Source organism: Paraburkholderia phenoliruptrix (genome assembly GCF_902859825.1).
Taxonomy (GTDB): Bacteria; Pseudomonadota; Gammaproteobacteria; order Burkholderiales; family Burkholderiaceae; genus Paraburkholderia; species Paraburkholderia phenoliruptrix.
On the sequence record NZ_CADIKB010000044.1, the window covers coordinates 1 to 42,118 of the forward strand.

The following is a 42,118-nucleotide window of genomic DNA, read 5'->3' on the forward strand; positions in this document are numbered from 1 at the left end:
CAGAAACTGGCTCCATGTTCGAGGGAAATCTTCACCGGCAGTCGGGGTATGCTTGAGTTCGCTCACTACCCGATCATGGCGCAAGTGGAGCTAAATGGATAGCCCATACATATATACAGTACAGCTGCGTGACATCGTCATCTCAACTTAACTGCTGCCATTGCCTTCTTAGGACCCCAAGTGGGGTGTGTCGATAAGCGGCAACAAGAAATGCGGGCAACCTTCCAGTGCGGGGTCGTAGGAAAGCAGCAGGTACGCTTGCGTGATATATGAGCACGCGATTCCGGCAGCACCTTCCATGAACGCCGCGACCTGAGCAGCGGACAGTTCGGTTTCGTCGCAATGAACAACGACCACGTATCCGCCCGGGTACGGAGCACCCTTTAACTTCGGAAAACGCTTGTCCTTGTTTTGGATGAGGTCAGTCAAAGCCGTAAGAAATTCTTTTCCGGTCCAGGAAGCCTAGTTGTAGCGGTCCCCCTTTTTGAACGCTGCGATGGCCTTCCCATTGACTAGCTCTGTCACTTCAATCGCTATGCGTTTGCCGGACGCATTTCGTGCTTCGCAGTCAGGCGGGTCTTCGCCGCGCCCTCTGGAGGCGATGTCGGTGAATGGAGCGGTACCCGCGTGCGCAAGGGCTTCCTGCAGGGATTGCACCACGCCCAATTCCTCGAGGTCTCTGTCGGGGGGCCAGCTAAAGAAGTTCGCGTACCCTCTATCCTTCTTACGCGCTTCCCGCATCAGGGCAAGAATCTCGCGCTCATCTTCCGGCGTCATTTGGTCCTCGGCTTGTTCAATTCAGGCAAGTTCGTCTGCGCTTTGTTGGCCTAGTGGTGGCAAAGGGATTGTCATTCGCGCGTCCACAGCCAATGAAACTTCCGTAGCGAAGCTGACGCAGAAACGCGCGTTCTCTGCGGTATGAAACTCTGCCGGAACCATCAATTGCTTTTGGTAGCTTGCATCGCCTCGAAAGACCCAAACCGGCGGGGCCAAGACTTCGAACCTCGAAGCATGCTTTACGTCTACTGGCAGCGCCAACATCAGTGCGGCCCTGTTCGACTCTTTCACCAGTCCCGTAATGTATCGAGACAAATCGTCCACTACCTCAGCGCCAAGGGTGGCCTTGAGTCGGGTGGACATCAAAGATGGGTGCAAGGCTCCCGAGGGATTAAGGCTTGTCATGACAGAGGCGGAAGCGAGCTCTACCACTTCTGCGCTCAGACCCATCGCTTCCGTGAAATTTTCATCCGTCAGCGCTTCGTTTGCCGCCTTCAGTCTGTCGCGAATTGCCGCGTCAGCAAGGAGGTCTGCCAAGGAAATGCTTTCGAATGACGTGCCGAAAAACCGCGGAGTCGCTTCGTCAAAAAAATGACTCACGTAGCTCACCAGGCGCCCGGCATCCAAGCGTTCAGGGCTTAGACCGTAATGCTTGAAGTTAACCCTCGCCTTGTTCAATTCAAGCAGTTTTCCTCGGAGTGGAACCTTCAGTTGCTCGATACCGTCGGCCGCTGCGTCGATGTAGTCCATCGCCTTAATAAACTCGTCCGGCACCTTCTGACCAGCGGCATGACGTTCCTTCATCACGGCCCTCAGAAACAACTCAACTGCATCTTGCGCGATTGAGACCGCCAGCCCATGGCCCATCGGCGTTCCACGCGCAAGGTAGCGTTCCGCTTCAGAGAAAAGTTGTTTGCAAAGCACGACCTGTCGAATTTCCAACGTGGCTCCAAAGGCGCTTTGAGTGGACGGACGCAATCTGGGCCGGTTTCACCTGCCGTTGGCGGTCAGCGCTACCGAGGTGGAGGCGCTGCTGATGCGTTGTTTGAATGCCCCTTATACCCGATGTCGCCCTGCTCGTGAAATGGGATGTAAGGACACGCAAACGCTTCAGCTGACTGTGCAGGCCGCCCCCCCCTTACCGTGCCGTCTATCGTTGCCTACACGCAGCACAATGTATCTACATGTACACATAAATCGCACCTTGATGTACACTTTCAGTGTGCATTTTGTATCTTAGTAGTGAATATGACGAAACAGCTTCCACCTGTCACAGACCCGAGCTTCCGCGCAGCATTGAGAGCTGCGCGGGAAAACATGCGTTTTTCATATCGTGAACTTGCGCGACGCGCCGGCATTCACGCGGTGATGCCCTCACGATATGAAAATGCGAATAGCGCGGACGCGACTCTGCCAAGTTTCGCTACGTGGGAGAGACTCAACGCGGCACTGTTCCCAGCTGACGCTGAGGCGGCGGAGCCAACCACGTCGCCGGACGGGGTGCGCCTGAAGGACGCCTCCGTGGAGGAAATCGTCGCCGAACTGAAGCGTCGCGGCGCCGAGTCGGTCGCAATCAACTGGTAACCGCGAGGAGATAGCGAGATGAATAGCTTTGAGAACCTTAGTTCCGAGGACCGAAAACGCATGTCATATCTTAAATCTCGCGATGACTGCATAGAGTTTGCGAAGAATGTCCGCAACAAATACCCGCATCTCGTGCCTGCGGCACGTCAACGGTCGGTTGAAGTGAGGGTGAACGCCATGAATCTCGACTCAGCATTGCGTCGCGACATCTGGAGCGTCGTCTACGCTCAGGAAGAGGCAATTTTCGTGAAGCACGGCAAACGTCTGCGCGCCGGCAATACGCTCAAGGCCATCACCAATCGAGGCGAGCTGGGTGCTGTTGCGTACGTGGTGATGCAACCTGGAAGTGAGAGCTTTGAGCTTTTGCATTCTCTGGGATTGGGCGACTACACCTTCGAGGCAGTGGTGTTGCGACATCAAGAGCATTTCTCTTCTGACGTTGTGGAGGCAGCTCGACGCAAGCTTGATGGTCGACAAGGCTCGGATGCGGCAGGCATCACGTGACCAGTCTCGACGGCGGCGTCGTGATTCTCAACACCGTCTCGTGGACAGCCATCCTCTTCAGGACCCCATGAACTCATCGTGCACTTGGTGCAGTGGACCTTTCGGGCTCTTCGTTTTGCTCTGGAAGCCGCGAACTGCTGATTCTGGCTTCGAAGGGCTCGAAGTTCATGCACCGGTCCATATATATTGTCCGGCGTAGCGCGGTGACGCATTACGGATTGCATTGGGACATCCGTCAGCGCGCCGTGACGACAATCGCCTACTCGGGAAAATGCCTATAACCGTGCATTTTTGAGGGCGCGAACATTCTGCATTCGCAGACAGCGGCATTTTGCTGATTTCTTGTTATACAGGTTGAGGTCGACACGCTCGAAATTGAGACCCCGCGGTTGCGTCTCAAATAGTTGAACATTGATGATTCTCCTCAATGTGACGTACGTCTTGTCGACAAACTGAAGCGTTGTAGCAGGAAGTGCTAAGCTGGCAATATGATACTTGCGTATCCGCTCTGTTTTCGATAGCATAGCCAACCGGGCAACCGAACCCATTGATTTACTTGATAAATCAACCTATAAAGCCATGTTCCGACCAGACGACCTGATGACAGTGCTCGAGCTCGAGTGCGCCCTTGGTGGGCGGCGCTACGGGCATTTCGACCACGACGCAGCAAATATTACTGGCCCCAACGAGCCTAGCGCTCGCGGTGGTGCGGTTTTGCGCGTCGGGCTCGTCGGCATCGGTGAGAATCTCGATAAGAAAAGCGGCGAATATCTGTCGACCTACTAAGCCGAGGTAGTGTTGGCAAAGCTTGCTGGGGAGCAGGTTTTCCTGCTCCTGAACAGGTCGTCTGACCTTCGCGACCACGAAATCAACGTCGTACCAAGTGTCGATAGCGCTCTACAGGCGTGGAACTCGACAACGCGCATCAGCCCAATTTTTCCCATCGACAACGCGACCTTCCCATCAACGGAGGACGGCTCGCGATGGTACGTGTTCTTTATCGGCCCGGTCGACATAGGTACGCTCGACCTTGAGGGCGTTCGCGCGTTCGCGAGCTATGGGGTGCATAACCTTGTCATCGCAACCGACGTCGATGAAGATTTGGCTGTGGCCACGCTTATTCACAAGATGCCTGAAGTTCCGTGGGAGGCTTGGACTGTCTGCGGCACGCGCATCATCGATGTCGCCTTCAGCCCATTGCTGACTACAGCGAAGCCCTCCGCAAATCTTAATGTGACCTCTCGGCTGTCGCTGCCTCCCCAACTGAAAAGCGCCTCGGAAGAATATCGGACTTTAATTGCGGTAACACGTGCGAAGTGCGAGAAATATCTGCCCGAGTTCGTCCCTGACATCGACGACTTCGACGAGGTATTCCAGCGGACGCTAAGAAACTCGAATCAAAACGCTGTAGAGAAGCTTGCATGGCTCGCCAACATCAACGCTGCGCTCTCACGGTTTTCATCGCAGACCTTTGCTGGAACGTCGCCCATCCGAGAGACCGAGTGCCACTTCTGGACTCATTCGCTGCTTGGGATTGGTACGGCATCGCAAGCGCTAACGAATATCCGGCGCCATCACGATAATGCGCTTCGGGCTTCGCGACTTGCAGAAAAAGTGGCCGGCTTGGTCGACCTTCCTGCTGGGCCGAAGAATCTCACGCAGTTGGGGTTTACGGACGCCGCATGGCGCAAGCACATCTTGAGTGAGGTGACACTAGCTCCAGAAGATGCGCCGCAAAAGTTTCTGAAGCTGATTGCATATTTTAGTGGTCGCGATGGATACAAAAGCACGCCTTTCACGCTAAGTGCCCCGCTTGAACTCATTACGGGCTGCAACACGTTCGCGTGGACACCCCTAACACTCACGCATGAGCTGTCGCACACCATCACTTCCCAACTCATTGGCGTTCTGCTCAAAGGTGCGTTCGGTCCGAATAATCGGAGTCAGCTGGAGCACCTTGCGCGGCTAGTTAGTCCGGGGGAAGCCTACGCGCCTCGCAACGCGCTGGAACAGGCCCAGAAGACCCTCATCACCGCATATATTTTTCTTGACCGCGAAAACCTAAGCGGCGGGGAACGGAAGCCATCAATCGTTCAGCCAGAGGACGTGTCGCCGCTCATTCATAGGTACAGGGATGAGATGTCTGAGCTGGTGACGCACCTGCTCGATTTCCAGTATTTCTATGGGCGCGATGCACAGCTGTATATGACGTCGTTGTGGGAAAGCTGGGATGTTATCCCCAACATCCAAAGCCGTATTGACGAGTACCTGATTCGGACGCTGGTCGCCGTGCTGTCGGCAAATCAGCACGTTGCGAAACCCGTCCAAGCGACGTATGACATCGTTCTCGCGCAGCTCGAAGCACTCGCATCGCGTGCGACCGGAAGCCATTACATCGCTTCGGCACATGAGCGCCTGAAACAGGCGCCCACAGTTTTCTTGGACCGGATGCAGCGTCGCATTCATATCGTAAAGCTTGTACTCGCATTCTTCTACGACCCGTCTACAGCGGCGAATATCGCTAGGGAAGCTCCAACGGCTGGAGGCGAATACGCCACATTGCGCGGTGATGAACTCGGCAATCAGCAGATACGGAATCCGCTCAAGTTTCTTGCCAATTTCGCGAGTGACCAGCAACCTAACACTCGGAAATCGCTATGGATACTGCATAAGCTCGCATTTGCGGAGGCACAGTGAGCTCACCGGCGCCGAAGGCAAATTATTCCGGTCAACTTCTCCGGCTGCGAAATGAAGAGAAGTTTCCCGTTGTCGCGCGACGCCTGGAGAATGTGATTCCGGTCGGTGTGACATCAGCGCGTGGTTGGCATGTATTCGAATGGACAACTGACTTCGACGCTGGCGTCGAAACTAGGCGAGCGACCGAAGACGGAGAGTATTTCACCTACTGGTTACTGGTCCGCGAGGTCGAAGACCGTTTCCTGCTTGCGTCGACGCATGCAGACATCGTCCAGCAATTCATCATCCGCAATCGACTGGCCAAGGCTGTCGAAAAGCCTCTCGTTGACGTGGCAGCGTTGGTGAAGCAGACAATCTTTCCCGCGGACGGCGAGGTTGACAATTCAGCGACACCTTACCGACTGGGGGCACTGTATGCAGCTGTGGATGGCTTCGGCCGGTCGGTCAGGACCGTGTCGCTCTTTGGCGACGACCTTGGCGGCGCGACGATGGTGCGCACCATGCTGGAATACCTGAATCCTTTTCGGGTTACGCTGCGAGACATTCGAAATGACCAGGAAGTGCTCAGCATCAGCACCCAGGGCGAGATGAACTTCTATTACCGGGGCGCCGGGTCACTTGACTCCGTAGACAAAGCACTCGCTCACATTCGTCGCGGCAATTACATCCACTGGCGCCTGAAACATAATGGATGATTACAGCCTTAATGACACGTGGAAGGAAAGTAGCAAGGTTATTGATTACCTCGCCAGGAGAGCGGTCGACAACCAACTCATTCTCGTTCTAGGAGCAGGAGCCTCAATGGGTTGCGGTCTACCCTCTTGGGGAGCCTTAGTGGCCGCGGCTCATCAATTTGCCGATGAGAAAATGCCAGAAGGCGCGGACGCAGCGCAGGCCGCAGAAAATCTGGCGTCCAAGCTCCCGGGCGGTGCCGAAGAATTTGCGAAGCTTGTTGGGCGCGCACTTTACTCCGTGAAGAGTCTCACTACGGGCGCCTACGAGGCGTTCAACGAAAATCTGCTGCTTGAAAACGAGTTACTTTCCGCAATAAGCGCGCTCGTAATGCTGTCCTGCAGACGGGGGCACGGTACCGTAATCACGTATAACTTCGATGACCTTCTGGAAACCTACCTTGCTGAACGAGGCTTATTTGCGTATCCGCATATCGAGCAACCCAGCTGGTTTCTGAACGAAGATGTCTCCATCCTGCATCCTCACGGTTTTGCATCTCGACGGCCAGACGTGTTTCCGTCGAGTAAGACGATTACTTTCACTGCACTGGATTTCGACCGACAAACCGGGCAGCAATCCAATCCATGGCGAGCTAAATTGCTGGGACTGCTGCAAAGCTCAACGCCGCTGTTCATAGGCCTATCGGGGCAAGACCAGAACCTGCGCAGCGTCCTCGCGGATGTCCAACAGACTCACGTATCGCTGAGCGCCGGCCATCCATTCTGGGGCGTGCGTATATGCACCGACAATGATGCTCACATATCGATTTGGGAAAATCGTGCAGTCTGGTGCGAGCGAGTCGCGGACTTCAAAGAGATACCCAAGCTGCTCATGGCCATCTGCAAGAGGTCGGCGGAGCTGATGACAAAGTCGAAGCTCGGTATAAAGTAGAAGGTCCGCTTAGCCACAAAGCATTTCCGGTTTGGAAAGCGGACAGGAAACCTTTGCAGCTTTCTCAGGCCTTTGCCGCCAGCATATCGTTTAAGGAACCAGCCTGCAGCGACCTTAGACCGAGCATCTCACGGAAAGAAAAATTACGCACATGAAAGACACAGAGATAGCACTCGAGCGCTTCAGCCAAGTAATGGGCACCGTCGACGATACCGTCCACACCTTGCTCAAGGGACATCTGCTGATTGAAGAAGCACTCGCCAGAATCATCGACCAGTTCGTTTTCCATCGAGAACATTTGGCTGATGCTCGTCTGACCTTCGCGACTAAGGTGCATGTCTGTCGAGCACTCTGCCTGAGGAAGAATAACCTCGGCGAATGGGAATTGATTGAAGCGTTGAACGGCTTGCGGAACAATGTTGCCCACACGTTGCAGTCACCTCAGCGAGAGCGTAAGTTCAACCGGGTGAAGGAAATCTATCTGCGCGAAGCTGCTGGCATGTCTGGCATCGAAGAAGTTCCCAACCGAAGCGAAGCAGAAGTCCTGCTTTTAGCCTGTGGCCACTGCTTAGGCTTTCTCGCTAGTTTTGAAGGAGACGCGCGAAGTTTCCGTCAACAAGTATTTGCAATGGACCGGATTGTGAACGCGAACCAGCCTCCCTTCGACCTTTGACCCATTGGGCGTACGTCGCATAACAGGTCGGGCTCGTTAGACCCCGACGGAACTGAACCATATGTGCGCCTCTAGGTGGCCCCCGCGGGAAGCCCGGGCGACGACACCGTCGAGAGGAGCTGCTCGAACATCTAGCCCAAAGGTTGTATTGTCGCTGCCTTACGGCGAGGAATAAGCTCATGCATTCTTCCCGTCCCGGAGTCCAGCAGACCGATGTAATCCGGCCGCGGCGGCGACGTGAAGCAGACCAAAAGGACTACCGAGAGAAATAAAGCGGCGACACAACGCATTTTGCAACCTCCCGTTGCAAGTGAAGTTGTTATGTCTAGGACCGCGGTTTATATGTCCCTAAAGCCTGTGTGGTTTTCTCTCCTCTCTCGGGCGCTTGTATGACTGCCAAGTCGCAAATATTTAGCCACTTGCTTGAACGCGAAACTTGTGTTTTCATTCTTTCCGTGCAGCCCGGAGCCTGTCAGTTGCGCACCGCGAAAGCGGATACGGCAAATCCGGCGTAGACCACCCATGGTGGCCATGGCTTTATAACCCCGTCCCGCCCACTTCAGGCAAACGGCAACGCGCGACGCCTTTCGATTTCGCCCGGAGTGAGCGCAACGAACGGAGTTGTGCCATGACATCTGCTGACCTTTCGCGCGCCGACGCGCAATCTGCTGCAAACATCCTCTGCTCATATCTTTCTGACCAAGGCCACTCGCTTAGGCTAGAAATCGCCGTTGACATCTGTCAGGCATTGGCACTCGCGACTATAGTCGACATCAAGTCGATGGCTCGACCACTGCGCGACGCCCTTTTCGAACATGTCATCAGGCTGAAGCAGACGCACGCGCTTGAAGTCTTAGCTCGTATTGCCGGGCACAGTTGCTACATGCGGGCAAAGCAAGCCTCAGCCGAACCTGTAGCTACTCACGTCATTCTGTGTGCAGTTGACGGAGAGATGCATGAACCGCGCGCGTCGGCGTCCATTGGAGAAGCCGTCACCAGCCTCCTTACGACCACTCTCGGTCTCATGCCTTCACGTACACGACCTGCGTTCTGTAAGGTCTCGCGCCATCCGAGCGGACTCCAACTAGAGGTCAGCCAAGTAGATGCGCCGTGGTTCATCGTGCAGTTGGTCAAGTTTCGGGAAGACAGTCTCGCTTCGGAAAACCTCGTCCTGCAACCGATTGGCGACGACGTGTTGCGAGTTGCGCTTCGGAAGGTCATTGCAAACATCGAGCAGGCTCGCCCAACCGCGCTTGTATTGAACGGCGCTGTGCCCGAAAACCTGTCACCGTGGTATTGCGCAGCATTTCATCTCACAGCATTACGAAGCCGCACCGCACGCATCGTCTCTGATGAGCGCGAGTTGTTCCTCATGCTCGACGCAACCGGTTGCGACAGTTTCCGCGCCGAACATGGCAGCTTATATTTCGAGGGTCGCGATGAAAGTTTCCGCGTCGAGGTAGCGTGGGTCGACATGACTGGCAAGGATGCCGAGGCAAAGAAGGCCGATGCCGCTTCGACATTGAAGTCAGTGTTTCAACGCTATCTGCGCTACCGCCAGGCCCTACCCGGTAACGTATCGGAAGCTCTACTCGCTGTCGGAGGCACCGGCAATACGACCTGGCATGCACGCGCAAGTTACCAACGCATCGAGTCGCTTGCCACGGAGCGCGCCATGACTATCTCAGCGCTTGCGAGCAAAGCAGAAGTCGCCTTCCGCGAAGTGAAGCGGCTGCAGGATTTCGAACTCGCCGCGCCAGCGCTGATTATCAAACTGGCGTTGGCCCTAGATGTCGCGCCCGGCGATTTGGAGCTAACGTCAAGAGTGGTGTATGAGCAATTTGACGGCGATCGATTTCAAGCGGCGAGTATCTGCTGAACCGGTCGATCGTCTTGCACCGGTTCGCCGTCCTTGAAGGCAACGCCCTCTAGCAACAGCTTGATCTTTTCCGGGCCGTTGATACGGCGCCAGGTTTTCTCGGCTTCCTCGATCAGCTTGAATGCCAGTCCAAGGAAGGTTGGTCGCGATACGCAGTTACGCGTGCGCGTCGTACGGTGGCGCACCGTCGCGAACGTCGATTCAATCGCGTTGGTCGTGCGCAAATGCTGCCAGTGCTCGGCAGGGAATTCGTAAAACGCGAGCAAGCTGTCTCGGTCCTTCTTCAACGTCTCGGTCGCCTTCGGATATTTGGCCGCATAGATCGACACGAAACGATCGAAGAGCTAACGTCAAGAGTGGTGTATGAGCAATTTGACGGCGATCGATTTCAAGCGGCGAGTATCTGCTGAACCGGTCGATCGTCTTGCACCGGTTCGCCGTCCTTGAAGGCAACGCCCTCTAGCAACAGCTTGATCTTTTCCGGGCCGTTGATACGGCGCCAGGTTTTCTCGGCTTCCTCGATCAGCTTGAATGCCAGTCCAAGGAAGGTTGGTCGCGATACGCAGTTACGCGTGCGCGTCGTACGGTGGCGCACCGTCGCGAACGTCGATTCAATCGCGTTGGTCGTGCGCAAATGCTGCCAGTGCTCGGCAGGGAATTCGTAAAACGCGAGCAAGCTGTCTCGGTCCTTCTTCAACGTCTCGGTCGCCTTCGGATATTTGGCCGCATAGATCGACACGAAACGATCGAACGCGGCGTGGGCTTCGGCGCGGGTCGCCGCCATCCAGATCGATTGCATGTCGGCTTTCGCGCGCGCCTGCTGTGATTTGGGCAGCGCGTTGAGCACGTTGCCCATCTTGTGAAACCAACAGCGCTGGCCACGCGTGGCCGGAAACACCTCTTCCAGCGCCGCCCAGAAGCCCATAGCGCCGTCGCCGACCGCTAGCCGCGGGCCCGCCTTCAGACCGCGCTTTTTAAGGTCGAGAAGCAGCTCCAGCCACGATGCTTTTGTTTCGCGATACCCATCGCCGATCGCCACACGCTCTTTGCTCCCGTCCGGCTTCACGCCGATGACGACAAGTAAGCATTGCCCATCTGAGTTCTCGCTGCGCAGCCCTGTGTGAATGCCGTCGACCCACCAATAAACGTAGTGCGACCCGGACATGTCACGTCGGCTCCACGCCACATGCTCGTCGGCCCATTGCGCCTTCAGCCGGCTCACCACGTTGGCCGACAAGCCCTTGGCGTCATCGCCCAGCAGCACGCTCAACGCTTCGCCCATGTCGCCCGTTGAGATGCCCTTTAGATACAGCCACGGCAGCGCTGCGCTCACGCGAGGCGACTTCCTCACGTACGGCGGCACGATCGTCGAATTGAACTTCACGCCCGATCCCGATCGATCGCGCACCTTCGGCACCTTCACCGCAATCGGCCCGGCGGCCGTCAACACCTCGCGCTCTGGCAAGTAGCCGTTGCGCACGACGGCGCGCTGGCCTTGCAAAGTCTTGACGTTCGCGAACCGCTCCATCAGTTCCGACAGCTCCGCTTCAATCGCTTGTTGAATCACTTGCCGCGCCCCGTGACGAACCAATTCGTCCAGACCGAGCCCGACTCCTGATAGACCGACGACTGCTTTTTCCATATCCTTGCTCATGGTGGATGGTTTGTTGTTTGCTGGCTTCCGACTTCGACAATCAGATTCTCAGCTGAAACCTCCACCGCCTTCAACTTCCCGCCTCAACTCCCCGTACACCACTTCCGACTTTAGCTCACAACGATGCAGCTGTTCAGGCAGCACTTCAGGAGGCGTACGAGTCCGGAAAATTACGTGGCCGGCCCTTGATGGCAGCTCGGCGCATCATAGAGCGAAGAAAAACGCTCGGACGCTCCGCTAACCGGATCATGTCACCCAAGGCTAGCGAGGTGACCACCTCAAGTCTTCTGCGGGCATATCAAACCGAGGTTTCGCGCCAAAAAGCGATGGTACGCAAAGCAGAGTTCGCGCAGCAGCGCCTGGTTTTCGTCGTTGGCGCGCTGCGGCAACTGTACACTGACGAAAATTTCGTCAATCTCTTGCGTGCAGAGGGGCTGGCAACGTTGCCAAAATACCTTTCTGAGCGCGTTTGGTCCAGCGCGAGCCCCAAATGACGGGCGTCACACTTGCATTCATTCCTGAACCCTTGTTGGTGCCCGTGAACGACATCCTTCCTTCAAGAAAGCTGTCCGCAACCATCTATGGATCTGGAAAGTTCAAGCAGATCAAGGCGTCCATCCAGGAAGTAGGACTTATAGAACCGCTGTCAGTGACTCCTGCAGATAAGATCACTGGACAGCATGTCGTGCTCGATGGCCATTTACGTTTGCTCGCCATGCGGGAACTGGGGTTTTCGGATGCTGCGTGTCTGATTGCTACAGATGACGAAAGCTACACGTACAACAATCACGTGAACAGGCTTCCAACGATTCAGGAGCACTACATGATTCGCAGAGTAATCGAACGAGGCGTTTCTTCAGAACGCCTCGCAAGAGCGCTCGCGGTGGATGTGACCTCCATCGTGAAAAAACTGTCGCTCCTCGACGGTATCTGCGCAGAGGCGGCCGAGCTTCTTGGAGACCGTCAATTTTCCGCGGAACTGTCAAGGGTCCTGCGAAAAATGAAGCCGACCCGACAGGTTGAATGCGTGGAACTGATGATTGCAGCAAACAGCGTAACCGTCCGGTACGCCGAGGCGCTTCTTGTTGCAACGCCCGCCACCGGCCTTGTCGCCGGCAAAAAGCCCAGGAAACTAACCGGAATCAGCGCCGAGCAAATGCTGAAGATGGAGTCCGAGATGAGCAATCTTCAGGAACAGTACAAGCTTGTGGAGCAGACGTACGGCCAGGACGTGTTAAACCTGGTGCTTGCCAAAGGATACCTTGCCAAGCTTCTCGAGAACGAATCCGCCCGTCATTATTTGCAGAGACACCAGCCCGATCTATTCTCCGAATTTGAATCCATCGTCGCCACGATCTCGCTCGATCATAAACAGCTTGCGATCAATACTTGAACGTTCGCATCGTGGAGTTCTGTCGTTCTATCCATCGCCCCACCTTTGCAGACCACCACACGCACATACTTACTGCGCGGATTCCTTGTGAGGTTTTGAGCGCGCCGGTTTCTAGCCTGCAAATGTGTACCAGCTGCCGTTCGCGCTCAACAGCACAGCGCTGTCTGACCAACGAATGTCGTCCACATCGAGCTTGTTACTGATCAGCAACACTATAGGAGGTATCCAGGCGAGCGCCGATTCCGTGAGCAGCCCGGGAGGGATGATTCTTGCCGGTGCTGGCGTGACCTTGATGCCGAGGTCACAGCAGGGACACGCGTACTTCACCCGCTGATGCTGGACGACGCGGACCTGTTCGGGAATCACGTCGAGTTGCTCGCTGGTCTCGACACCGATCCTAGCCAGCGTATGGCCATCGTGCGCGCAGAAGCGGTCCAACCCGGGCAACTCGTGCCTCACGCTCTCGCGCGTTCTTATATAGGTGGGCCTAGCATCGCCACTGCGATGCTAGGCGCCGCATTAGACATTGAAACGGCATGTCATCCGCCGCTGTTCGAGCGGCGTGAGTTTTTGAGACCGGATCTCATTGATGACAGGCCCCAGGGATGAGCCCCGCCGCCTTCGATTAACGCTTCTCCAGCGAGGAGCGGAGTTCCTATATCTTCCTACCACCGAACTTCGTTGCGCATTCATTTATCAAAACCGCCGTGTTTGACCCAGCGGCGATGTCGCGTACCATCAGTATCTAAAATAGAGAACCCCGAGCGCACCCGGTTCACTCGAGGTTTTGCTCTTCTTGGTGATCGCCGGTAGATCAATTTCCTTGACGTCCTTCCACCCAAACCCTTCGAAAATGCCTTCGGCAAGACTAACAAATCCCATAAACTTGCGCGACATTCGATAGGCAATCACCCCAAGTATGGCCAAGATACCGAGCCCGCCCAAGGCCCACATTTGCACGATCCCTGTCCAATTTTGCACAGAATCGAAGAAAGCTATTGCGCCGGTCAAAACGTACATGAACAGGAGCAATGGTAGGCAGACTTTCAGCCACAGCCGGAGAGAAGCCCTGTAGTGAGCGTATCTGCCCCTACTGCAATGCGGGTGCAGCGCCACGATCTTGTCGCTGATACGTCTTATGCCGTACCCCTGCCAAGTGTCGCCCCATTGCTCGGCGACTACTTCGACTTCGTCACCCTCGTCGAAGACCGACTGCCACACCCACGCCTTGATGGGTTTTCCATCGAGATCGAATTCCAGAAGATCCGCCTCCTCGGTCGTATCCATTGCCATACCGCTTAGGCCAACTGCGATGCCGCCCAACCCCGCAAGCCCGGCCGCGATTGCCGTTGCGCCCATTTTTTTTCGGTCGGAGTCTGTAAAGAAAAAGTCCTGACTGCGACGTGTCTTACGCAAATTGGCGATGCGGCCGCGCAGCAACTTCGCGGTCGCCGGCGATCTTGCCTCAATAGTCATTCCGAACCCTCACTTGCCGTCAACCCAACGCTCTTGAGTGCCTTTTCGAATTCCTCATGCTGCTTGCCCGCTTCCCATGGCGGACTATTCGGCGACTTGCCAAACGTACATTTTTCAAACCAGCTTTGCAAATCGTTATCCGAGAAATACCAGATCAAGACCTGAATCACTGTGATTACAACGGCGACCTCCCAACCTGCCATAAAGAGTGCCACCCGTCCTATCATGAGCAACGCACCGCGCTCGCCGACTGAAACAACAACTTCTCCAGCTGCCACACCGACTGCCTCCCTGCCCGCCGCATTTGCAGCAGCCGCCCGTGCCGCCGCTGTCGTGCCTCCTTCGGTGGCTGTTGCCAGGGTGGCCGTTCTTGCCGTCGCCCCTGCAATGCCAGCACTCGCCTTGCCTAGCCAAACGACCCCGCGCCCACCAGTGATTCTCGCGATCATGGGTGCGCTTGATGTTAGAGCCGTCAAGAGATTAGCAGCGGTGGCGGCAAACCCTAGACCGCTCTTAATGAAATAAAGTGAAGCAAGACAGATCTTACTGTCCTTTGTTTGATCCACACCTTTTTTCGCGTCGAAAAACGCGCCAATCGCGGCCGATGCACCACCAAAATAGCCTGTGATGGCCTTCAAATTAGCCGCTGTCTGGGCAGCATCCTTCGCCATCGCGGCCATTGCTTTGCTCGACGCTTGCAGGCAGGCAGATGAAGCTGAAAATCCGCTCGCTACCAGCATCGCATAGTCTTCACCGCTCTTATCTACTTTCGCGAGACTCGCACCAAAGCCAAACAGCTCAATGATTGCCAACGTTCCGCCGATTCGAATCCCCGCAGCTGCCTCGGCGCCCTCGCTGGTCAGCTTGACGGCGTTCCACTTCGCCCGGAGCACGAGCCCCCTTTCATCCGATGCCAGAGTCTCAAGCGTTTGCGCATATGCCTCAGCGGCTTTCACGCCCCTTGCGCGCAACGCGCGGTAGCCAGTTTCGAGCTTGGCGCGCAACTTCGGCTCGACATTCGCCGATTCCTTGATCAAGCCAAGGGTGTCAGTCTGGCTAATGCCAACCCGCATCATAAGCGCGCCACGTATCAGGAATGCTCCCGCGCAGTCACTTACTTTGCCCATCCCGGTCCACTTGAAAAGTGCATTGGCGATCGTAACGCTAAGCCGGTCGACTTTAATTTTTTTAATCGCGCGCTCGGTAGCCGAGACCGCGTACTCGTGCTCCTTGACTTCGCCCATTTTTTCGCGAAACTCGACAAACGTTTTCAACTTCTCCAACGGCTTGGCAACCTTTTCAAGGATCTCGGCAATCTCCTCCGCCCGCGTTGCCTTGTACGCTGTCGCCTTTGCGAGCAATTCTTTGATTTCCACTTTGGGCTGTTTCTGGTTGAACGCGAATGCTCGCCAAACCAGACTCGTCGGCTGGGTGGGATCCATGTTGTTCACCAGATCAACCACGACCTGGGCGCCCTTCTCTTCGGACGGCAGTCCAGTGATCGCCTCGTTCACCACGCCCTCGAACGCAGTGCCATTCGGAATGTCGTTCTCGTGGTAATCGTGAAGAGTAGCAAGGAGCACCGGCGCTTTCAGCCACGCGGCAACGTCCGCTGTACGGTCAGCCTGAATCTGGTTCACTGTAGCTTGCATAGCCTGAAATGCACCGCGAAACTGCTGGAACCTGAATTTGTTGAGCTTATCCAGATATTTAGGCCACTCCGCCTCGCCGATTTCTTTCGCTTCCGCCGGGCTGATTTTTCCGGCATCCTCAATGTTTTTCTGCGACGCTGCTTCCTGCTCGGGAGACGGCATCGACGGTATGCCGTCCATCGCGCCAGGCGAATTGATCATCGCCTCCCAGCCTGCTTGGCGAGCCGAACGCCAGCGGCTTTTGGAAGCAACTGCGCCATTTTTTACCGCGACCTCCGCCGCTTCGATTGACTGCAACGCGTCAATCTCTTTGGGCAATTCCTGTACGTAACGTGTCATCATGACGGCCGCGTCATTGCGATAGCCGTTCAGTTCGTGCACGTTGCCGATGCCGTCCCAAAGGGCCAACAGCATCGGCGGATGATGCTTGCCCGTTTTGGTTTCACCAACGCCATTCATCAGCTTCACAAGCGCCGCGCTCGCCGAAGCCGGCGTCGCCTGGCGTATGTGCAATGGATAGCGCGTCGCTTCGTGTTTCAACACGGCCGCATTTACACTCCCGTTTGGATTGCTGACTTTTTGTTTGGGCAATTGCAGCAACTTGGGATCAAAGCCCGGCATGTACTCGACGACAGCATCGATGCTCTGCTGGGTCGCGACCGCCGCGTGTTCATCTTTTGCGCCTGCGATCCATTTCGCCGGTTCTATCCGTTGCATGCGCTGCGCGCGAAGTGCCGCGTCGCTCGCATACATTTTGAAGATGTCTTTGTGCCACGGATACTCGGAGAAGGCGATATAGACGTCGGCACACTTTTCAGGGCGTTCAATCGCGATAATGTCCATCGGCACGGCAATGCTCTTCTGAGCACAGGCAGGGTGAATCGCCGGGGCAGTCGCAAGTGGCAGGGGCTGCTTCCACAGGCGCCCATCCTCGGTTACCGTGTAGGCTTCCCAGTAATTGCTGCCCCGTGCTCCCTTCGTATAGAAGAGGTAAAGCCAGCCTTCGCGCAATGTGCGCAGGCCGTAGTGATGCGCGGTCAGAGAGACATCGGTTACGCCTTTACCGCTAATGCCGGCCGGCAGCTTTGCACCCACAGTCTGCGGCAGCACCGTGTACCGTACAGGAAGAATCGGCAAACCTGTTTTCTCGCAGTTTGCGCATTTTTGTTCGGTCGTTGCCATGGTGAATTTTCGTGTTCGAGTATTGGACGCAATAGTCAGGGACTTCCACGCCGTCGCTAATCAATGGTTACGCTGTGTTCTCGAGATCAAAGGCTGACCGCATTCACACCAGGCTTGAGATCAACTTGCATCCGCACGTTGCCTGGTGACCATGTCGCGCAATCGGCACGCCGTTGTCCGTCACCGACTCATCTCCCTCAACGATTACATTGGGTTTCACATCCTGGTGCTTGGGACAGGAGACTTCGTCGCCCTTGCGAGCGACAAAGCGGCCATCGAAAGACATGGTCTGCGAGGCGGTGATCACCTTGCCGCCATGATCGGTATCGTCGTCGAGGCGAATGAGATTCATCATAAAGTTGTCACCTCTGTGCAGCAAAAGATCGTGCAATCTGTTTGAAATTTATCGCTTCCGACGAGCGGCTTACCTGTAGCGGAAGTAGTAACGCCCATAGTTCGAGAGCATGTTGGAGCCGCGGTGCTCACGTGACGTCTTGCGAAGGTTGATGTTTTCCACGTCCGACCAGCCATAGGTTGAAAAGATCGCTTCGGCAAGCCGAACAAAGCCCATCATCTTTCGTGTGACACGGTAAAAAATAATGGCAAATACGACAAGAGTTGCCGACATTGCGCCCCCCATGAACGCAGCAAACGAAAGAAAATTTTCCCCAAAATCTCCGGGTCTGTACATCGCAAGCACGCCGATTGCATTGATGAGCACGAAAGCCCAAATCATGATTTTGCCATGCTGCGATAGTGCTGCTTGCGACCCGCAGTAGCATGAGGGTAGACGGAAACAATATCGTCACCGTCTCGCTTGACCGAATAAACGACATATCCGTTTTCGCCGATTTTCTCCGCCACGACCTCTACGGTGTCGCCGTTGCGCATCGGTATGAGCCAGAGCCAGCCTTGCACCTGCATTCCGTCCAGTTCGAACTCGACCCAGTCGGCCTCTTCGTCGGCATTGGAGGCCAAATTCACAAGTCCAACGCCCGTTGCGCCCAAGCCCACAGCGCCCGCGCCGACGGCAGTTGCACCGACTACTCTTTGCTGCAATTGAGTAAGCACGAAATCATGAGTACGCCGGGAGCGATGCAAGTTGGCAATCGTCCCGCGTAATAAGACCGTCTGCAAAGTCGATTCGCTTTTCTTCGTGATCTGGCTTACCTGGTCATCCCACACTGAGTTTGTATCGGAAGTAGTGACGGCCATAGTTCGATAGCGTATTGGTGCCCCGGTGTTCACGTGAGGTCTTTCGCAGGTCGATGTTTTCAACATCTGGCCAGCCATAAGTTCTAAAAACTGCTTCAGCGAGGCGAACGAAGCCCATCAACTTCAGCGACACCCGATAGAAGATGATGCCGAATACGAGAAGTCCGCCCACACCAGTCGAGGCGACGACGATTGAATAGGCATGCAGGTCGTCTGCAAGACCTCCCTTAAAGTAAGACCCGAAAGCGAAAATTGCGTAAATGACAAAAAAAGTCCACAGCATGATTTTTGTCATGTTCCGGTAGTGCGCTTTCCTGCCCGCGGTTGCGTGCGGATAGATGGCCACGAGATCGTCACCGTCGCGCTTGACCGAATAGACGATGTAGCGATCGTCTGCCACTTTCTCCGCGACGACTTCTACTTCATCGCCGTTACGCATCGGCAGGAGCCATAGCCAACCCTGCATTTTCTTGCCGTCGAGTTCGAACTCGACCCATTCGGCTTCTTCGTCCGAGTTGGTCGCCATACTGACAAGTCCGATGCCTGCCGCACCCATGCCCATCGCAGCAGCACCTATGGCAGTAGCGCCGACCTGTCGTTGTTGTACCTGCGATAACACGAAGTCGTGACTGCGTCGCGATCGCTCGAGTTTGGAAATGGTGCCGCGTAGCAGGACCGTGGAAATCTGCTGTTCCGTGTTTTTCATGAGACCTTCGCCATGGCGTCAGTAAAATCTTTGTCCTGCTCCGAGTTCTTTGTATAGGCCGGAACGCTGTGATCGGTGACGCGATAAATGGTTTCCTGTCCGGTCCCAAAGGCGCACCGCGAACACCAAGCCTCCAGCGCGTCAGGCGTTAACCAGTCCGCCAGCGCCTGAAGCAGGATCAGGCCGATAGTTGCCTCCCAGCCCGCCAACATGCCAATTGCGCGCAACCCCGCAATCAGTGCAATTCGTTCGGATGCCGTTTCAACCACCGCAATCACTGCTTCTGTACCGTAACGATTAGCGATTTTCTGCAGCAGGGGAGCCGCCGTACTGATTGCATCAAGAAGAATTGCAGTGCCGGACAGACCGCCCGCAAGCGTCTTAACACCCAGGACAGCAGCGACGTCATATTGATGTTTCACACCCGCCGTATCCACATTTTCCCAATCTAACCATGCCGAGATAAATGTGCCGAAACTGCTAAGCCCTCCCCCCACCAGTTTCCAGGTTTGAGACCGCACCGAGTTCTTCAACGCCGCGTAGTAGGGTGTCATGCCGATCGTAACAAGCGACGAGCATAGCGAGGCACCCGATTGGATCAATTTGATGGTGGTGTCTTTGTCGTGTGCTCCGGCTAAGAGATGCACGAAGTTCACCGTTTCGAGCAGCGCACTGACAACTGCGATACGCCCCATGAGAAGCGGCTTTCTGCCCTCTTCAGTCAGCTTGACCTTATCCCAGGTTTCGTACAATTCCTTGGTTGCTCGGGGTGCTCCATCCGGGGCAGGGCTCCGTAAAGCCGCACGCGCCACCAGCAAACGTTTAATGGTATCGAGTCGGCTCAACTTGTCGAGCTCAGCCTGTTTGCGCACCAATGCGATAGCATCGTCGTAGGGCACGCCGGCGCGCTGCAACAGTATCGATTGGATAACTTTTTCACCGACAAAGTCACCCACCTGGTTGACTCTAAACTTGGCAAAGATCGCATCGCCAACGCTCATACCGAACTGATCCGCACCCAGCCGTTGTAATAATCCCGCAAGCGGTGTGATCTTCTTGGGATCGGTTTCCAGCGCTGTTTGAGACAGGTTCTTATAGTAGCCAACCAGTTTCTTGGTAGAGGCAGCAATCGACGCGAATGTTTCGAAGCCTGTTTCCAGCGGCGTAGCCTTGTGGGCTTGTGCGGCCTTCAGTGCCTGACCAAGTTCCTGGCGGGCATCCATCTGATTCATCGCTACTACGCGCCAGATCAGGCTGCCAGACTGTGTCGGATCCCATTGCGTGAGCAAGCCATCCACTACCGTCTTACCCTTGGGGGTGGACGCCAGACCAACCACCGCATCGGACACGATGGTTTCGAACAGCAACGCATCGTGCGTGTCGCCGGGGTGGCAGTCTTCGAGCGCAGTTAGCAGAACCGGTGCATTGACCCACTTCCCTACGTCGTCGCTACGCGTTTCCTGCAACTGATAAACCGTCGATTGCAACTCTTCATATTTCTTGCGGAAAGCCTCGATGTCATCCCGTTTGAGTCGCGCTTCGTACACTGACCACGCGCGCTTCGTGCTGTCCTTGATATTTCGATCGTGGAATCCGGGGCGCGCCTGGGCATAAGCGCGCGCCTTGTTCATGATGTCGTCGCGATATGCTCCGGTGTAAGGCGCAGTCAAGCTGGCACTACCCGCACTGCTCATTCGCCCCATCTGGATCAACTGAGTCTGATAGCTGCCCGGAATATTGTTGGCAGCCATCCAATCCATGTCGTCGTAGTAAGCGTTGATCTGGGTCGCCCGCGTCGCGTCCGCATTTGCGAGCGCACTCGCACGTTGCGCGGCGAGTGCCGCTTGCGCTCCAGGTCGGCCAAGCGGGGTCAGCTCATGAGCTTGCCTCGCCATGTTCTCCTGGTCGTTGAGCGTTTGCTCCTGACGCGACTGAACGACTTTGTGCGCGGTATCGATGTTGTGCATCGCCGTAACCTCCAGCGCACGCTCGGTGACGTATTGATCGAACCACGATGCAGGATCGTTGCGGAATCCGTTCAGTTCGTGAACATTACCTATACCGTCCCACAGGGCTAGCAGCATAGGCGGCTGATGCTTGCCGTCTTCCGTCTCGCCGACGTTGTTCATCAGTTTGACAAGCGAGCCGCTCGCCGACGCAGGGGTCGCTTGACGGACGTGCAGAGGGTAACGTGTCGCTTCCTTCTTCACCCAATCTTCTTTGTAATTGCCGCTCTTGTCGCTCAGCGCTGCATTTTTGGGTTCGAGCAACCGCTGCGGTTCCAGCAACTTCGGATCGAGGCCCGGCATGTACTCAACCACGTCGTCGATACTCGCCTCCGTCGCGGTCACAGCATGGCCGTTTTCGTCTTTACTGCCCGTGATCCACCTCGCAGGCTCAATCCACTGCATTCGCTTGTTTCGCAATGTCTCGTTGTCTGCGTACTGTTTGAAGATATCGCTGTGCCAGGTGATTTGCGAAAACGCGATATAGACGCGGCCCGTACACTTCTCCGGCTGCTCGATCGCGATGAGATCCATCGGCACAGCAATGCTTTTTTGCGCGCACGCCGGATGAGTGGTGGGCGTCGTGGTGAGCGGCAACGGTTGTCTCCAGAGGCGGCCATCTTCCGTAACCTTGTATGCTTCCCAATAGTTACTGCCGCGCGCGCCCTTGACGTAAAACAGGTACAACCAACCTTCACGCAATGTGCGCAAGCCGTAATGATGCTCGTGCAGTTCGATATTCGTGACGCCAGTGCCGCTGATGCCCCCGGGCAGCCGGGCAGCAATGGTTTTAGGCAGCACGGTATAGCGCACCGGCAAGATAGGCAGGCCGGTTTTCTTGCAGTTAGCGCACTGTTGTTCGGTCGGATCCATACAGTCTTTCCGTACTCTGACGGCCAGCAAATGATTCGATGCCGCTTACCTCGCGGCAGAGGAAAACAACTTCTCGCTAACCCAATTACCGCGCTGAATCTCTTTTATTTCTTCTGCAGACAGTTCACTGACGACCGCTGTGTAAAAGTCATCCGGTTCCCTCTGTTGCAGTGCCTGTGTCACTTTGGGATATCGATCGAATTGCGGATGCCAGGCCAGCGCATGACCGATAAATGCAACGATGTCGTCCCGATCGCTTAACCCATATTGCTCCGCGCGCGCAGCGCTCGCGACTGCGGCATCCACCTCCTGTGGGTCAGGTTGCCGCCCGACGGCCTGCATATGCAGACCAATTGCCCGATTGATCAACCCGTGACGGCGAATTTCCCGCCACTGGGCATCCTTTAAAGTCAGGTCGGCCCGCGCCGTATCTGTGTTTGTGTACATGCAGGGCTTGGCGCAAGCGTCCAATGCGTGCCATGCGCTTATCGGCCCCAGTAGCGCCTGCCGTTGTCCGGGTGACAACATTGTCCAAAGCAGGCTGAGCGCGCGTGAGTCGTAAAAACGCAATGCGCATTGGCGCCCGCGGTCGTCCACCTGCAGCACTTGTTGTGACCAGTGGCCGGCGACCACCTCAGCCGGACTGTTGCTTGCCAGCCAGCCACCGATGCGCTGTCCAAGGCCTTGGGCTATGGAATCCGGATGCCGATCTTCGAACGCGAGGCGTACCGTTTCCACCAACAATTCCACGCCATCCGGCGTAGAAAGATTGAGTTCGACGAGATAGGGACGATGTTCGTCAGGAAATGCCTCATGAGCAATCGTTACGAGCGCATGCGGTTGCTCTGACACAGGGATCTTTTGTTCCAGACTCTCGGGGAAACCAAGTCGACTCGGATCGATCACCACCAGACAATGCATCTGCGGATGTTGACTGAAGTACGCCCTCAACACGCCAACTGTTTGGTCAAGGACGGGAACTTCAACCGCCGTTTCCTTCGCGTTAGCCTCAGCACGAGGTACGCTCGAGTTACGATAGTTCAACGATTCCATGGCCGCCTCAATCCAGTATGACGGCGGACGCGCTGTCCGCGGATGCCGACGCGGTCTTCCAGGAGCAGCCCTTCGCAACACTTGTTACGGGTGAAGGAATGCGCATCGATGCTGGCCCCGGCTTGTCCCAGGCTGCGCATTTTTCGAGGATCTTGCCCGTTGTCCCGTTCTCGATTCCATCGGGCGTGATCTTGATGTAGGACCCACCTGCGCCGATCCAGATTTCCTTGTCGGCCGACAGCACGAGCTTGCCCTCGGTGCTGGTGATCGTGACGTCCTTGAGTGCGGCAAGCGTCATCTCGTCGCTTAGTGCCTTGACCTCGACTTTGCCCTTGGCAGCAAACAACTTTATCCCGGCGTTCTGCACAAAGAGGCTGATCTTTTCCGACACGCTCGCAATCAAGGATTTGTTGGTTGCGATGTGTGTGCTTTGGCCGCTGACAATGTTGACATGCTGATTCGCGGTGATCTGGGTGGAATCCTGGGTGGACAGAGCCATGCCGGCGGGACTCGCCACCAGCATGATCGGCGTCGAAAAACCGTTGGCGTTCCCGGTGCCACCGCCAGCGGTGTGGCCGCCGGAACTGCTGCTGCCTGACGTGCTGTATTGGGTGGCATCGGTGAACTTCTTCAGAGCGTTCTGACCGTCCTCGAGGCTTTCCGCCTGATTCGCCGCGCTTGCCTCCGAGAGCATCTCCACGACACTTTCCGCACTGACAAGTTGTTTGTTCGCCTGACTCACATCAAGCGGCTGGTCGACGGTGGCCGAATGGGTCGATACGTACAGACCCTGACCGGCGCGGATTGCACCGTAGGCATCCGACTTCAGATCGAAGCCGCTACCGAGAAACGCGCCCCTGTTGTTATTTGTCTGCTGTACGAGATAGCCAAGGTGTAGTTGCGAATTGGCGCTAGTACTATAGAGCTGAAGGCGGTTCTGACCAGTGGCGTCGTCCATCACCATCTGGTTGTATCCTGTGCCACCGTACTCTTTCGAGCGGTAGCCGGACAGCAAACCGTTGGAATGCCACTGAGGCTTTGTAGCACCGTTATAGAGCCGCGATATGACGACGGGCCTGTCGCAATCTCCGCCGATGTGATCGACAAGTACTTCCTCACCGACTCGCGGCATATGAACGCCGCCGTAGCCACTCCCGGTATCCGCTTGCGCAGCGCGCACCCAGCATGACGCCTGCTCGTCGCCGCTGTTCAGGCGGTCCCAGATGAACTGCACCTTAATGCGGTTCAGCTCGTCTGTGTAGACTTCTTCACCACTTGGACCCACTACGATCGCCGATTCGAGATGCGTCTGCGGTTTCCGGTGTTCGAAGGGGCTCCGATACGGCACAGCCGTGCGCTGAGCCTCTATCTCAACCCGATAGAACCCTTCAGAGCCATCTGCGTGGGGCACCTTGAATGTGTTTTGTCCCGTGTGGCTTTCGCGCACCTGAGACAACGTCGCTTGCAGGCTGTTCGGATAACCAGCCGCGGGTCCACCGATGGGCAAGTTGTTTTCGATTACCCACGCGGTCTCGATCGCGGCGAACTCTTTCTGATCAGCCGCGTCTCGATCGTGATCCGGATGGCCGCTCAGTGTAAAGCGCAGTCCAGCGTCGATTCCTCGCAATCCCCCCTCGCCATGGAAGCGCTTTGCGCGCGATTCCCATTCTTCCATCCGAAATTTGGACAGCTGGTCGCCACGATCCTGTTTCGGATAGGTGTATGCGCCGGTGTATTCATACACTTCGGCCTGATCTGGCAGCGCGCCCTGATTGGGCATGGTCGGCACGTTGGTGCCTTTCGGGTTGAACTGGGTGGAGGGACTTTTGTAGTCGAACGTGCGCGTGGTGAGCGTTGTACTCTGCAGCGTGCGCGTACCCGACCACTGCGTCAACGCGTCAGTCTCGCTGCTGGTCCCCGCCCGGTAAAACTTGACCGTTTCCGGAGACATGGCTTTCGCGGTCGCCAACCGGTCCGTGATCACCAGCGTATGCGATTTGCCGTCCTGCGCCTGTTGCCATAGACCAAACAGACCTTCTGACTCCAGCAGGCGGTGCACGAAGTTCCAGTCGTCTTCATCCTGACGGCAGTATGAACGGGACGGCAGCGGCTGCGACAAGGCAAACTGAAACATTCCTTGCGCTTGGGGATGCGTATTGAATACTTCCGTCACGATTTCATCGGCGCTCTTGTCTTGCCAGATGCGTTGGTCGCGGCGAAACTTCAGGAAGTGCATCCACGACGCGAAGCCCAATTGATAGCTCGTGAGCCCGCTATCCGATCCGAGGCGTCGTGCGGTGTGCACGTAGCCGTTATGCGGCAAATAGGACTTGTCGGCCTGCTGGATCCACAGTGTGACCGGCTGTGCGATCAGGGTCTTGAGTTCGATGCTGCTAGATGTGGATACCACGTCGAGGGTGAATTCGAAGTGGCGGCCAATACGCGAACGGCCTACCGCACGCTGTGGCACCAGTGCGTTTGCCCCCAGCGATGTGTCCAGTTTAAGCAGGCGGTCTTGCTGAATTAACCCGCCCGTGATGGCGCTGATCCCGTCTTGCGTGCTCATCGCGAATCCTTTCGTTTTTCGCTTTCTTGTGGATGGAAGGCCAATCGGGCTATTGGGTTCGGTCTATTGAAGACCAACCGGAATTCTGAAAAGCAACCGGATGCAATTCCAATCTGTTAAATGCATCAATTGCAGCTGGTCAAATCTGTGCCAAAACGCAGATCCACATTGGTCGCGAACGGGATATGCAAATGGCATGACGTGGCGCCGCGCGTTAAGTCCGCAGTATTGTCCGCGATAATACAAAAGATAAGACGAAAGCTGCAATCCGAACCGGAAAATCAATTGTTAAACCGGTAGTTATTGCGGGTCTGAGTTCCGCATACCCGCGGTCGGGGAATTTTTTACTTCGCTTGCTCGAACCAGAGATCACCGGTGAAGAGGAGTTATTCCGTATTCGTGTCGCGAACCACGGTACTGTCACCGTAAATATGACCCGCTTTTTCCACTTCCTCCGAACTATTACGTTGGTGTGGGACGAGGTCGGGTCTCGATGTCTTCTTTCGTGTCAACCGGCCCTCGGCCCTCGCTGCACGTTGAGCAAGGCGCAGCGCGGTATGAACGAGGACGCATACAAGCGGTGGTGGCAAAGGCGCGGGAGCTAAACGATCTGCCGCGCATTGCCCTGCCGGTAGCCGTTCTCTGCAATTCCGCACCACACCTTGTTCCGTCTGTCGCTCGTTATTTAAAACTCCGAATGGCAGTCCAGCTGCCTCGCCGGGAAATCGATCAGTGGTCCCATTTACATAATTTGTCGAACCGCAACGCGCAAGCGTCGACTGCGAAAATAGGTGTCAATTGGAATAACTGATAGGGTGCTTCAGCGAAATCAATGTGTGAACCAAATTATCTGACAGGGATTTCGGGTATCAAATGTCCTTCATTGCGTCGCGCAATGCCCTGTGCACCAATCTGTGACAGTTTGCACAGAGGCACTGGAGATCGTCTAACCGAGTTTTGTGATTCTCTACCATTCGGCCGACTTGAGTAGCAGAATGGTGAACCTCGATACACGCCTCCGCCAGCTCCGTCTTGTAGTGGATTACCGGATCCAGGCCGCAACGTTCGCATGCTAGCTTTCCATGAATCCGTCGATATTGCGCCTTCTTTGCGCGTGAAACGCTCCTGAACGCCTCAACCCGGCGGACGATTCTCTCGTGTTCCGCGCCACATTGAATGCGCATGGGCTCTACAGCACGGAGGACTTCGTGCTTCGGCTTGCCGAGCGTTGCGGCTACGACGATCCCCGAGAAGCTCTCGATACCGTCATTGCTTTGCTCGGGGATGAGGGACCAGTAGACGCGCTGATGGAGGAACATCGAACCTTTGAGTATGGCCTGCCATCGAGAACATCAACGCGCAGTTGCGCAAGATCATCAAGACCCGGGGCCACTTCCCGACCGATGAGGCTGCGACGAAACTCATCTGGCTGGCCCTGCGCAACATCACGGCCGATTGGGGCCGCGCCGCTCATGACTGGAAGGCCGCCATGAACCAGTTCGCGATCCTCTATGAGGATCGATTCGTTCGACCATCCGTGTGAATCTCAACCCGCCTTGAACACGGAAATTCTGACACCCCCTAAATCCGGTTGCACAGGGGTTACACGACCCGCAGAAACACAAAAGGGTTACAGGCAAATCACCTGTAACCCTTTGATCTTCTTGGTGGGAGGAGGAGGATCGAACCCCCGACCTTCGCATTGCGAAGGCGCTGCTACTCCCCCTGATGTAACAGCACATGAGATCCATGTGCAGGGCCAACGCGCTCTTTCCTCCACAATAACATCACGAAAATCTAGTCATTTCCGTTGTTTCGCGTCTAAGTAATTCGGCGATAGTCTAATGAATTCCGTTTCCCTGCACTACAAAAATCAAACATCAATATTCCCCGCCCTCAACGCATTAGACTCGATGAAAGCCCGCCGCGGCTCCACATCATCCCCCATCAGCGTCGTAAAGATCCCATCCGCCGCAATCGCATCTTCAATCTGCACACGCAGCAAACGACGCACTGCCGGATCCATCGTCGTTTCCCACAACTGCTCGGGATTCATTTCACCGAGACCCTTATACCGCTGCTTGGAAACGTTGCGCTCGGCATCGGCCAGCAACCACTTCATCGCCGATTTAAAGTCGCTCACGGCCATACTGCGCTCACCGCGCTTGATTACCGCGCCGGCGCCGATCAACCCCTTGAACGTATTCGCAGTATTCACCAACTGCTGATAATCGGCGGTCAGCTGAAACTCTTCGTCGAACACCGAGATTTTCTGATTGCCGTGATGCGTGCGCGCCACCTTCAGCGAGCGCAATTCCCGAACCGGGTCATACATCGTGGTCACGGTCACTTCAGGCTTCAAGGCATCGTCACGCAGCTTCGCTTCCAAAGCCTTTGCCGATGCCTCGGCCGCCGCCTCGCTCGACAGATCGATCGCCACGCCATCCATCACCGCCTCGAGCGCACCCGCGTCGTACAGCCGGCTCAACCGGTCCACCACCGCTTGCGCCAGCAGATACGCGCGGGCCAATTCGCCCAGCGCGTCTCCGGTAATCGCCGTGCTGTTCTCCGATGGCAGCAACTCCGAACCCTGCAACGCCAGCTTCAGAATGTGCGCGTTGACCTCGGTCTCGTCCTTCAGATACCGCTCGTCCTTTCCCGCCTTGATCTTGTACAGCGGCGGCTGCGCGATGTAGATGTAGCCGCGCTCGATCATCTCCGGCATCTGACGATAGAAGAACGTGAGAAGCAGCGTGCGGATGTGCGCGCCGTCCACGTCAGCATCGGTCATGATGATGATGCGGTGATAGCGCAGCTTCTCGAGGTTGTAATCTTCCTTGCCGATGCCGCAGCCGAGCGCCGTGATCAGCGTCACGATCTGCTCCGACGAGAGCAGCTTGTCGTAGCGCGCCTTCTCCACGTTCAGCACCTTGCCGCGCAGCGGCAAGATCGCCTGGAACTTGCGGTCGCGGCCCTGCTTCGCCGAGCCGCCTGCCGAGTCGCCCTCGACGATATAAATCTCCGACTTCGCCGGATCCTTCTCCTGGCAATCCGCGAGCTTGCCCGGCAGACCGACGCCGTCCAGCACGCCCTTGCGCCGCGTCATTTCACGCGCCTTGCGGGCCGCGTCGCGCGCGCGCGCCGCGTCGACGATCTTGCTGCAAATGATCTTCGCGTCGTTCGGCGTTTCGAGCAGGAATTCTTCGAGCGCCTTGGCGACGACTTCTTCCACCGGCGCGCGCACTTCCGACGACACCAGCTTGTCCTTCGTCTGCGAACTGAACTTCGGCTCCGGCACCTTCACCGACAGCACGCACGAAAGCCCCTCGCGCATGTCGTCGCCCGATGTCTCGACCTTCGCCTTCTTCGCGACTTCGTGATCGGCAATGTACTTGTTCAGCACGCGCGTCATGGCCGCGCGCAAACCGGTGAGGTGCGTACCGCCGTCGCGCTGCGGAATGTTGTTCGTGAAGCACAGCACGTTTTCGTTGTAGCTGTCGTTCCACTGCATGGCCACTTCCACGCCCACGCCGTCTTTCTCGCCGGTGATGTGGAAAATCGTGGGGTGCAGCACGCTCTTGGTCTTGTTGATGTACTCGACAAAACCCTTCACGCCGCCGACGAACGCAAAGTCTTCTTCCTTGCCCGAGCGCTGATCGAGCAGGCGAATGCGCACGCCGTTATTCAGGAACGACAGTTCGCGAATACGCTTGGCCAGAATGTCATAGTGATATTCGACGTTGCCGAAAATCGTCTCGTCGGCCATGAAATGCACTTCGGTGCCGCGGTTTTCGGTGTCGCCCACGACCTGCATCGGCGAGGTCATCACGCCGTCGATTTCTTCGAGCACACGGTTTTGCGGCACGCCACGGTGGAACTCCATGAAGTGCTTCTTGCCGTCGCGGCGCACGGTCAGGCGCAGCCACGCGGAAAGCGCGTTCACGCACGAGACGCCCACGCCGTGCAGGCCGCCCGACACCTTGTAGCTGTTCTGGTCGAACTTGCCGCCGGCATGCAGCTCGGTCATCACGATTTCGGCGGCGCTGCGCTTCGGCTCGTGCTTGTCGTCCATCTTCAGGCCGGTCGGCACGCCGCGGCCGTTGTCGGTAATGGAGATGGAGTTGTCCGCGTGAATGATCACCTGGATGTCGTTGCAATAGCCGGCCAGCGCTTCGTCGATCGAGTTGTCGAGCACTTCGAACACGAGGTGGTGCAAACCGGTGCCATCCGATGTATCCCCGATGTACATCCCCGGCCGCTTGCGCACCGCCTCCAGACCTTCGAGGATCTGAATGGACGAAGCGCCGTAGCTGTTGTCGGGTTGCGTATTGTTCGTTTCAGTCATGGATTTTTTCCGGTTCTGCATTACTGCTGGGTTGCTGCTCGGGACTTTTCAAAACGCCATAAAAACGCCAAAGGGGCGCTGCGCCCCTTGGTGTGTTCCTGGTATTGGACGCGTCAGATGCGCATCGGCATCACCACGTATTTGAATTCGTCGTTTTCGGGAATCGTGATCAGCGCGCTGGAGCTGGCGTCGCCGAGGCTCACTTGCAGCATGTCGACCTTCAGGTTCGCGAGCACGTCGAGCAGATACGTGACGTTGAACCCGATATCGACGCTGTCGCCGTCGTATGCGATTTCCAGTTCTTCCTGTGCCTCTTCCTGATCGGCGTTGGTCGACATGATCTTCAACTGGCCCGGCTCGATAATGCAGCGCACGCCCTTGAATTTGTCCGACGTCAGAATCGCCGCGCGCTGCAGCGACCGCTGCAGTTCTTCGCGGCCAATCACAAACTGATTCTTGTGCAACTTCGGAATCACGCGCTGGAAGTCGGGGAATTTGCCTTCCACCAGCTTCGACACGAGCTCGACCTGGCCGAACGTAAACTTGACCTGCGTTTGCGCGATGTCGATCTTCAGCGTGTCGTCGATGTCTTCGAGCAGACGCTGCAACTCAAGAATCGTCTTGCGCGGAATGATCACTTCCTGGCGCGCGAACGAACCCTCGATCTTCATCGACGAGAACGCGAGGCGGTGGCCGTCTGTCGCCACTGCCATCAGCTGGTCGCCGTCCACCACCAGCAGCATGCCGTTCAGGTAGTAGCGAATGTCCTGCTGGGCCATCGAAAAATGGACCATGCCGAGCAGCTGGCGGAACGTCTTTTGGGGAACCACGAGGCTCGCGCCGTAGTCTTTAGCTTGCGCGACGGTCGGGAATTCGTCAGCGGCGAGCGTTTGCAGCGCGAAGCGGCTCTTGCCGGATTGCACCGTCAGACGCTTGTCGTTCAGCGTGAGCGTGACCTGCCCGTCGGGCATGGCGCGCAGAATGTCGAGGAGCTTTCTCGCTGCCACCGTGGTCGCCACGGATTCGCCGCCCACGCCGAAGTCGGCGCGCGTGGTGATCTGCAACTCCAGGTCGGTTGACAGGAACGACACGTCCGGGCCGTTCTTGGTAATCAGCAAATTGGCGAGGATCGGCAACGTATGGCGGCGTTCGACAATGCCGCTCACGGTTTGCAGCGGCCTGAGGAGGTTATCGCGTTCGGTCTTGACCAGTTGCATAGAGTTCCTTCGTTGATATAACGGCCTGCGCGCCTTCCAGCCAGTCAAGGCATTTCCGGTATCCAGCCGTGGCTCCCCGCCGGCGCCACGCAGCGCCCGTCACGGCGTGAAATCCGCCCGCGGCCGCGCCGGGCGGTTAAACCTGTATTGTGCCTGAAAAAGGAACCGCCTCACTAAATTGGGGGCGACTTTGGAAATAAACAGGTCGATTTCTCCGCCCGCGCCGCTTAACCCTTCAGCGTCTGCTCCAGCACGTGCAATTCGTGATTCAGCTGCGCGTCCTTGCCGCGTTCGTCGGCGATTTTGCGCACCGCGTGCAGTACCGTAGTGTGATCCCGCCCGCCGAACAGTTCGCCGATTTCCGGCAGACTTTTCTGCGTCAGCTCCTTCGCCAGATACATCGCGATCTGCCGCGGCCGCGCAATATTGGCCGGACGCTTTTTCGAATACATGTCCGCGACCTTGATGCTGTAGAAATCGGCCACGGTCTTCTGGATGTTTTCGACCGAAATCTGCCGGTTCTGCACCGTCAGCAGATCTTTCAGCGCTTCTTTCGTCAGCTCGATGGTGATCTCGCGACCATGGAACTTCGAGTACGCGAGAATTTTCCGCAGCGCGCCTTCCAGTTCTCGCACGTTCGAACGCAAATGTTTCGCGACGAAAAACGCTACATCCTCATTGAGACTCACGAATTCCGACTGCGCCTTACGCATCAGGATCGCCACGCGCATTTCCAGCTCGGGCGGCTCGATCGCGACCGTCAGGCCGGAGTCGAAGCGCGAGATCAGGCGGTCGTCGATACCGGAAATTTCCTTCGGATACGTGTCGCTGGTGATGATGACCTGCGCCTTGTTTGCGACGAGCGCCTCGAACGCGTAGAAGAACTCTTCCTGCGTGCGTGACTTGCCCGAAAAGAACTGAATATCGTCGATCAGCAGCAGATCGAGCGAATGGTAGTAGCGCTTGAAGTCGTCGAACGCCTTGCGCTGGTACGCCTTCACGACGTCGGACACATATTGCTCCGCGTGGATGTAGCGAATCCGCGCGCCGGCCTTGTCCATCAGCAGTTGATTGCCGATTGCGTGAATCAGGTGAGTCTTGCCGAGCCCCACGCCGCCATACAGGAACAGCGGGTTGTACGAGATGCCCGGGTTGTCCGCGACCTGGATCGCCGCGGCGCGCGCGAGCTGGTTGGCCTTACCGGTCACGAAGTTGTCGAAGGTCAGCACCGGGTTCAGCTTGGAGCGCTCGTACATCGAGTCGGTCTCGGCGCTGCCGTTCACGCCCGCGCTTTGGCCCGGGCGCCACGTGCGGCGCGCCGCCGCAGCTTCGTTCGCGTCGAGGCTCGGCAGATCGAGGTCGGCGGCGTCTTCCGCTGCGCCGCGTGCACTTGCGTTTTGCGCCGCCAGTGCCGCGTTGGCGGCATTGACCGCGTTTGCCGGATTGCCGCGCGCGGCCTGCGCCGCTTGCACCGCACCGACCGCGGCATCCACGGCCGCGCTTGCGCCCGAATGAGCACCCGCATGGCCGCCAGCGGGCCCCGGAGAACCCGGGCGCGCCGGAGCCGGCGCCGCTGCCGCGGGCGCGCGCAGGCCCGCTTTGGGGTCCAGTACGAATTGCACGTCGATCGGGGCGTGCCAGAAATCGCGGGCCATATCCGCGATGCGGCCGGAGAACTGGCTCTTGACCCAGTCGAGCTTGAAGCGGTTCGGCGCCGCAATGCTGAGCGTGTTCGCAGCGGCGTCGAAGGCGACCGGGGCCAACGGTTTGATCCACGTCACGTACTGCTGGGGCGTGAGCTCACGCTCCAGCAATGCGGAACAGTGTTGCCAGAATTCGTTCATCAAGATGCTGTCGTTATGGTGTGCACGAGGCTCGCCGCTGCCCCCGTCGCGCGCGCGCAACAAGGCCCGGAGCAGCCAGGCGTAGCAGCCCCAGGCGCTTGTGCCACAAGGGTTTGCGGGACAAGCGAGCCGGAGCGGCGTGCATCATTTTTGGGAAGTAAGGCGAGATTCTAACGCCAAATCGGAGCCGCAAGTGAGTTATCCACAGGGCCGGATCATCCTGGCCGAAGCCCGCTATGCGCGGGCGGCCCCGGCTAAACTATTGACGGTCAACGAAAAACCGGTTTAAATAGCGGGTTCCGCGAAAACCAATTCAGTAAACCTCCGGCCATTGCGCTTTCAGCGATGATCGCGCGGTTTTTTTTCGATCAAGTGAGAGCAACATGAAACGTACTTACCAACCTTCCGTTACCCGTCGCAAGCGCACCCACGGCTTTCGCGTTCGCATGAAGACCGCTGGCGGCCGCAAGGTCATCAACGCACGTCGCGCGAAGGGCCGCAAGCGCCTCGCCATCTAAGGCAGGCGAGCGGATTGCGCGCTCTGTCTGCGCGAGACGTCGTTGCTCCGGGCTTGACTGTGGCAAACAACATGCGCGGCACGCCCGACAATCACGGCCAGGCGGAAGCGGAACCGGCCAAGGCGCCGCAACAGGGCTCCGTACCGTTGCGAACGCAAGCCGCCTTCCCCAAAGCCGCAAGGCTACTGAAAACGGATGAATTTTCATCCGTTTTTCGTTTGCGCCCCTGGCGCCGCACCGCGCACTTCGTCGTGTACGGCCGGCCCACCGGCAATGACGCGCGCCTCGGCCTCGTAATCGGCAAGAAGTATGCGCCGCGCGCGGCCACGCGTAATCTGGTGCGTCGAATTGCGCGGGAGGCTTTCCGGCTGCGTCGCGCGGAATTCGGCGGTTGGGACGTGCTGCTGCGTCTGCATACGCGCTTCGACAGGAAGGCTTTGCCGAGCGCCTCGTCGCCGCCGCTGAAGGCGCTGTGCCGCGGTGAAATCGAGGCGCTGCTCGACAAGGCAGCGCGCGAAATTGCCCGTCGCGAGGCGCCGGCTGGGGAAGCGCCGAAGACGGAATGACGCTCAGGCAACCGTCCGCTGTTTCGCCCGGACCGCCGTCGCCGCTGCTGCCTTTGTCGGCGGACGTCGTCCGGTACTCCACGTTGCGCGGCGCCGTCCGGCCGCATGAGCCATGCAAACGGTACTCATCGCTTTATTGCGCTTTTACAAGCTTGCCGTGAGCCCCCTGCTCGGCAACCGGTGCCGTTTTTACCCTTCCTGCTCTGATTACGCGCGCGAAGCAATCCAGTATCATGGCGCCGCGCGCGGGACTTATCTCGCCGCCAGGCGTCTTTGCCGCTGCCACCCGTTTTCCGCGGGCGGCATCGATCTCGTCCCGCCTTCCACTTCTGAAAAGCGCTGACGCGCCGTTCCATCGACACTGAGACAACGCATGGATATCAAACGCACCGTCCTATGGGTCATCTTCTTCATGTCAGCGGTCATGCTGTTCGACAACTGGCAACGCGACCACGGACGCCCGTCGATGTTCTTCCCAAGCGCCACGCCGACCAAAACGGCCGGCAGCGCCGCACCGGGAACCACGACGCCGGGAACCCAGCCCGCCGATCTGCCGGCCACCAACGCTGCGGCGCCGGCCAACACGCCAGCGGCCGCGCAATCGCAGCTCGTCAAGTTCAGCACCGACGTCTATAGCGGCGAAATCGACACGCGCGGCGGCACGCTGTCCAAGCTGTCGCTCGTCAAGCAAGGCGACGGCAAGCAGCCGGACCTCGTCATCACGCTGTTCGACCGTACGGGCAATCACACGTATCTGGCGCGCACCGGTCTGCTCGGCGGCGATTTCCCGAACCACAACGACGTCTACACGCTGATGCCCAATCAGCAGACCGAGCTGAAGGGCGACCAGAAATCGTTCAGCCTGAGCTTCGAGTCGCCGGTCAAGGGTGGTGTGAAGGTCATCAAGACCTACACGTTCACGCGCGGCAGCTACGTGATCGGCGTCGACACGAAGATCCAGAACGTCGGCACGGCGCCGGTGAGCCCGTCGGTCTATATGGAACTGGTGCGCGACGACCAGCCGGTGGAAACGCCGCGCTTCTCGCACACGTTCATCGGACCGGCTGTCTACACCGACCAGCACCACTTCCAGAAGATGACGTTCGGCGACATCGACAAGAACAAGGAAGACTACGCGAAGCAGGCCGACAACGGCTGGATCGCGATGGTGCAGCACTACTTCGCGTCGGCGTGGATTCCGCAGCAGGGCGTGAAGCGCGACATCTATGTCGAGAAGATCGATCCGGCGCTTTATCGCGTCGGCGTGAAGGAGCCGGTTGCGGCCATCGCGCCGGGCCAGACGGTCGACGTGTCGGCGCGCCTCTTCGCCGGTCCGGAAGAAGAGCGCATGCTGGAAGGCATCGCGCCGGGTCTCGAACTGGTGAAGGACTACGGCTGGGTCACGATCATCGCGAAGCCGCTCTTCTGGCTGCTCGAGAAGATTCACAGCTATGTCGGCAACTGGGGCTGGGCAATCGTGCTGCTCACGCTGCTCATCAAGGCGGTGTTTTTCCCGCTGTCGGCGGCAAGCTACAAGTCCATGGCGCGCATGAAGGCGATCACGCCGCGCATGCAGGCGCTGCGCGAACGCTTCAAGGGCGATCCGCAGAAAATGAACGCCGCACTGATGGAGCTGTACAAGACCGAGAAGGTCAATCCGTTCGGCGGCTGTCTGCCTGTCGTCGTGCAGATTCCGGTGTTCATTTCGCTGTACTGGGTGCTGCTGTCTTCCGTGGAAATGCGCGGCGCGCCGTGGATTCTGTGGATTCACGATCTGTCGCAACAGGACCCGTACTTCATCCTGCCGGTGCTGATGGCCGTCTCGATGTTCCTGCAGACGAAGCTGAACCCCACGCCGCCCGACCCGGTTCAGGCCAAGATGATGATGTTCATGCCGATCGCGTTCTCGGTCATGTTCTTCTTCTTCCCGGCCGGTCTCGTGCTGTACTACGTGGTCAACAACGTGCTGTCCATCGCGCAGCAGTATTACATCACGCGCATGATGGGTCAGTCGAAGGCGAAGCCGGCCTGAGTGTGGCCTGAGTTGCACTGAAAGTACGCGCGGCAAATCCAGTCGCAAAGAGAAAGCCGCCCGGTTCATCGAACCGGGCGGCTTTTTTCATGGCCAAGGCCAGCGGAAACGACGCATCCGTTATTCTTCTTCGGTATCCTCACCGTAGAAGCGCACGATCATTTCTTCGACGAGAAACCGATCCTTCGGCGTCAGCGACTCGATCTTCGAAGCCAGCTCGATCGTCTCCTGCGACGGCGGATATTTCTCGCCGCGCGCCAGCGGTCTGGTGGTCGCACCGGGCGAAGGTCCGTAGTGAAGCCAATGCTCCTTCACGTTCAACCATTCGGCCAGCGTGCGCAGCTTGTCGGGCTTGGGGATCGTCGTGCCCGTGAGCCATTTGTGCGCGGTTTGCGGCGTGACCGGACGGTCGCCGCGATAGCGAAGGTTGAACTGTTCGGCGAGCTTGGTCCCGCCGCGAATCTTCAGCGGCTCCAGGCTGTCCTTCAGCCTCTTGGCGAAGGCGGCTTTTTCTTTGGGGGTAGGCATGGGCCAGATTGTGCAATTCAGCGTCTTCCCGGTTGACAACTGAACAGGCTCATGTTTAGCGTATTTGAGATAAATTTAGCTTGACGCGCCGAAGGGGCGTGCAGTTCCGCAGGATGTCAATTTTTGCGAAATTTCCATATGGGGCTTGAGCCAGAGCGATGCGCGACGCGCTTCGGGCTTGGACTAGTCCTAACGGTGTAGTAACAATCCTAGCTTGCTTAGGATCAATCTTAAGCGCGGCATTGAAAGCAAGAATGCCGATGCACAAGCGGACCGCCCACAGGCTCCCACCAGCGCGCGCGTTACAATGCCCGGCGCCGCGCCGTTCCGCGCGCTGCCTGCCCCATTCTCCCGATCTCGCCGCCTCTTCTGTCATGCTGACCACCGACTCCGATCCCATCGTCGCCATTGCCACCGCGCCCGGCCGGGGAGGCATCGGCGTCGTGCGCATTTCGTTCGGGCGCGCGGGCGAGGCCGCGGCGCCCTCGCTCATGCAGGCGCTCACCGGTCAGACGCTCGCGCCTCGCCACGCGAGCTACGTGCCTTTCCTCGATGGCAGCGGCAACGCGCTCGATCGCGGCATCGCGCTCTACTTTCCCACGCCGCATTCGTACACCGGCGAGCATGTGCTGGAATTACAAGGCCACGGCGGCCCCGTCGTGCTGCAACTGCTGCTGCAACGTTGTATCGACGCCGGCCGCGCGTTCGGTCTGCGGCTTGCCGAGCCCGGCGAATTCACCCGGCGCGCGTTTCTCAACGACAAGCTGGATCTGGCGCAAGCCGAAGCGGTCGCCGATCTGATCGAGGCGAGCACGGAAGCCGCGGCGCGCTCGGCGGGCCGCTCGCTCGAGGGGGCGTTTTCGCGCGACATCCATGCATTGGTCGAGGAAGTCATCACGCTGCGCATGCTCGTCGAAGCCACGCTCGACTTCCCCGAAGAAGAGATCGACTTTCTCGAAGCCGCCGACGCCCGCGGCAAGCTCGCGCGCATTCGTGAGCGCCTCGCGAGCGTGCTCACCGAGGCGCGGCAAGGCGCGCTGCTGCGCGAGGGGCTCTCGGTGGTGCTCGCGGGGCAGCCGAACGTCGGCAAATCGTCGCTGTTGAATGCGCTGGCAGGCGCCGAGCTCGCCATCGTCACGCCGATTGCCGGCACCACGCGCGACAAGGTCGCGCAAACCATTCAGATCGAGGGCATTCCGCTCCATGTGATCGACACGGCAGGCCTGCGCGACACCGAAGACGAAGTCGAGAAAATCGGCATTGCACGCACGTGGAGCGAGATCGAGCGCGCGGACGTGGTGCTGCATCTGCTGGACGCCCGCACCGGCATGACTGCTGAGGACGAAACCATCGCGAGGCGTTTTCCCGCCGGGGTGCCGGTCGTGCGCGTGCTGAACAAGACGGATCTGGTGGGCTTGCCGCCGGAAACCCGCGCGCTCGACGCCGACTTCGACCTCAGCGAAGTGCGGTTGTCCGCCAAACAGGGAGACGGCGTGGGGCTGCTGCGCGGCGAACTGCTGCGTATTGCCGGCTGGCAGGCAGGCGCGGAGAGCGTTTATCTGGCGCGCGAACGTCATCTGATCGCGTTGCGCGCGGCCGAGGAGCATCTCGCGACAGCTGCCGCGCATGCCGACCAGAACTCCCAGGCGCTTGATCTATTCGCCGAGGAACTGCGGCTCGCGCAGGATCAATTGAACTCGATTACAGGCGAGTTCAGCTCCGACGATCTGCTCGGAGTGATTTTCAGCAGGTTTTGCATCGGGAAGTAGTGCCCAGTGCGGGGAACGTCCTGACTGCGCCTGAAGTGCCCTCAAGCATGGTCTCGCATAGCAGAACCCCGCATCGCACCCAAGCCGCGCAGTTCGCATTTGTGGGCCATCACCACTTCGATTCATTGGTACACAAAGCGCAAACAGTTTAAACTCGCGCTGTCGCCCACCACGCACCCGAGCATGCCCCGCCAAGCCGTCCCGCTCACCGAATCGCAAGTCCGCGCGCTCGAACCGCGCGCCGCCCGCTACAGCGTCGCCGACGGCAACGGCCTCGTCATCGAAGTCATGACCACCGGCACCAAGGTGTGGCGCTTCCGCTACTCGCTGAACGGCAAGCGCCAGCCGCTCGCGACCATCGGCGACTATCGGATGATTTCGCTGCGGGTCGCGCGAGCCAAGGCGCAGAAGTACGCCGAGCTGGTCGCGCAAGGCATTTCGCCGGTGGCGACCGCGCGTCGCGACCGCGGTGCCGAAGCGAAAGCCGACGTGCTGCGCGAAGCCGCCGAGCTCTACATGGCGACCGAAATGGCCGGCAAGTCGGACGAATATCGCCGCACCACGCGGCGCGCGCTCGACAAGGACGTGCTGCCCGCTATAGGCGGCTTGCCCGTCAAAAGCGTGACGGCCCAGCACGTGGTGGCCATTTGCGACAGCATCAAAAGCCGCGGCTCGCCGAAAATGGCGCTGCACACGCGCAATGTCATCAAGCGCCTCTACGAGTATCTGATCGCGCGCCAACTCGCGACGGCCAATCCCGCCGAAGTCGTGCCGGCGCGCTCCATTGCGACCTTCGAGAGCCGCACGCGCGTGCTCTCCGGCGACGAAATCGGCGCGACGCTCCATGCAATCGACACCTCGAGCATTCGGCGCCCGCTCAAGATCGCGCTGCATCTGCTCGTGCTGACGATGGTGCGCAAATCCGATCTCGTGGAATCGACGTGGGAGGAATTCGATCTCGAGAAGGCGTGGTGGCGCATTCCAGCCGCACGTCTGAAGCAGGACGCCGACCAGCTCGTCTATCTGCCGCAGCAGGCAGTCACGCTGCTGCGCGAGCTGCATCGCGCGCGAGCCGCCACGCGGTTCGTATTTCCGAGCGTGCGAGGCGACGACCGGCCGATCGCGAAGAGCACGCTCAACCAGGCCGTGAAGGCGCTCGGCCTCGACGTCGAGCATTTCGTTCTGCACGACTTCCGGCGAACCGCGTCGGTCCATCTGCGCGAGATGGCGCGGCACGCACAAGAGGACAAAAGTTCAGCGCAAACGCGACAACACGCGCGTCACCTGGAAGCCACAAGCGCTGCGGCCGAAGCGCGGCAAATTGCGCAGCGCTGGGCGGACTTCGTCGACGCCCGGCTTGACGCGGCGCGCAAGAGCGCGACTCGCGCAAGCTGAACTGGCCCAATTCCAGTGACGGCATCGCAGCAGTGGCGGGCGCCGTTTTTTAGGTACACAAAGGAATGCATGCGCATCACAAGCATTTGTAATTGCGGGGAAACCTAGCTCGTTCATAAGGTTACTAAAACACCGCCTAGAACCGAAAGCACCGCGCCAGGCCCTCGCTTCACGCCGCACTTTTATCCTGCAATCAATCGCCTACACTGGAGCAACGATGCAACCTTTCCAAGGAGGCTGCCATGTCCGAATCGTTGATCGCTTACCTGCTTGGACCGACCGTCATGGTGCTGGTCGGCGCGGCAATCTGGGCGACGTCCCGCTATCACCACAAGGCGGGATCACAAAAGCTCGAGCGCTGGCTCGACACGCATTACGCCGAGTGGCTGCACCACAGGCACTGAGCGGCAGCGCCAGGCGGCGCCTCAAATGAAAAGGCCGTCGCAGCAGGCGACGGCCTTTCTGTCTGTAGCGCGTAGCGCGCGCCTCGCGCTTACCACCTCGGGTTCGGGTCCGCGTATTCATACTGCCGCGGCGGCGCTCCGCACGCCACATACGCGCGCTGGTACTGGTCATAGCAGTACCCGGGCGGCGGGCCGTCGTAGGCCGGTGCCGGCTGATACGCGGGCTGCGCGTACACGGGTTGTGCATAAACAGGCTGCTGATAGGCGACGACCGGCGCGGGATTCAACACCGAAGTCACGACCGCGCCCAGCACCGCGCCGCCGATCAGCGCGCCGACCAGATCGCCGCCGTCATGGCCATGCGCCGACGCCTGTCCTGCGACGCTCAAGCTGCCCACCATCACCAAAGCCACTGCTAACTTTTTCATTGTCCGCTCCCGCCGTTGAGGCATGGAACGAATTGTCGGCGAGACGCGCGGAAATAGATGCTGCAAGTGGTAACGACGCATTACGCGTGTAACCGCTGCGGCGGCCGCGCGGTCACCGGCGGCGCATCAACGTTGCCACGACGCCGCCGGCACCGGCGCATCGCCGTAATACTTGCGGCGCGCGTCGCGCAGCACCTGTGCTTCTATTGTGCGCTCGTCCACCAGCGCTTTCAGCGCGGCCATCACGATGGCCTTGTCATCCACTTCGAAGAACTCGCGCAGCGCCTCGCGCGTATCGCTGCGGCCGAACCCGTCGGTGCCGAGCGTCACATAGCGGCGCGGCACATACGCGCGAATCAGTTCGGGCACCGCGCGAACGTAGTCCGTGGCGGCAACCACGGGACCTTCAGTACCGCCAAGCATCCGCGCGACGTAAGGCACATGCTGCGGCTCCTCGCCATAGCGGGCGAGCCGCTCGGCCGCCATGCCGTCGCGCTGCAGTTCGCTGAAGCTCGTCACGCTCCAGACCGCCGCGTCGATCTGCCAGTCGTCCCTGAGCATGCGCTGCGCGGCGAGCACCTCGCCGAGAATCGCGCCGGCGCCGAGCAGTTGAATCTGCGCCGCCGCGCGCTCGTCAGAACGAGCGGCGAGCGGATACAGGCCTTTGAGAATGCCTTCACGCACGGCATCCACGTCGCCGCCCGGCGCGCCAGGCTGCGCGTAGTTCTCGTTCATCACCGTGACGTAATAGAACACGTCGCTCTGGCGCTCGCCCATCTCCCGCATGCCTTCGTCCACGATCACCGCGACCTCATACGCGAACGCGGGGTCGTACGCGCGGCAATTTGGAATGGTCGATGCCGCCAGGTGGCTCGTGCCGTCCTGATGCTGCAAGCCCTCGCCGCCGAGCGTGGTCTTGCCCGACGTCGCGCCGATCAGGAAGCCGCGGGCGCGCTGGTCCGCCGCCGCCCAGATCAGGTCGCCAATGCGCTGAAAGCCGAACATCGAGTAGTAGATGTAGAACGGCAGCATCGGCAGGTCGTGCACGCTGTAGGACGTCGCCGCCGCGATCCACGACGACACCGCGCCCGCCTCCGAAATACCCTCCTCCAGAATCTGGCCCTGCGTGTCTTCGCGGTAGTACAGCATCGAGCCGAGATCCTCGGGCTCGTACAACTGACCAAGCGGCGAATAGATGCCGACCTGGCGGAACATGTTGGCCATGCCGAAGGTGCGCGCCTCGTCGGCGACAATCGGCACGATGCGCGGGCCGAGCACAGTGTCCTTGAGCAGCGCCGTCAGCATGCGCACGAGCGCCATCGTCGTGGACATCTCGCGGCCGTTGGCGTCCAGCGCGAACTGGCTCCAGGAGGACATCGGAGGGACGATCAGCCCCTCCGATGCAACTCTCCGCCTTCTGGGCAGATAGCCTCCGAGAGCGGCCCGGCGAGGCAATGTCCCACAGACAGTTGAAGGTTGGGACGGCGGGTGCGGCATAGATTATGCGACCTTGCGATCATGGTCAATGTTGGATTTCGAGGGCGAACGCTTCAGGGCGG

At 58.2% G+C, this 42,118-nt stretch carries 33 protein-coding genes and 5 pseudogenes; 17 read left to right on the plus strand and 21 right to left on the minus strand.

Annotation, left to right across the window (positions count from 1 at the left end; all coding sequences use genetic code 11):
* Nucleotides 1-168: 168 nt before the first annotated feature.
* From HV711_RS28165 to HV711_RS28175, 3 genes are read right to left on the minus strand one after another with little or no spacing between them, the layout of a single operon-like run.
* A complete protein-coding gene (locus tag HV711_RS28165; RefSeq protein WP_035484831.1) occupies nucleotides 169-429 on the minus strand; it encodes a hypothetical protein in 261 nt (86 codons plus the stop codon).
* A gap of 33 nt (nucleotides 430-462) precedes the next feature.
* Entirely contained in the window at nucleotides 463-777 is a 315-nt protein-coding gene (locus HV711_RS28170; protein ID WP_035484832.1) for a hypothetical protein, read from the minus strand.
* 21 nt (nucleotides 778-798) lie between these two features.
* Nucleotides 799-1,719 carry a hypothetical protein gene (locus tag HV711_RS28175; protein ID WP_175145423.1) on the minus strand — a complete coding sequence of 307 codons (921 nt, stop codon included), beginning with the start codon at nucleotides 1,717-1,719 and terminating at the stop codon, nucleotides 799-801.
* 660 nt (nucleotides 1,720-2,379) lie between these two features.
* Between HV711_RS28175 and HV711_RS28180 the strand changes: the two genes are divergently transcribed.
* The 7 genes from HV711_RS28180 (at nucleotide 2,380) to HV711_RS28210 (ending at nucleotide 9,737) form a co-directional block, all read left to right on the plus strand.
* Nucleotides 2,380-2,865: a hypothetical protein gene (locus tag HV711_RS28180; RefSeq protein WP_035484841.1), complete on the plus strand. Its 486-nt coding sequence runs from the start codon at nucleotides 2,380-2,382 to the stop codon at nucleotides 2,863-2,865.
* A gap of 495 nt (nucleotides 2,866-3,360) precedes the next feature.
* Entirely contained in the window at nucleotides 3,361-3,651 is a 291-nt protein-coding gene (locus tag HV711_RS28185) for a hypothetical protein (protein ID WP_175145425.1), read from the plus strand.
* Nucleotides 3,652-3,663: 12 nt separating this feature from the next.
* Complete coding sequence (locus tag HV711_RS28190) at nucleotides 3,664-5,562, plus strand: hypothetical protein (RefSeq protein WP_035484846.1); 1,899 nt, start codon at nucleotides 3,664-3,666, stop codon at nucleotides 5,560-5,562.
* On the plus strand, nucleotides 5,559-6,257 hold the full coding sequence (locus HV711_RS28195) for a hypothetical protein (RefSeq protein WP_175145427.1): 699 nt from the start codon (nucleotides 5,559-5,561) through the stop codon (nucleotides 6,255-6,257). Before HV711_RS28190 ends, HV711_RS28195 begins: the two co-directional genes overlap by 4 nt.
* Complete coding sequence (locus HV711_RS28200) at nucleotides 6,250-7,185, plus strand: SIR2 family protein (RefSeq protein ID WP_035484850.1); 936 nt, start codon at nucleotides 6,250-6,252, stop codon at nucleotides 7,183-7,185. The genes HV711_RS28195 and HV711_RS28200 overlap by 8 nt, the downstream gene beginning before the upstream one ends.
* Nucleotides 7,186-7,336: 151 nt before the next feature.
* Entirely contained in the window at nucleotides 7,337-7,858 is a 522-nt protein-coding gene (locus tag HV711_RS28205) for a hypothetical protein (protein ID WP_035484854.1), read from the plus strand.
* Nucleotides 7,859-8,486: 628 nt separating this feature from the next.
* Nucleotides 8,487-9,737, plus strand: coding sequence for a hypothetical protein (locus HV711_RS28210; RefSeq protein WP_035484857.1), 1,251 nt, complete (start codon nucleotides 8,487-8,489; stop codon nucleotides 9,735-9,737).
* Here the strand turns inward: HV711_RS28210 and HV711_RS28215 are convergent.
* Both HV711_RS28215 and HV711_RS28220 read right to left on the minus strand, forming a co-directional pair.
* Nucleotides 9,716-10,078 (minus strand): annotated as a pseudogene (locus HV711_RS28215) (transposase); the annotation flags it as partial. The gene HV711_RS28210 and the pseudogene HV711_RS28215 sit on opposite strands and share 22 nt — an antisense overlap.
* Nucleotides 10,079-10,125: 47 nt before the next feature.
* Nucleotides 10,126-11,391, minus strand: a complete 1,266-nt coding sequence (locus tag HV711_RS28220; RefSeq protein ID WP_007178968.1) for an IS256-like element IS1413 family transposase — start codon at nucleotides 11,389-11,391, stop codon at nucleotides 10,126-10,128.
* Nucleotides 11,392-11,510: 119 nt separating this feature from the next.
* On the opposite strand from HV711_RS28220, the pseudogene HV711_RS28225 reads away from it, so the two are divergent.
* Both HV711_RS28225 and HV711_RS28230 read left to right on the plus strand, forming a co-directional pair.
* Nucleotides 11,511-11,885, plus strand: a pseudogene (locus tag HV711_RS28225) (chromosome partitioning protein ParB); the annotation flags it as partial.
* Nucleotides 11,882-12,784 (plus strand): plasmid partitioning protein RepB C-terminal domain-containing protein, encoded by a 903-nt coding sequence (locus HV711_RS28230; RefSeq protein ID WP_035484887.1) that lies wholly within the window; start codon nucleotides 11,882-11,884, stop codon nucleotides 12,782-12,784. The pseudogene HV711_RS28225 and the gene HV711_RS28230, both read left to right, overlap by 4 nt.
* Before the next feature lie 222 nt (nucleotides 12,785-13,006).
* Here the strand turns inward: HV711_RS28230 and HV711_RS28235 are convergent.
* The 10 genes and pseudogenes from HV711_RS28235 to HV711_RS28275 all read right to left on the minus strand — a co-directional run.
* A pseudogene (locus HV711_RS28235) lies at nucleotides 13,007-13,252 on the minus strand (IS66 family transposase zinc-finger binding domain-containing protein); the annotation flags it as partial.
* Nucleotides 13,253-13,522: 270 nt separating this feature from the next.
* Nucleotides 13,523-14,260, minus strand: a complete 738-nt coding sequence (locus HV711_RS28240) for a putative type VI secretion system effector (RefSeq protein WP_035484893.1) — start codon at nucleotides 14,258-14,260, stop codon at nucleotides 13,523-13,525.
* Nucleotides 14,257-17,094, minus strand: coding sequence for a T6SS effector BTH_I2691 family protein (locus HV711_RS28245; RefSeq protein ID WP_035484895.1), 2,838 nt, complete (start codon nucleotides 17,092-17,094; stop codon nucleotides 14,257-14,259). The genes HV711_RS28240 and HV711_RS28245 overlap by 4 nt, the downstream gene beginning before the upstream one ends.
* A gap of 103 nt (nucleotides 17,095-17,197) precedes the next feature.
* Nucleotides 17,198-17,449: a PAAR domain-containing protein gene (locus tag HV711_RS28250; RefSeq protein WP_035484898.1), complete on the minus strand. Its 252-nt coding sequence runs from the start codon at nucleotides 17,447-17,449 to the stop codon at nucleotides 17,198-17,200.
* A 69-nt stretch (nucleotides 17,450-17,518) separates the two neighbouring features.
* Complete coding sequence (locus tag HV711_RS33630; protein WP_035484901.1) at nucleotides 17,519-17,830, minus strand: hypothetical protein; 312 nt, start codon at nucleotides 17,828-17,830, stop codon at nucleotides 17,519-17,521.
* Nucleotides 17,827-18,279: a putative type VI secretion system effector gene (locus tag HV711_RS33635; protein WP_051224733.1), complete on the minus strand. Its 453-nt coding sequence runs from the start codon at nucleotides 18,277-18,279 to the stop codon at nucleotides 17,827-17,829. Before HV711_RS33635 ends, HV711_RS33630 begins: the two co-directional genes overlap by 4 nt.
* On the minus strand, nucleotides 18,269-19,015 hold the full coding sequence (locus HV711_RS28260; protein ID WP_035484904.1) for a putative type VI secretion system effector: 747 nt from the start codon (nucleotides 19,013-19,015) through the stop codon (nucleotides 18,269-18,271). The genes HV711_RS33635 and HV711_RS28260 overlap by 11 nt, the downstream gene beginning before the upstream one ends.
* The gene (locus HV711_RS28265) at nucleotides 19,012-21,894 is read right to left on the minus strand and encodes a T6SS effector BTH_I2691 family protein (protein ID WP_035484907.1); all 2,883 of its coding nucleotides are present in this window, start codon (nucleotides 21,892-21,894) and stop codon (nucleotides 19,012-19,014) included. Before HV711_RS28265 ends, HV711_RS28260 begins: the two co-directional genes overlap by 4 nt.
* Nucleotides 21,895-21,939: 45 nt before the next feature.
* Nucleotides 21,940-22,947, minus strand: a complete 1,008-nt coding sequence (locus HV711_RS28270; RefSeq protein WP_035484910.1) for a DUF4123 domain-containing protein — start codon at nucleotides 22,945-22,947, stop codon at nucleotides 21,940-21,942.
* A 7-nt stretch (nucleotides 22,948-22,954) separates the two neighbouring features.
* The gene (locus HV711_RS28275) at nucleotides 22,955-25,513 is read right to left on the minus strand and encodes a type VI secretion system Vgr family protein (RefSeq protein WP_035484914.1); all 2,559 of its coding nucleotides are present in this window, start codon (nucleotides 25,511-25,513) and stop codon (nucleotides 22,955-22,957) included.
* Nucleotides 25,514-26,852: 1,339 nt separating this feature from the next.
* Between HV711_RS28275 and HV711_RS28280 the strand changes: the two are divergent.
* Nucleotides 26,853-27,056, plus strand: a pseudogene (locus HV711_RS28280) (transposase); the annotation flags it as partial.
* A gap of 330 nt (nucleotides 27,057-27,386) precedes the next feature.
* Here the strand turns inward: HV711_RS28280 and gyrB are convergent.
* The 3 genes from gyrB to dnaA all read right to left on the minus strand — a co-directional run bounded on the left by gyrB (nucleotide 27,387) and on the right by dnaA (nucleotide 32,919).
* Nucleotides 27,387-29,858, minus strand: a complete 2,472-nt coding sequence (gyrB, locus tag HV711_RS28285; RefSeq protein WP_013586765.1) for a DNA topoisomerase (ATP-hydrolyzing) subunit B — start codon at nucleotides 29,856-29,858, stop codon at nucleotides 27,387-27,389.
* 113 nt (nucleotides 29,859-29,971) lie between these two features.
* Nucleotides 29,972-31,075 (minus strand): DNA polymerase III subunit beta, encoded by a 1,104-nt coding sequence (gene dnaN, locus HV711_RS28290; RefSeq protein ID WP_035484920.1) that lies wholly within the window; start codon nucleotides 31,073-31,075, stop codon nucleotides 29,972-29,974.
* Nucleotides 31,076-31,302: 227 nt separating this feature from the next.
* Complete coding sequence (dnaA, locus tag HV711_RS28295; protein WP_035484923.1) at nucleotides 31,303-32,919, minus strand: chromosomal replication initiator protein DnaA; 1,617 nt, start codon at nucleotides 32,917-32,919, stop codon at nucleotides 31,303-31,305.
* Between the two features lie 383 nt (nucleotides 32,920-33,302).
* Here dnaA and rpmH point away from each other — a divergent pair, with 383 nt between their 5' ends.
* The 4 genes from rpmH (at nucleotide 33,303) to yidC (ending at nucleotide 36,035) form a co-directional block, all read left to right on the plus strand.
* On the plus strand, nucleotides 33,303-33,437 hold the full coding sequence (gene rpmH, locus HV711_RS28300; RefSeq protein ID WP_004198824.1) for a 50S ribosomal protein L34: 135 nt from the start codon (nucleotides 33,303-33,305) through the stop codon (nucleotides 33,435-33,437).
* Nucleotides 33,438-33,508: 71 nt separating this feature from the next.
* Nucleotides 33,509-34,003: a ribonuclease P protein component gene (locus tag HV711_RS28305; protein ID WP_035484928.1), complete on the plus strand. Its 495-nt coding sequence runs from the start codon at nucleotides 33,509-33,511 to the stop codon at nucleotides 34,001-34,003.
* A gap of 112 nt (nucleotides 34,004-34,115) precedes the next feature.
* Nucleotides 34,116-34,346, plus strand: a complete 231-nt coding sequence (yidD, locus tag HV711_RS28310) for a membrane protein insertion efficiency factor YidD (protein ID WP_013590126.1) — start codon at nucleotides 34,116-34,118, stop codon at nucleotides 34,344-34,346.
* A 30-nt stretch (nucleotides 34,347-34,376) separates the two neighbouring features.
* A complete protein-coding gene (yidC, locus tag HV711_RS28315) occupies nucleotides 34,377-36,035 on the plus strand; it encodes a membrane protein insertase YidC (RefSeq protein ID WP_013590125.1) in 1,659 nt (552 codons plus the stop codon).
* A 120-nt stretch (nucleotides 36,036-36,155) separates the two neighbouring features.
* Here the strand turns inward: yidC and HV711_RS28320 are convergent, their stop codons facing one another.
* Entirely contained in the window at nucleotides 36,156-36,563 is a 408-nt protein-coding gene (locus tag HV711_RS28320) for a transcriptional regulator (RefSeq protein ID WP_035484931.1), read from the minus strand.
* 374 nt (nucleotides 36,564-36,937) lie between these two features.
* Between HV711_RS28320 and mnmE the strand changes: the two genes are divergently transcribed.
* The 3 genes from mnmE to HV711_RS28335 all read left to right on the plus strand — a co-directional run bounded on the left by mnmE (nucleotide 36,938) and on the right by HV711_RS28335 (nucleotide 40,131).
* Nucleotides 36,938-38,332: a tRNA uridine-5-carboxymethylaminomethyl(34) synthesis GTPase MnmE gene (gene mnmE / locus HV711_RS28325; protein ID WP_035484934.1), complete on the plus strand. Its 1,395-nt coding sequence runs from the start codon at nucleotides 36,938-36,940 to the stop codon at nucleotides 38,330-38,332.
* A gap of 183 nt (nucleotides 38,333-38,515) precedes the next feature.
* Nucleotides 38,516-39,727, plus strand: a complete 1,212-nt coding sequence (locus HV711_RS28330; RefSeq protein WP_035484943.1) for a tyrosine-type recombinase/integrase — start codon at nucleotides 38,516-38,518, stop codon at nucleotides 39,725-39,727.
* A 242-nt stretch (nucleotides 39,728-39,969) separates the two neighbouring features.
* A complete protein-coding gene (locus HV711_RS28335; protein ID WP_013590121.1) occupies nucleotides 39,970-40,131 on the plus strand; it encodes a hypothetical protein in 162 nt (53 codons plus the stop codon).
* An 89-nt stretch (nucleotides 40,132-40,220) separates the two neighbouring features.
* Here HV711_RS28335 and HV711_RS28340 read toward each other — a convergent pair whose 3' ends face one another.
* Both HV711_RS28340 and HV711_RS28345 read right to left on the minus strand, forming a co-directional pair.
* Nucleotides 40,221-40,559, minus strand: coding sequence for a hypothetical protein (locus tag HV711_RS28340; RefSeq protein WP_013590120.1), 339 nt, complete (start codon nucleotides 40,557-40,559; stop codon nucleotides 40,221-40,223).
* 126 nt (nucleotides 40,560-40,685) lie between these two features.
* Nucleotides 40,686-42,008, minus strand: a pseudogene (locus tag HV711_RS28345) (transketolase-like TK C-terminal-containing protein); the annotation flags it as partial.
* Nucleotides 42,009-42,118: the final 110 nt, after the last annotated feature.

Excerpts from the sequence above, each read along its gene's own strand:
- HV711_RS28205 (WP_035484854.1), top strand. The coding sequence starts at position 7,337 with ATGAAAGACACAGAGATAGCACTCGAGCGCTTCAGCCAAGTAATGGGC.
- HV711_RS28230 (WP_035484887.1), top strand. The coding sequence starts at position 11,882 with ATGACGGGCGTCACACTTGCATTCATTCCTGAACCCTTGTTGGTGCCC.
- HV711_RS28250 (WP_035484898.1), bottom strand. The coding sequence starts at position 17,449 with ATGATGAATCTCATTCGCCTCGACGACGATACCGATCATGGCGGCAAG.
- HV711_RS28245 (WP_035484895.1), bottom strand. The coding sequence starts at position 17,094 with ATGGCAACGACCGAACAAAAATGCGCAAACTGCGAGAAAACAGGTTTG.
- HV711_RS28270 (WP_035484910.1), bottom strand. The coding sequence starts at position 22,947 with ATGGAATCGTTGAACTATCGTAACTCGAGCGTACCTCGTGCTGAGGCT.
- mnmE (WP_035484934.1), top strand. The coding sequence starts at position 36,938 with ATGCTGACCACCGACTCCGATCCCATCGTCGCCATTGCCACCGCGCCC.
- HV711_RS28200 (WP_035484850.1), top strand. The coding sequence starts at position 6,250 with ATGGATGATTACAGCCTTAATGACACGTGGAAGGAAAGTAGCAAGGTT.
- HV711_RS28240 (WP_035484893.1), bottom strand. The coding sequence starts at position 14,260 with ATGACTATTGAGGCAAGATCGCCGGCGACCGCGAAGTTGCTGCGCGGC.
- HV711_RS28275 (WP_035484914.1), bottom strand. The coding sequence starts at position 25,513 with ATGAGCACGCAAGACGGGATCAGCGCCATCACGGGCGGGTTAATTCAG.
- dnaA (WP_035484923.1), bottom strand. The coding sequence starts at position 32,919 with ATGAACGAATTCTGGCAACACTGTTCCGCATTGCTGGAGCGTGAGCTC.
- yidD (WP_013590126.1), top strand. The coding sequence starts at position 34,116 with ATGCAAACGGTACTCATCGCTTTATTGCGCTTTTACAAGCTTGCCGTG.
- dnaN (WP_035484920.1), bottom strand. The coding sequence starts at position 31,075 with ATGCAACTGGTCAAGACCGAACGCGATAACCTCCTCAGGCCGCTGCAA.
- HV711_RS28180 (WP_035484841.1), top strand. The coding sequence starts at position 2,380 with ATGAATAGCTTTGAGAACCTTAGTTCCGAGGACCGAAAACGCATGTCA.
- HV711_RS28330 (WP_035484943.1), top strand. The coding sequence starts at position 38,516 with ATGCCCCGCCAAGCCGTCCCGCTCACCGAATCGCAAGTCCGCGCGCTC.
- HV711_RS28170 (WP_035484832.1), bottom strand. The coding sequence starts at position 777 with ATGACGCCGGAAGATGAGCGCGAGATTCTTGCCCTGATGCGGGAAGCG.
- yidC (WP_013590125.1), top strand. The coding sequence starts at position 34,377 with ATGGATATCAAACGCACCGTCCTATGGGTCATCTTCTTCATGTCAGCG.
- HV711_RS28335 (WP_013590121.1), top strand. The coding sequence starts at position 39,970 with ATGTCCGAATCGTTGATCGCTTACCTGCTTGGACCGACCGTCATGGTG.
- HV711_RS28220 (WP_007178968.1), bottom strand. The coding sequence starts at position 11,391 with ATGAGCAAGGATATGGAAAAAGCAGTCGTCGGTCTATCAGGAGTCGGG.
- HV711_RS28320 (WP_035484931.1), bottom strand. The coding sequence starts at position 36,563 with ATGCCTACCCCCAAAGAAAAAGCCGCCTTCGCCAAGAGGCTGAAGGAC.
- rpmH (WP_004198824.1), top strand. The coding sequence starts at position 33,303 with ATGAAACGTACTTACCAACCTTCCGTTACCCGTCGCAAGCGCACCCAC.
- HV711_RS33630 (WP_035484901.1), bottom strand. The coding sequence starts at position 17,830 with ATGATTTGGGCTTTCGTGCTCATCAATGCAATCGGCGTGCTTGCGATG.
- HV711_RS28265 (WP_035484907.1), bottom strand. The coding sequence starts at position 21,894 with ATGGATCCGACCGAACAACAGTGCGCTAACTGCAAGAAAACCGGCCTG.
- HV711_RS28260 (WP_035484904.1), bottom strand. The coding sequence starts at position 19,015 with ATGAAAAACACGGAACAGCAGATTTCCACGGTCCTGCTACGCGGCACC.
- HV711_RS28340 (WP_013590120.1), bottom strand. The coding sequence starts at position 40,559 with ATGAAAAAGTTAGCAGTGGCTTTGGTGATGGTGGGCAGCTTGAGCGTC.
- gyrB (WP_013586765.1), bottom strand. The coding sequence starts at position 29,858 with ATGACTGAAACGAACAATACGCAACCCGACAACAGCTACGGCGCTTCG.
- HV711_RS28210 (WP_035484857.1), top strand. The coding sequence starts at position 8,487 with ATGACATCTGCTGACCTTTCGCGCGCCGACGCGCAATCTGCTGCAAAC.
- HV711_RS28305 (WP_035484928.1), top strand. The coding sequence starts at position 33,509 with ATGCGCGGCACGCCCGACAATCACGGCCAGGCGGAAGCGGAACCGGCC.